Here is a 56,581-nt window from a genome sequence, read left to right on the forward strand (position 1 = left end):
GGGAATGTCGGGGATGTGGCGGACGTTGGCGGTGACGTCCTCGCCGACCTGGCCGTCGCCGCGCGTCAGCGCCTGGACCAGCTTGCCCTTCTCGTAGCGCAGCGAGCAGGAGAGGCCGTCGATCTTGGGTTCGGCGGTCAGTTCTACCGGCGCATCGTCGGGGAGCGCGAGGAAGCGGCGGACGCGGCCGACGAAATCGGCAACGTCCTCGTCGGTGAAGGCATTGTCGAGGCTGGTCATCGGTCGCGCATGCGCGACCTTGGCGAGATGCGCGGCGGGCGCGGCACCGACCTGCGTATTCGGCGAATCGCTGCGGATCAGCTGCGGGAAGGCGGCTTCGAGCGCGGCGTTGCGGCGGACCAGCGCGTCATAGGCGGCATCCGAAATTTCGGGCGCGTCTTCGGTATGATACAGGCGGTTGTGCCGCGCGATCTCGTCGGCGAGCTGCGCGAGTTCGGTGGCGGCGTCGGAGTCGGATTGGGGAAGGGGGGCGACCATGGCCCCTGCGCTAGCGGAGGGCCACGGCGCACTTCAAGTCAATCGTCTTCGCTCGAGTCCATTTCGGCGAGGTGTTTGGCCTCTTCGTTGGTCGAGCGGCGTTCGGCGGTCTTTTCCGCGCGGGACGCCATTTCGTCCCAGGCCTTGGCGGCGCGCAACCAGCGGCTGCGGACGTTGTCGAGCGTGGCGGCGGATGCATCGGTTTCGGCCTGGCGGGCACGATCGCGATAGAACAGGGCTGTAGTGTTCGTCGGAGGTCTCCACGCATGAAAGGAACGAGCCCACCGTGAAGCGAGCAAGGGTGCCGCCGAGACGGCGGCACCCCCGGATCGTAAACCGATCAGGCCTGGGCGAGCTTTACAGCCGAGACCTTGCCGCGACGATCTTCTTCCAGCTCGTACGAAACGCGCTGGTCGCGATCGAGCGTTGCCATACCGGCAGCTTCCACTGCGCTGATGTGGACGAACGCATCACCACCGCCGCCCTCAGGCGCGATGAAACCATAACCCTTGTCGGCGTTGAAGAACTTAACTGTGCCGATAGCCATAACGTATTCCTTAAGCCCGGACGGTACCCCGATTGGGCAGCATCCGGATGGGGCCGAGATCGAAGACGAGTGCGTCGTCCGGCCCCGGCCGGCGCACCCGATGGCGTTCGATCAGCCGCGCGCGGAAAAACCGCAGCGAACAGGCTGACCTGAAAGGGAAAATGCGAGAAACACGAAGCGCGTCCGGAGTAACAAGCGGGAGCGCGGGACGTCTCTCAGCCGCGCGATGCTTGTGAGCGGACTCACGCGATTTGGTCGGTGTAGCAGGTTATTACGGGGTTGTCGCGACTTTTGCTTCACGCGCGATTGCGGACCGCGGCGTTCTGCCATAGCCTTTGCACCACTGGCCGCACGGAGAACGGTTCATGATCCTGCCGATCCTTGCCGTCCTGCAACTGGCGACACCGTCCGGGCCACCCGCGGACGCACGCAAGACGGTCGACCTGCCACCGCCGTGGCGGCCCTCCTCCTGTCCCGCGAGCGAAGCCGGCAGCGACATCGTGGTCTGCGGGAAGCGCGACGCCGCCGACAAGGACCGGCTGAGACCCTTGCCCGAACGCTATGCCGGGGTGGGCGGCCCGGGGATCGGCGTCGATCTGGGGAAGGGGGTGCGGGGGAATCTGTACACCACCCCCGGGCGCCTGAACGCCAAGCGCGTGATGATGACGGTGACGATCCCGTTCTGACGTGGTCGGCGGGGTCAGGGGCGGGGGCGGGGGCTTTTCCCGTCACCCCGGCGGAGGCCGGGGCCGCTGGGTTGGACGCATATCCGCCGTCCCGCGAACACCATGATGGCCACGGTCTTCGCCGGGGTAACGGTTAGACCGTCTCCAGCAACCGGTCCGCCTGCGCGCGCGCTTCGGGGGTGATTTCCGCGCCCGACAGCATCCGCGCGATCTCCTCGCGGCGGTCGGCGTCGTCCAGCGCGGTCACGCCGGTGCGCGTCACGATCCCGTCGTGGCGCTTGGCGATCAGCAGATGTTGCGCCCCGCGCGCGGCAACCTGCGGGCTGTGCGTGACGACAAGCACCTGCGTGCCGGTCGCGAGTCGCGCCAGGCGATCGCCGATCGCGCTTGCCACCGCGCCGCCGACCCCGCGGTCGATCTCGTCGAAGATCATCGTCGCCGCACTGCCGCGTTCGGCCAGCGCGACCTTGAGCGCCAGGATGAAGCGCGACAATTCGCCGCCGCTGGCGATCTTGACCAAAGGCGCGAACGGCGCACCGGGGTTGGTCGAAATCTCGAACTCGACCCGGTCCTTGCCCGCCGACGACCAGGCATCGGGTGCAGCCGGCGCGACGACCGTGCGGAACCGCGCGGCATCGAGTTTCAGCGGCGCCAGCTCCCCGCGCACCGCGGCATCGAGCTTCTCGGCGGCGGCGGTCCGCGCCTTGGTCAGCGCGGTGGCGGCACGGTCGAAGTCGGTGCGCGCGGTCGCTACCTTGCGTTCGAGTGCGGCAAGGCCCTCCTCACCCGCATCGAGTGCCGCAAGCCTGGCTTCGAGGTCGGCGGCCAAGGCGGCAAGGTCGTCGGGCTGGACGCGGTGCTTGCGCGCCATCCCGCGCAGCTCGAACAGCCGCGTCTCGTCGTCCTCGAGCGCGGACGGATCGAACCACAGGTCGGTCTTGGCGATCCGCAGCTGCTCCTCGGCGACCGCCCCCTCGATCACGGCACGATCGATCGCGGCGAGCGCCTCGGCGAGCGCCTCGTGATCCTCGGCAACCCGTTCCAGCACGCGCGCGGCCTGGCGCAACTGCGCGAGCCCGCCGTCCGATCCTTCGAGCCATTGCTCGATCGCGGCGAGATCGGCGGCGATCTTTTCGGAACGCTGCATCGATCGGCGGCGCTCGGCGAGCGCCTCTTCTTCGCCCGGCTCGGGGGACAAGGCGCGGAGTTCGGCGACGCTGTGCTCGAGCCATTCGCGGTCGCGCACGGCGCTCTCGATCGTCGCATGCGCGGTCGCGAGCGCGGTTTCGGCGGTGCGCCATGCCCGATAGGCGGTCGCGACCGGCGCGGCGTCGACCCGGCCGAACGAATCGAGCAAGGCGCGGTGGCCGCGGGCGTTGAGCAGGCCACGGTCGTCATGCTGGCCGTGGATCTCGACCAGATGCGTCGCCATTTCGCGGAGCAGTCCGGCCGACGCGGGCTGGTCGTTGACGAACGCGCGGCTGCCGCCATCGGCCTTGACGATGCGGCGAATCATCAGCGGTTCGCCGGGTTCGGTGTCGAAGCCGTTCTCGGCGAGCAACGCCGCGATCGCGCCGTCGGGGGCGGGGGTATCGAAGGTCGCGGTGACGACGGCTTGCGCCGCGCCCTGCCGCACCAGCCCCGCCTCGCCGCGTCCGCCGAGCGCGAGCCCGAGCGCGTCGAGCAGGATCGACTTGCCCGCGCCGGTTTCCCCGGTGAGCACGCCCAGCCCATCGACGAAGTGCAAATCGAGCGCTTCGATCAGGACGACGTCGCGAATGGCCAGCGAGATCAGCATCGTGCCGTCGCCTCTAGCCTATCGCGCGCCGTTCCGGAATTGTTCTTTGCGACCAGCGACGACGGGATCGACCGCACGCGCGCTTACTGGCCCGGGTTGGGGTTGCCCGGGTTGGTCGACGATCCGCCCGTCACCGGTGCGGCGCGCGTATCGCGGTTGATTTCCTTGGTCTTGATCGGGATGTTCGGCGCGCTGTTGAGCGGGACGATCGGCTGCCCTGCGGGAATCGCCGCGACCGTCACCGGCGGATGCGCCTGCGACAGCTTGTAGGCGCGCTCGTACCAGGTGGTGCCCGGGTAGTTGGAGCCGAGCACCGCCGCCGACTTGCGCGCCTCGTCCGGCACGCCGAGCGCGAGCGACGTCTCGGTCAGGCGCATCAGCGCCTCGGGGACGTGCGTCGTCGTCTGGTAATCGGCGACCACGCGGCGGAACCGCCCGTCGGCGGCGAGCCACAGGCCGCGCCGTTCGTAGAAGCGGCCGATCTCCATTTCCTTGCCGGCCAGGTGATCGCGCACGAGATCGATCTTGAGCCGCGCATCGGCGGCATATTTGGTGTTGGGATAGCGGCGCGTCAGTTCGCCCAGCGAATCGAGCGCCTGCTGCGTGATCTTCTGGTCGCGCGTCACGTCGCTGATCTGCTCGTAATAGCCGAGCGACACGAGGTAATAGGCATAAGGCGCGTCGCGGTTGCCCGGGTGGACCGACAGGAAGCGCTGCGCCGACTGGATCGAGGCGGTATAGTCGTGCCCGAGATAATAGCTGAACGCGCTCATCAACTGCGCGCGGCGGGCCCACACCGAATAGGGATGCTGGCGCTCGACCTCGTCGAACAGCGCGGCGGCGATCTTGTAGTCGCCCTGGTCGAGCCGCTGGCGCGCCGCCGTGTAGAGCGTGCCGACATCGCGCGCGACATAGGGAATGTCGGATTTGCCACGCTTCGCGCAGCCTGCGGTGGTGAAGGCGGTAGCGGCGATCAGCGCGAGCGCTGTGGCACGAAACAGGGGCGAGCGGGCATGGGGGGTACGCATCGGGGGTGGTCTTAGCCGAAGCGTGGAGGCGCGAACAATCCTTTTCACTGCGCTTTCCCGCCCGCACGGTTCCGGCTGGCGCTTTTCACTTGATCGTTTCATTGCGCGCGCGGATCACATCGCGCGAATGCTGCGTTTGCGACCTTATCCCCTTCAGGAGAAACAATCCCGTGACCGCCACCTTGCTCGCCACCAAACGCGTCGAAAAGCCCTGGGGTCGCCACACCTTGTGGCCCGGCTTTGCCAATCCCCCCGCGGATGGCGAGAAGATCGGCGAGGTATGGTTCCAGACGCCGCATGCGGGCGAACCCGACCTGCTCGTGAAGTATCTTTTCACCAGCGAAAAATTGTCGGTGCAGGTCCATCCCGACGATGCGGCGGCCCAGGCGGCCGGCTATCCGCGTGGCAAGGACGAGGCGTGGATCATCCTGGCCGCAGAACCCGATTCGACGATCGCGCTCGGCACGCTCGAGCCGATGACCAAGGACGCGTTGCGCGCGGCCTCGCTCGATGGGTCGATCGAGCATCTGCTCGACTGGAAGCCGGTCAAGGCGGGCGATTTCTTCTACTCCGAAGCGGGCACGATCCATGCGATCGGCGCCGGGCTGACGCTGGTCGAGATCCAGCAGAACGTCGACCTTACCTATCGCCTGTACGATTATGGCAGCGACCGCGAGCTGCACCTCGATGCCGGGGTCAAGGTTTCCGATCCCGTCCCCTTCGTGCCGCTGCCGACCCCGCCGCAGGACGACAAGGATCGCACCGTGCTCGCGGAAGGCCCGAAGTTCGTGATCGAGCGCTTTGCCGGCGGTACGCGCGTGGTGGAGCTGCCCGAGGGGCTGACCGGGTGGCTGGTGCCGCTCACGGGCGCTGGCGTGGCGGACGGCGTTGCGTTCAAGGCGGGTGAATGCCTGACGCTGACCGGGCGGAGCGAGATCCATGCCGATGAAGGCAGCGATCTGGCGCTGGCGTATCCGGCGACGAAGCGGATCTGAGCCTTGCGGTGGCGTTAGGGCTGGGCGATGGCGGTGGTCGCGAAGACCGCCTGGCGGCCCTCGCCTTCGCGAGACCGCTGCGAACGTCAATTTACGGACGTTTCGTTTGGTGTTTTCCCGCGAAGGCGGGAATCCAAAGTTAAGCAAGACAACGGCTTGCAGTTCTCGCGACTCCTGGACTCCCGCCTTCGCGGGAGAACACATATGGTTTCGCGGAGGTCTCGCCTTCGCTGGGATGACGGGGTTTTGGGCATCCTCCGCCACCCCGGCGCAGGCCGGGGCCGCCACCTTGCGGCGCGAACCCTACGTCTCGGCGCAACCGCCCACCAGCCTCCACCGAACCGCGCCGGCATGATCGACCCGCTTTTCGCGATGGCACAAACCCGGTAGCGGGGGATCGATGCTGCGTGTCCTCACCCTGTCCAGCCTGTTTCCGGACGCGACGCGCCCCAATTTCGGCGTGTTCGTCGAACGCCAGACGCTCGAACTGGCCGCCCGCCCGGACGTCGACCTGCGCGTGGTGGCGCCGGTCGGCCTGCCACCCTGGCCGCTCTCTTCCACCACGCACTACGCACCGCTCGCCGCCGTGCCGCGAGGGGAAACGTGGAAGGGCCTCGACGTCCGTCGCCCGCGGTTCCTGACCGTGCCGGGGACCGGCGGCCGTTTCCATGTCCCCGCGCTCACCCGCGCGCTGCTGCCGCTCCTCAGCCAAGTGCGGCGCGACTTTGCGTTCGACGTGATCGATGCGGAGTTCTTCTTCCCCGATGGCCCCGCCGCGGTGGCCCTCGGGCGGCATTTCGGCGTCCCGGTGTCGATCAAGGCGCGCGGGGCCGACATTCATCATTGGGGCACCACGCCCGCGACGCGCGCGCGCGTGCTCGCGGCGGGGCAGCACGCCGACGGGCTGCTCGCGGTCTCGGGTGCGATGCGCGACGACATGATCGCGCTCGGCATGCCGGCGGAGCGGATCCGGGTGCACCACACCGGGGTGGACCTCGACCGCTTCACCCCGCGCGACCGCGACGCCGCGAAACAGGCGCTGGGCGTCGACGGGCCGCTGGTGGTCTCGCTGGGCGCGCTGATCCGGCGCAAGCGGCACGACGTGGTGATCGAGGCGCTCCCCGCGCTGCCCGATGCGACGCTGATCATCGCGGGCGAGGGACCGGAGCGCGCGGCGCTGACCGCGCTTGCCGCCGCGCGCGGCGTGGCGGCGCGCGTGCGGCTGCTCGGGTCGGTGCCGCATGCCGATCTGACCGCGCTGCTCGGTGCCGCCGATGCGATGGCGCTGGCGTCCGAATCGGAAGGGCTCGCCAATGCCTGGGTCGAGGCGCTGGCGTGCGGGACGCCGGTCGTGATCGCGGACGCGGGCGGCGCGCGCGAAGTGCTGACCGACCCGAGCTATGGCCGCATCGTCGAACGCACGCCGCAGGACTTTGCCGACGGGATCGCGGCGGTGCTGGCCGCGCCGCATGATTCGGTCGCGACGCGGCGGGGTGCGACCCGCTTCACCTGGGCCGCCAACACCGCGGCGCTGCACGCGCATCTCGCGGGCGTGGTTTCAGCCCGCGGGTAACGGTGGATTCTTGGCGAGCCACGCCTTCGCCTGATCGTTGCTGAGCTCGACCAGATCGCCCATCACCACCGGCAGGTCGACCAGATGCAGCCCCCAGTCGTCGAGGATCTTGCCCCCGACCACGACGTCGCCGACGATATGGTCGGTGCGCTTGTCGGCGGGATTGGCATTGGTCGTCACCGCCAGATAGCGGAACCGCCCGCTGCTCGCGCAGCGCGTGCTGAGGAGCCCCGGCACCTTGACGAACGTGGTCGTCACCGCCGCCCCGTCGTTGCTCCACGGACCTTGGGGTGCGCTTGCGAGGCCGGCACCGCGCGCGCCGAGATAGGCGTCGGTCGGCTTCGGCTTGCCGTCGAGCGCGGCGGGGTCGACGCAGGCGGCGACCATGTCGGGTTGCGGCACGATCCCGAAGCGGCTGTTGGACGGCGGCGGGGCCTCGGCGCGGAAGCTGGTGTAGCTCACGACGCAACCGGTATCCTTGTTGCTGTGGCACAGCGGCGTAGACTTGAGGTCGCCACCGACGTCGCGGTCGGCGGGCACCGCGACGTTGGTGCCGGGGATGATGACCGAGATGATCTGCCGCTGGACCGGCGTTCCCTCGATTGCCCTGGCGACCAGCTCCTTGAGGATCCCAGACCCCTGGCTGTGCCCGACCAGCACAACTCCACGGCCATGGTTGTCATAGGCGAGATATTCGTCCCACGCCGCCTTCACATCGGCGTAGGCGAGGGCGCGGTCGCCGCGCATCGGCTTGCCGAGCATGGCTTCGCGCAGCGCGCCCAGCGTGACCTGACGATATAGCGGCGCGAACACCCGGCAATGCTTGGCGAAGCGCCCGGCCTGGAATGCGGCGACGACCTGCTCCTCGCGCCCCGCGACCAGGTCGCTGCTGGGCGTGGGGTCGAGCGAGACGGTGGGATAGACGTAGAAGCAATCGAACTTCGGCGACTCGTCGCGAGCGAAATGCTCGATCGAGCGCGATCCGTCGGCGCGGATGATCGTCGCGTCCTGGTTCGCCGCGCAGGCGTCGACCCGGCCGGGGCGGCAGAGCCAGGCGTCGGCGCTTTCGTATTTCGGGGTGGTGTCGGCGGATGCGGTGGCCGGCGCTTGCGCGGCGCCGACGGTCGGCGCGGCGGTGGCCAGCAGAATGGCGGCAAGCGATTTCATCGATTTTGTCCCCGACCCGTTTGCGCTGCCGTCGCAAGCGTAGCCGCTCCGCGCGGCGCACGCAGGCGCGTATCCTGCAAACCAATAGCGCGGCGCGTCAGCCGATCAAAGCGGATAGAGTGCCCCGACCACCCAGCGGCCCTCGCCCCGCAGCACGGCCCAGGCACGGGCCGCCGCGCGGCTGTCCATCGCCTCGACGCCGATGCCGCGCGCCTCGAGCGCGCGGACGAAGGCGGGGGCGGGGCGGCGCATCGTCGCGCCGGTGCCGAGCAGCAGGAACTCGGGCCGCGGATCGCCCGCGAGCAGGTCGGCGAGCGACTCGGGCGACAGCGCGTCGAACGCCGGCGCATCCCATTCCTCGACGCTATCGGGCGTGATGGTCAGCGCGCGATAGACGCCGCGGAACGTCCCCGCCTCGACCTTGTAGCCGTTGGGCGAGAAGCCGGTGATCGCCGGCCCGCTGCCGCTCGCGCGGTCGATCTGCATCAGCGCGGCTTGACCGGCTTTGCAGGCGCGACCGGCTCGGCGATGCTCGGATCGGGGCGCAGGCCGAGCGAGATGAGCAGCGACGACGACACGTAGATCGACGAATAGGTCCCGACGAAGATGCCGAGGATCATCGCCGCGGTGAAGCCGCGCAGCACCGGGCCACCGAAGATCAGCAGCGCGAACAAGGCAAGCAGGATCGTGACCGAGGTCATCACGGTGCGCGGCAGTGTCTCGTTGACCGACAGGTCGACGATTCCCGACATGTCCATCTTGCGATAGCGGCGCATGTTCTCGCGGATGCGGTCGTCGATGACGATCTTGTCGTTGATCGAATAGCCGATGATCGTCAGCACCGCGGCGACGATGTTGAGGTCGAACTCGAACCCGCTGAGCGCGAAGAAGCCGAGCGTCATCAGCACGTCGTGGACGATCGCGACGACGGTCGAGACGCCGAACTGCCATTCGAACCGGAATATCGCGAACAGGCCGATCCCGACGACCGCGAGCACGACCGCGAGGATACCCTTCCAGATCAGCTCGCCCGAGACCTTGCCGCTGACCGAATCCTGCCGCGAGAAGCGTGCGTCAGGGAAGGCGCGGGTCACGGCGACCTGGACCTGCTGGACGATGCGGTTGGCGGCGCCTTCGTCGGTGCTCCTGGGTGGGGGCAGCTTGATCGAGATGGTGTTGTCATTGCCGACGGTCTGGAGCCGGGCCTCGCCCAGCTCGAGCCGGTCGATCGTCGCGCGCAGCTTGTCGAGCGATGGCGGCGTTGCGAACTTCTCCTCGATCATCAGGCCGCCGACAAAGTCGACGCCGAGGTTGAGCCCGCGCGTGAACACCAGCGCGAGCGCGGCGATCGACAGCAGCAGGGTCAGCCCGAACGCCCATTTGCGCAGGGAGACGAAGGGGAGGTTGGTGTTGTCGGGAACGATTTTCAGCAGGCGCATGGTGTCTGGCCGATCAAATGTTGATTTCGGTCGGGCGGTTGCGGCGGATCCACAACACCACGAGCATCCGCGTGAACGTCACCGAGGTGAACACCGAGGTGGCGATACCGATCAGCAGCACGACCGCGAAGCCCTTCACCGGGCCCGAGCCGAGCAGCAGCATGATGACGCCCGAAATCGCGTGCGTCGCGTTCGCCTCGAAGATCGTGCGGCTGGCTTCCTTGTAGCCGAGCTCGACCGACTGGATCACGCTGCGGCCCCGCCGACGTTCCTCGCGGATGCGTTCGTTGATCAGCACGTTCGCGTCGACCGCGGTGCCGATCGTCAGCACGAAGCCGGCGATGCCCGGCAGCGTCAGGGTCCCGTTGATGACCGCCAGCACGCCCATGATGACCACCACGTTGATGATCACCGCATAGTCGGCATAGAAACCGAAGCGGCCGTAGGTGACCACCATGAACACGATCACTAGGATCACCGCGATGACCGAGGCGCGGATGCCCGCGTTGATCGATTCCTGCCCGAGGTCGGGACCGACGGTGCGCTCCTCGACGATCTTGAGCGAGATCGGGAGCTTGCCCGAGCTGAGTGCGATCGCGAGGTTGTTCGCCGATTCGACCGTGAACGACCCCTCGATATAGCCGGCGCCGCCGAGGATCGCGGTGTTGATCCGGGGGGCCGAGATGACCGCGTCATCGACGATCACCGCGAAGCGCTTGCCGGTGTTCGCCTGCGTGATCTCCGCGAACTTGCGACCGCCGTCGGCATTGAAGCTGAAATCGACGATCGGGCTGTTGTCCTCGGGCTTGAACGCCTGCTTGGCGTTGAGCAGCTGGTCGCCCGTTATGATCGCCTGGCGCTTGACCAGGATCTTCGCGCCGGGGCCACCCTCGGGATAGGGCAGCGCCTGGGTGCCCGCGGGGATGATCCCGCCCGGGACATAGGGCTGGTCCGCGACCATCTTGAATTCGAGCTTGGCGGTCTTGCCGATCAGCTCGCGCAGCGCCTGCGGGTCCTTCAGACCCGGGACCTGGACGACGATGCGGCTGGTGCCCTGGCCGACGATCGTCGGTTCCTTGGTGCCGAGCTTGTCGATGCGGGTGCGGACGACGTCGGTCGCGGTCCCCATCGCTTCCTTGATCGCGGCGTTGATGCCCGCCTCGGTCGGGGTCATCACGATCCGCGACGAATCGACCACCTGCAGGTCCCAGTCGCGCTGGCCGGTGAAGCCGACGCCGCCGGTCAGCTTGTTGAGCCGCTCGCGCGCCGCATCGAGCTGGGTCACGTTGCGGAGCATGAAGCTCAGCTTGCCACCGTCGGTCGCGATGTCGCCGATCGGGATCGCGGGGCCGACCGCCATCTGCGATACGATCTGCTCGCGCATCGCCTCGAGCCGGTTCTTGACCAGTTCGTTGGTGTTCGCCTCGAGCAGCAGATAGCTGCCCCCCGCCAGATCGAGCCCCTTGTTGACCCGGGGATGCGGGAACGCGCCCCAGCGGTCGGTGACCGACTCGGGCAGGAAGCTCGGGATCGCCAGCGCCATCAGCGCGGCGAGGAAAGCGAAGATCGAGATGACCTTCCAGCGGGGGAAATCGAGCATCGGATCAGTCGTTCGCGGGCTTGGAGCCGAGCGGCGTCACTTCGGCGAGGGTCGCCTTGACGACGCGGACGCGCGTGGTCGGCGCGATCTCGACCTCGACGAAGCGATCCTCGACCTTCGTCACCTTGCCGACGATGCCGCCTGCGGTGACGACCGAATCGCCCTTCTTGACCGCGTTGATCGCCGACGCCTGGTTGCGCGCGCGCAATTGCTGCGGGCGCAGGATCATGAAGTAGAAGGCAACGAAGACCAGCAACAGCGGGCCAAAGTTGACGAGCAGCGAAAGAAAGCCGTCAGGGCCGGTCGCGGCGCCTGTGGTCTGGGCAAATGCTGGGGTGGCGAACATGGGCTACCTTGGTAAAGCGGACCCGCCTGCACACAAGGGACATGCGGGATGGCGAGACGAAGACGTCCCGCTACAAGCGGCGCGCGCTATCATCTCAGGCGCGCCGGTGCAACGGATCATGACTTTTGGAGACACGAACATGACGATCCTCGTCCTCGGTCACGTCAAGACCGCCCCCGGCGATGCCGCCCGCATCACCGACCTGCTCGCCGCGCACGTCGCGCGGGTCAACGAAGAGGACGGCTGCGAATTCTACAGCTTCGCCTTCGACGTGGCGGACCCCGACATCATCCGCATTGCGGAACGCTGGGCCTCGCCCGAAGCGCTCGCGGCGCACGGCGCGGCAGAGCACAGCAAGGTGTTCGGCCGCGCGATCCGCGATCTCGGCGTGCGCGAGATGAGCGTCAAGGCGTGGGACGGAAGCTTCTGGCGGACCCTCAGCGGGGAGTAGATCGTTGGACCATCATCGGCTAGCGATAGTCGCCGAAGGATGATGGTCAAGCCTATGAAAAGACAGTCTGTTACCCGTCTGAAAGTTGCGCGTCTGGCGGCGGCGTCGACGATCGCCGCCTGCGTCGCGGCGGCGCCGCTTCCCGCGGCGCTGTCCCCCGCCGAGACGAGCCGCGAGACGCTGACACAGACGGCCTTCGTGGCGCAGGACAAGCCGACCGCGCTGCGGCAGATCGCCAATGTCGAGGCGGCAGCCGTCGCCACCCTGTCGCATTCGCCCGGTGACACCGAGGCACAACTGACCCGCGCGATGGCAACCAGCTACCGCGCCAAGCTGACCAACAGCCGGATCGACGCATTGTCGGCAAAGGGGCAGTTCGAGGCGATCACCCTCCACAACCCCCGCGATGCGGAAGCACAGGCGGCGCTGGGTGCTTGGCATATCAGCGCGGTCAAGTCGCTCGGCGGGATCGTGGCGCGCGGGGCGCTGGGCGCGCGCAAGACCTCCGGGCTGGAAGCGCTCGATCGCGCGGTGGCGCTCGGCGGCCAGCGCGCGCTGTTCCCCGGGCTGGCCGCGCTGCTGCGCCTCGCGCTCGACCCGAAGGACCCGGTCGGCGCCAACCTGGCCGAAACCGCGGCGCACGGATCGACCCCGACCGCGCTCGACCGGATCCTCCAGCGCCGCGCCGCACAGCTGCTGGCGCCGCTCAAGACCGGCGATGCACGCATGGTCCAGGCGCTTGCCAACCGACTATTACCGCTCGGGCAGTTCAAGTGACTTGCATCCGCCGCAATCTCGGCCTAGACGCGCCTCCCTCGGTCGGGGCGTAGCGCAGCCTGGTAGCGCATCACACTGGGGGTGTGGGGGTCGCAGGTTCGAATCCTGTCGCCCCGACCAGAGATTTCCCCTCCCAGCGCAGTCTCCACTGCATCGGATCCGTCCGGCGCAACGCCAGGACGTGTGCCGCACGGGTCAGCATCCATTGCCGCCCGGCCGCAAACCGCGCTACAGCCCGGCGCGCATGGCGTTTGCTCCATGTGTTTGTTCGGAGAATACCCTTGCGTCGCCAAACTGCCCTTGTTTCGTTGGCCCTTGGCCTATCGTTCCTGCCCGCCGTCGCGCGCGCGCAGGCGACCGCCGATGCCGACGTGCGTTGCCTACTGGTCAGCAACGTCTTCGCCGAGAAGGAAACCGAGCCCAAGAAGAAGCAGGTCGCGATCATCTCGGTGGCCTATTATCTCGGCCGGATCGACGCCAGGCTGTCGGCAACGCAGTTCCGTACCGCGATCCTGGCGGTCGGCAAGGAGCCGCTCGGCAAGGAAATCGCGCAGACGATGACCAATTGCGCACGCGGGCTGCAGTCCAAGCAGATCTCCACCGCGGAGATGATGCAGGGAATCGCCAAGAGCCAGCAGGCCGCGGGCAGCGCCGCACCCGCCAAGAAGTAACGCTCGCCGTCCTAGACCATGCGCGCCGCGATGCTGCACAGCAGGATCGCGGCGACCGGCCCGACCGCCAGGGCGCGCCGCCAGCGCGGCACGGCCCAGGTCTCGCGCTGACCGAGCAACAGTGCTGCCGCGATCCCGGTCGCTGCCATCGTCCAGAAATGATAGCGCACTTCCGACGCTACGCTGAGCGGCAGATAGCTGAGCGCATATAGCAGGGCGGACCAGGCGAGGGCAGGGGCCAGCATCGGCGCCCCCGTCGTACGGTCGCCACCGGTGCCGAGCGACGGCCGCAGCACGACCAGCCCGAACGCGAGCGCGATCCAGCACGCCGGCCAGCCCAGCGGCGTCGCCAGGCTGGCCGTGGCAAGCGTCGCGATCGTTGCCTGCACGCCATTGGGTTCGACCGTATAGCCCCACCGATTCGGATCGGACGCCAGCGAAAGGCCGGGCAGGTCCGAATCGCGGACCCAGAACCGGACGTTGCGATCGAAGTGCGTCAGCCGGTGCAGGCCATAAGCGACAGGATGCTGCGCCAGGGCGGCGGCCCACCAGCCATAGGGCCCATGCCCCTGCATCAGCGGCGCGCGCAACGTCGCGAATCCGATGGCGCAGGGCGCTTCGCCCCACCACGCATAGCGATCCCACGAGATCGGCGAATAACAGTCGCGATTGATCGCCACCGGATTCGGGGCACCCGTCGGCGGGAACACGTCGGCATGGCTGAACCGGCCGATGCCCCCCAGGTCGTAGATCACCAGCGAGAGTTCGACGCCGCTGCGCTCCGCCCGTAGCGCGGCATTGGCGAGCGGCAGCGCGAGCACCAGCGGAACCGCTGCGAGCACGGAGGTTGCGGCAAGCCGCGGCAGTGTCCGCCGCCACGCCGCCGGGGCGAGCGCGACCAGCAGCGGCAGGCACGCCGGCACCGCATTGAACCGCAAGGTCGCCGCCGCCACCAGCAGCATCGCCGCAACCACCCGCAGCCATCGCGCGGCCAATTCCGCACGTGGCGCCGATCCGCGTTCCGAACCGACCCCCGAGCCGACCCCCGAATTGACCGACGACACCGCCAGCAACCCGGCGGCCATCAGCAGGGCACCCGCGAACAGACTGTCCTTGAGGATCGTCGCCACCAGCACGATCGCAATCGGGGACAGCGTCAGCAGGAGGATCGTGGCGGCCGCGCCGCGCCGTCCGCGCCGCATCGTGGCGAGGACCAGCAACAGGCTGCCGCCCCAATAGAGCAGGCTCTGCAGGATCAGCATCGGCGCGGGGCCGGCGGCGAAAAACCGCAGTTGCCGCCACAGCCAGTTCATCGCCGGCGGATGCCAGTCGTCATACCGGCCGGTCACCGCCTGGCCATATTGGCGGATCGCGTCCCAGGTCATGATTCCGGGCCAGAATGCCGCGATTTCAACGGTCAGGCCGAGGATCATCAGCAGGGCCGCGACCTGCATCGGAAGTGTAGCTCTTCGCATCATTTGGCGGTAGCATGACCGCCCCGTCGGTCGTCACGCAAGAATTGAGATGGATTGCATTTCTCTGCGCGAAGTTCGACTATGATTGGGATAGACCCGGGGGAGTATCGTTTTGACTCAGGCTATATTGATCGCAGACGACCATCCGATGTGTGCCGCGGCGCTCGGCATGGCGACCGAACAGGTCGCGCCCGGGGCAGAAGTGGTTCAAGTCGGCACGATTGCGGAAGCTGTCGCGGCTGCCGAGCAGCGCCGGTTTGATCTTGTCCTGCTCGACCTGATGCTTCCCGATGTGCAGGGGTTTGCTGGCCTGTTGATGTTGCGGCGGCTGCAGCCGCGCGCGACCATCGCCATCGTCAGCAGCACCGACGAGCCGGCGGTGATGCGCCGGGCCGCGCGCGAGGGGGCAAGCGGCTATATTCCCAAGAGCGCGCCGATGAGCGGCATGGTCGCATCGATCCGCACGCTGCTGGCCGGCGGGAACGCGTTTCCGCCGGAAATGGCTACGCCCGAACCGGATGCCGTCATGACCCCGTCGCGGATCGGCGAATTGTCCCCCGCCCAGTTCCGGGTGCTGCGCGCCGCGGCGGATGGGAGCCAGAACAAGCAGATCGCCTATGAACTCGGCATCGCGGAAACGACCGTGAAAACCCATTTCGCGCAGATCTTCCGCAAGCTCGGGGTCACCAACCGGACCCAGGCGATCCTCGCGTTGCAGGCGCTCGACGTAGCCGCCTGACACCGCCCGGGGCGGCGCTGGTCCGGTCGACCACCGGGCTGCCGAGCGTTTGAGCCGGACCGGGGAGCATTCCCCCGGGGGTGCAAGACGTCCGCGCGTGTCCGCTTGCGTTCCTGCGTCGGCAGCACGAGCGCCGGTTGGCGGGGTTTGGCCGTCGCGGCAAGAAGGCCGGTGTCCGACGGACATCCGCGGACGCCGCTCTGGCCTAGGCGACACCCGGCGTCCGGGTCACCGAACGGCGAGCGAGCGCGCTTCCTCGATCGCCGCCATCGTGCGGATGGCCAGCCCCTCCAGCGCGCCGCTCGTCCGGCACTCGCCGCGCTCGATCGCCAGGCAGGCCAGCGCCAGGTCGAGCGCGCCGACACCGTTGCAGGCGCCACGCAGCGCATGCGCCTCGCGCTCGGCGCGGACGAAATTGCCTTCGCCCAGCGCGCCCGCGATCGCCTCGGTCCGTGCGCCGATGTCGCGCAGCATCATTTCGAGCAGGCGGTTCGCATCCGCGTCCCCGACCGCGCCGCGCAGGTCGGCAAGCCGGGCACAGTCGAGCAACGTATCGGGCGCGACGGTGGCCTCGGCGGTGGCGTGTGGGCGCGAGAGCAGCGCCGTGACCTTCTCGATCAGCTCCTCGGGCGCGAAGGGTTTGCGGACATAGGCATTCGCCCCGGCTTCCAGCGCCATCTTCACGTGCCATTCGCTCCGCCGCGCGGTCAGGATCAGGACGGGCAGGTCGCGGAACATCGCCGACGTGCGCATCTCGCCGAGGATGGCGAGTCCGGTCTTGCCGGGCAGGGCGCAGTCGAGAATGACGAGGTCGGGCCCGGTATCCCACAGGCTGTCCAGCGCCTCCTCGCCGTCCCGGACCGGCAGCACGACATGGCCAAGCGGCGTCAGCGTGCGTGCGACGATTGCGCAAACCAGTTCGTCGTCATCGACGATTACGATGCGCGCCATGTTTCTATCCTGCCAACTTTATGCGGTGCAACTGTGCGTGACCCGACTGCAGCGCCGCATCGCGCGCCGACCCGGCGGGCATGTCGAGCATGTCGTCGATCTTGCCGGCTACCGTCCCGAGTTCGCCCTGGCCGAAAAAGGCGGCAGTGCCCGCGACCTGATGCAGCGCATGGCGCAGCGCATCGATCGCGCCGGCATCGCAGGTTTCGAGCGCGATCGTCTGGTCGTACAGCGTGAACAGATTCTGCACGCGCGTGTCGAATTGCGCCTGCAGGTCCGCGTCCGCACTGGTCGCGGGGGCCGTGGCAATGGCGGGGGCACGGGTGCCGACCGCAAACCGCCGCACGATCTCGTCGAGCGCCGCCATCTGCACGGGCTTGGCGAGATGGCCCTGCATCCCCGCCGCCAGGCACGCTTCGACGTCGCTGGCATAGGCATTGGCGGTCAGCGCGACGATCGGCAGCGCTTCGGCGGACAGTCCATCGGCGCGGATTCGTCTGGTTGCTTCGATCCCGTCGAGTTCCGGCATTTGCATGTCCATCAATATCAGCGCGAAGGGTGTGCCCGCGGCGCGCGCGCGATCGACCATCGCGATCGCTTCCACGCCGGATCGGGCAATCGCCGGACGATAGCCGAGGCGGGTTAGCATAGCCTTAATCAGCGTCTGGTTGACGTCGTGGTCCTCGGCGACCAGCACGCGCGCGCCGGGCACCGCTGGGAGGACCGACGCCGGGCCGGGTTGCAGCACCGGCGGCATGGCCGCCGGGGCGTCGATCAGCGGCAGGCGCAGCGTCACCGTCGTCCCGATGCCGACCTGGCTGGTCAGCGAGATCGATCCGTCCATCAATTGCGCAAGCTGGTTCGAGATGGCGAGGCCGAGCCCGGTGCCGCCATGCCGCCGCGACGTGCTGGCATCCTCCTGGACGAATTCGTGGAAGATCGCGCCCTGTCGGTCCGCCGCGATGCCCACCCCGGTATCCGCGATCGCGACGACGATCATGTCATCGTCGCGTGCGACGCTCAGCCGGATCGATCCGTGCTCGGTGAACTTGGCGGCGTTGCCCAGCAGGTTGAGGACGATCTGCCGGAGCCGGAGCCCGTCTCCCAGCACCGCATCGGGCACGTCGTCGGCGACGTCGACGTCCAGCGCGAGCCCCGCGGTGGTCGTCAGCGGCATGACCAGCCGCGCGCAGCTGCGCGCCAGATGGCGCCAGTCGACGCGGTCATGCGCGAGCGTCACATGGCCAGCCTCGATCTTCGACAGATCCAGAATGTCGTTGAGCAGCCGCATCATCGCCTTGCCGGAATCGGCGATCATCTGCAGCTTCTGCCGCTGGTCCGCGCGCGGCTTGTCCGCCAGCAGCAATTCGGTGAAGCCGAGCACGCCGTTCATCGGGGTGCGGATCTCGTGGCTCATGTTGGCGAGGAAACTGGACTTGGCCTGCGCCGCGACCTCGGCGTGGCGGCGGGCGGAATCGAGCTCGACCTCGAGCCGCTTGCGCTCGGTAATGTCGCGGACCGACGAGATGATCTCGCTGGGTTCCCCGGTGACGGGATCGCGCACCAGTCCGCTGTTGGATTCGAGCCAGGTCCATGTCCCCGGCCGGTCGATCCGTTCGATGCGATAGGCGACGACCCGCTGCTCGGTGATCCCGGCGCCCAGGTCGCGGTGCGTCCCAAACACCTTTTCGACGTCGTCGGGATGAAAACCGCGCATCAGGTTGCGCCCGACGAGCTGTTCGGGCTTGAGACCGATCACGTCCACGACCGACGGCGACACATACCGGCACACGCCATCGATGGTCATGCGGAACACCGCATCGGTGGCATTTTCCGCGAGCAGCTTCAGCTGCTCGGTGCGTTCGCGCAGGACCGATTCGGTGGCCTTTCGCTCGGTAATGTCGAGGTTGACGCCGATCAGGCCGACCTGTCGCCCCTCGTCGTCGAATTCGTTGGTCGTGATCGATTCGACCCAGCGGATCGATCCATCGGGGCGGCAGAAGCGGAATTCGGTGCGCAGCTCACGCGCGTGCACCACGGTCTGACGCCATTCCTCCCGGATCCGCGCGAGATCGTCGGGATGGATCGCCGGAACCCATCCAAAGCCGAACGCCTCGTCGGCGGTAAGCCCCGCGACGTCCAGCCAGGCGCGATTGGCGTAGGTGATCTCGCCTTGCGCATTGGTGCGGAAAATCCCCGCCGGCGACAGCGCGGCCAGCGTTTCGAACAGCCGCTTGCTCTCCGCCAGCGCGATCCGCGCGCGGCGTTGTTCGGTGATGTCGATGATCGCCCCGATGAAACCGGTGAGCTTGCCCTCGCTGTCGAACTCGCCGCTGTTGACGCTCTGCACCCACAGTTCGCCGCCGTCGCGATCGTAGAAGGCGAAGTCGCGGACCCGCACCATGCCAGGATGGAACGCATCGACGTTGGTCTCCCGCACATAGCCTTCGGGGTCGACCAGCGCCGCCTTCCAGCCATCACCGAGCGATTCCTCGACCGTCATGCCGACCTTGTCGGTCCAGGCGCTGTTGACGTAGGTCAGTGCGCCGGTGGGGGCGGCGCGGAAAATGCCGACCGGCGACGCTTCGGCAAGGCGCCGGAAACGCGCCTCGCTGTCCTCGAGCGCGCGCTGGGTCGCGACCGCAGCGGTGATGTCCCGGATCGTGCCGATCGTTCCCCCGAAGCTGCCGTCGGGTTCGGCGAGCCGGCGGAGCGTCACCTCGATGTGGCGGCATTCGCCGGTCGCGGTGAAGAAGCGTTGCTTCAGCGTCGCTTCCTCGATCTCGCCGGTCACGATGCGGGGATATTGGGTCACGGCATGGACCCGATCCTCCGGATGGAGCAGACGCGCGGTGCTCCAGCCGAGGCTTTCCTCGACCGAATAGCCGGTCAGCTTTTCCCAGGCGCGGTTGAGGAAGATCCAGCGCCCGTCGGCATCGGTGCGGAACACCGCTTCCTGCATTGCCGCGAGCAGCGTGTCCGAAAAGTCGCGGGCGTGCTTCAGCTCGGCCCGGGTGCGGTCCCGCGCGCTGAGCACCGAGGCGAATGGGAGGCCGCAGCCGAACGCCGCAGCGAGCAGAAACTGCAGGACATGGATCCGCGCGCTGAACGGCGCCTCGATCATCCACATCGGTCCGGAACCGCGGAGCGTCTCCGCCGTCGCGATGATCGAAACCAGCAGGATCGCCGCTGCCGTCCCCACGATGCCGAGGCGAAGGGCCACCACCACCATCATCGGCACGCTCAGAAACGCCAGGGGATAGCGCGTCTGACCGAACACGACGAACGCCAGCGCGGCATAGCCCAGCAGGATGGCGACGATCTCCGGGATCCGCGCGCGATCGACCTCGTGCCGGCGCGGCCAAGCATCGATCGCGATCATCGCGACCGGGGCGGTGATCAACATGCCGAGACCATCGGCGAAGAACCAGCTGAGCCATGCCCAGCCGTCGATCCACGGTCCGGTGGGAGCGAACCGCACGGCCGCCGCCAGCCCGGACGTCGCCGGGGCGAGGACCGCGCAGTAGATCACGAACCAGACGACATCGCCGAGATTGTGCATGTCCGGCCGGCCGCGTCGGGACATCAGCAGCCAGCAGCCGAGCATGGCCTCCCCGACGTTGACCAGCGGCAGGACAAACGTCGACCGTGACGGATCGAACGATGCCAGATTGGCAGCGGTGAACCCGATCAGAGCCGCCACGATCCATCCGGCCGAGCGGTGCCATCCGCTGCGCAGGATCGCCGCGGCGAGCAAGGCATTCGGCAGCCAGAGCGCGGCGACGGTCCCGCCGGCGCGCGACAGGTTCAGGCCGACCCAGGCGAGCAGGAACACCGCGACGGCCATCGCGCAGCGCGCCGCTACCCAGCCAAGCCTGTCCGGCCACGGCATCGGCTGTTCCAGCGCATTTGGCGAAAGCGGAGCTGTCATCGTCCCTTGATGAAGGGTATGGTTTAAAGCGGCGTTGATAGCAAATCCCCCGCGCGCTGTCGTGGCCCAGTTGGCGTATGACCCGGGCTGTCCTACACGAACCATATAGGTTACATCGAGTCGCGACGGGAGGGTGCGCTGATGATCGAGAAACTGATCGAGGACGTGATCGAACGCGAAGGCGGCTATTCGGACGATCCCGCGGATGCAGGCGGCGAGACGCGCTTCGGCATCACCGCGGCCGTGGCACGGGCGCAAGGGTATCGGGGCGCGATGCGCGACCTGCCACTGGCCACCGCGCAGGCGATCTACCGCACGGTCTATTGGTCCGCCCCCCGTCTCGACGCGGTCGCGGAGCGCGCGCCGGACGTGGCTGCGATCCTGTTCGATACCGGCGTGAACATGGGGTTGGCGGTCGCGATCGGCTTCCTCCAGCGCGCGCTCAACGCGCTCAATCGCGGCGCGCGGGACTATCCCGACAACGCGGTCGACGGACGGATCGGCCCGGCGACGCTCGCCGCGCTCACCGGGTATCTCGCCCATCGCGGACCGGCGGGCGAAACGGTCCTGGCAAAGGCGATCGAGGCACTGCGCGGCGAACGCTACGTCACGCTGGCGGAGCGGCGTCCGGCCGACGAGGCGTTTCTATACGGATGGTTGGCAAACCGCATCGGTTAACGACACGGAGAAGGAGATGGCTATGCTGGACGGTATCATCGGCCCGATCGCGGCGATCATCGACAAGATCATTCCCGATCCGAAAGCGCGCGACGACGCCAAGCTCAAGCTGCTCGCGTTGCAGGGCAGCCAGGACCTCGATCAGGTCAAGACGCAGATGGCGGCAATCCTCGCCGAAGCGCAATCGAGCGATCCCTGGACCAGCCGCGCGCGGCCGAGCTTCCTGTACGTCATGTACGCCTTGTTGCTGTGGGCGATCCCGATGGGGCTGATCGCGGCGGTGCAGCCGCAGATGGCCAAGGATATCGCGGCCGGGATGAACGCCTATCTCGCCGGCATTCCCGAGCCGCTCTACGCGCTCTTCGGGACGGGGTATCTCGGCTATACGGCGGCGCGATCCTGGGGGAAGGCGCGCGGCACGGACAAGTAACCCGCCGCGTCACCCCGGCCCGCGCCGGGGTGACGGATTGCGTCGCGACTTCAGTGTGCTATCCAACTCCATCACGCCTGGAGTTGCCCGATGCGCCCGATCTTCGCCTTGTTGCTTGCCGCCACCGCCATGCCCGCACTCGCCGCACCGCCGACGATCCATGGCTATGGCAGCCTGGCGATTTCGGCGCAGGGTGACCGGGTCGCGACGGTCGACAGCACCGGGCCGGCGGCAAAGCCGATGATCACGATCCGCAGCGTGCGCGGCGGCAAGGTGCTGCGCAGCTTCGATCCGTGTCGCGGCGCCTGCGCGCTGTCGGGGCTGACCTTTGCGCCCGATGGCACGCTCGCATGGCTCGCGCGCGACCGGAGCGCGGGGACGGTGACGCTCGCGGTCGACGACGCCGGCAAGCCGCGCACCGTCGCGACGATCAAGGGCATCGCGCAGACTCCGCGCTTCGCTCCCGACGGCAAGCGGATCGCGCTGCTGGTGACGATCGGGGCCGCCAAGGAGGCTGGCGCGGCGCAGGCGGGCGTCCGCCAGATCGGCGAAATCGGCGAGAAGAGCGACGAGCAGCGGCTCGCGGTGTTCGACCTCGCGGGCGCGCCGGTGGCGGCGGACGCGGTCAAGCCGGTGTCGCCGGCGGATCGCTATATCTACGAATATGACTGGACGCCGGACGGGGCGGGGTTCGTGGTGACCTCGGCGCCCGGCAATGGCGACAACAATTGGTGGGTCGCGACGCTGGATGCGGTCGATGCGACGACGGGTGCGGTGCGCACGATCGCCAAGCCGACGACGCAGCTCAATTTCCCGCGCGTGTCGCCGGACGGCAAGACGGTCGCCTATATCGGCGGCTTGATGAGCGATTTCGGCTCGGTCGGCGGGGATGTCTGGACCGTGCCGTTCGCGGGCGGCACGCCGCAGAACATCACCCCGCGTGCGCACCTGACGGTCACGTCGCTGGTTTGGACCGACCGGGTGATCCGAGGGACGGCGCTCCGCGGTGACCAGGCCGGGTTGTTCACCGCATCGAGCGGCCAGGGCGACGGCTTCGGCTGGTCGCGCCCCGCAAGCCTCAGCGCGGGGGACGCCAAGGCCGCGTGGAGCACGAATGGGTTGACCGTCGCGACGGTCGCGCAGGATTTTACGCATGCACCCGCGATCTTTGCCGGGCCGGTGGCGGCGCCTGTGCAGATCACGCACGATAACGATGCGGTCCCCGCGACGATGACCGCGCGCTCGATCAGCTGGAAGAACGAGGGCTTCACCGCGCAGGGCTGGCTGCTCGCGCCGCTCGGGGCGGACCCGGCGAAGAAGGCACCGATGATCACGATCGTCCACGGCGGCCCGTCCGCCGCGAACACGCCCGGCTTCGGCGGCGGGTATGGCGACCTGCTATCCGCGGGCTATTACGTGTTCCTGCCCAATCCGCGCGGCAGCTACGGCCAGGGCGAGGCGTTCACCGCCGCCAACAAGCGCGATTTCGGCGGGGGTGATCTGCGCGATATCCTCACCGGGATCGACGCGGTGGAAAAGGTCGCGCCGGTCGACGACGCGCGGCTCGGCCTGACCGGGGGGAGCTATGGCGGATTCATGGCGATGTGGGCGAACACCCAGACCAACCGCTTCAAGGCGATCGTCGCGGGGGCGGGGCTGTCCAACTGGGTCAGCTATTATGGCACCAACGGGATCGACCAGTGGATGCTGCCGTTCTTCGGCAAGACGCTGTACCAGGACCGCAAGGCGTATGAGGACGTCTCTGCGGTCAATTTCATCGGCCGCGCGAAGACGCCGACGTTCATCTACGTCGGCGAGCGCGACATCGAGGTGCCGCCGACCCAGTCGATCGAATATTGGCACGGATTGAAGGACCAGGGCGTGCCGACGTCGCTGGTGATCTATCCCGAGGAAGGCCATGGCATCCGCGCGCCGGCCAATGCCGCCGATGTGCGCAAGCGGTCCCTGGCATGGTTCGACCGGTATCTGAAGGCGGGGCAGTAAGCGCCTGCCCGCCTCTCCCGGCGTAGACCGGGACCGCCGGGTCGGTCCGGCGGGCGCCTGTTGCCGTACGACCCCGGCCGGTGCCGGGGGTGACGGCTATTGCAGGGGTTTGCCCGAATCCTTCCATCTATCCAGGACTGCGGATGCGTCGGGCAGGGCGGGCGTCGGCTCCGGCGTCGTCACGGCGGTCGCGCGATGGACCACGACCGTCGGGGCGACGGCCGGTTGCGGCGGAGCAACTGGAACGACCGGCAGCGACGCGCGCACCGGTCCGGGCACGGGTTCGCCACCCAGATACGGCTGGTGGAACGCGGCGGGCGTTCCCCAATAGCCCTGCCAGCGATGGAAGAAGTGCCGCCCGATCACGGCCGTCATCACCAGGCTGCGGTTCCAGTCGGGCGTGACCGCGAACGTATGATAATGCGTCGCCAGACCGACATCGCGGGAAACGAACCCGTCGAGCGCCGCCGCCGCCACGCCCAGCGCGCGCGCCCAGGCCGCCTGATCGGGCATCCCGCGCGCCATCGCGCCGTTGCACGCGAAACTGAACTGGCAATGCGCCTCGGCCGAACCCTGATAGACGACGCCGCAGACGGTCGCGGGAAAGGCGGGATGGCGGACACGGTTGAGGATCACCTGCGCGACCGCACGCTGCCCCGCGACCGGCTCACCACCCGCTTCGTAATAGACCGCGGCGGTGAGGCATTGCACCGCACGGCCGCGATCGCTCGCGCTGGCGTGCGCGGTGGAGAACGGGGCGGCGGGGTGGACCGATGCGTCCCGACCGAGCAGACGGGCGAGCAGGGGGAGCGCAGTCGCGCCCGTGTTCGCGGGTGTCGCGCCGTCCTCGGCGTAAAAATAGGCGGCGCCGGGGAAATGATCCTCGCGGTCGAAGCCGCTCGGCGCCGGGTCGGAGAACGCCGCCTTGCGCGCCTGGTCGACGATCGCGCGGACGGCGGGATACCCGCACAGAAGGAGCGCGAGGAGCAAGGCGGTGGCCGCGAGCGTGCGCGGCCGGGCGTGGCGCAGGGGGGAGGCGAAATGCATCGAAACCCGGGTAGCGCAACTGGGTTACCAGGTTGCTGACGTTCGGGTGTTCTGCCCGGGGCGCGCGGCGGGTGGATTGCTTCGCAGCGGGAGCCACATGCCCCGCCGCGTTCCTGCGCAGGCAGGAACCCAGGGTTCCGTAGAGCACCGGCCGATGCGTTCGCGACTCCTGGGCTCCTGCCTGCGCAGGAGCACGGGTGGCCGGAGCTCCGATCGCCATACCACCGCCGGATCCGCCCCCCGGTGCCCCCCGGGCCCAGCCCGGGGTGGCAGCGCGAGTGCCGGACCTCAGCGCAGTGCCGCGGTCTCCAGCTTGAGCGACCCCGCCGGGATCACCTCGACCTGCGGATAGGCCTTGCGCAGCGGAGCGAGGAAGTCCTTCGCGTCGCCCACCACGACGATGCTCGCCGCCGCCGGATCGAGCAGCGCGCCCGCCGCCGCCTGCACCGCCGCCGGGTCGACCGCCGCGACCTTCGACACATAGGCACCGAGCTCGCTCAGCGGCACGCCCTGCACGACATAGCCGCCGACCGTGCCCGCGATCCCGCCGGTCGTCTCGGTCGCGCGACCGAAGTTGCCGACCAGCACCGCCTTGCGCGTCTCGAGCTCGGCGGGCGTCACCGCTTCCGCGCCGAGCCGCTTCATCTCGGCGAGGATGATCGACACCGTCTCGGGTGCCGACGGGTTCTTGGTCGAGGTCCGCCCCGCGATCAGGCCGGGCTGCCGGCCGGCCTGCAACGAACTGCCCGCACCATAGGCGAGCCCGCGCTTGATGCGGATTTCCTGGTTCAGCCGCGACGAAAATCCGCCGCCGAGGATCGTGTTGGCGACCGCAGTCGGATAGAAACGCGGATCGTTGCGCGCCAGCCCCGGCCGCCCGACGACGACCCCGGCTTGCCCGGCGCCCGGCAGGTCTACCACCACCACGCGCGGCTTGGGATAGGCCGGCGCAGGCGCCGCCGCCGGGGCGGTCGCGGTTGCGCGCCAGTTGGCGAAGGCGGTCTCGGCGAGTTGCCGCGCCTTCGCGACGGTGACGTCGCCGACCATCACCAGCGTCGTCTGCGCGGGCGCCCAGGTCGCGGTATAGGCGCTACGGAGATCGCCTGCCGAAATCGCCTTGAGCGACGCGGGCGTCCCCTCCAGCGGATGCCCGTACGCGGTGTCGCCGAGCACGGTGCGCGACGCGACGAGCCCGGCGAGCTGGCTCGGGTTCTTGATCGCGACCTGCACGCCGTCGATCGCCTGCGTGCGCGCGCGTTCGATCTCGTCGGGCTTGAACGCCGGGTTGCGCGCGACGTCGGCGAGGATATCGAGCGCGGGCGCGGCCTGGTCCGCCTTGACCGTGATGTCGATGGTCGAGCCGTCCCAGCTCGCATCGCTCGAAATCGCGCCGCCGAGCGTCTCGATCTGCTGCGCGATGTCGGTCGCGCTGCGCGTCGCGGTGCCCTTGGTCAGCAGGTCGGCGGCGAGGCTGTTGACGCCAGGCAACCGCGCGGGATCGTTCGCGCCGCCCCCGCGCCCGACGAGCAGTGCGGTCAGCAGCGGCAGGTCGTGCTTCTCGACGACGACGATGCGCATCCCGTTCGACAGCGCGAATTCGACCGGCCTGGGGGTGGCAGCGGCGATGGTCGGACCGGCGGCGGGCGGCGCGATCCGCTCGGCGGCGCTGGCCGGCGTGACGATCTCGACGTCGGGCGGGGTGACGAGCTGTTGCGCGACCACGCTCGACGCGACCGCGATCGTGTCGCCCTTGCTGCCGTTGGCACTTTCGGCGGGGAGATAGCGGATCGTCGCGGAACGATCGTCCTGCAGATACTTGCGCGCGACCCGCTGCACGTCGGCGGCGGTGACGCGGCCGATCTCGGCGAGCTGCCGGTCGGCGGCGTGCGGGTCGCCGTCGATGATCGTCGCCTGCGCGATCGTGCGGCCCTTGCCCTCGGCAGTCTCGCGGCCGAGCAGTTCGGCGGTGACGATCTGGTTCTTCGCCTTGGCGAGCTCGGCCGGGCTGGCCACGGTGTCGCGCATCCGTGCGATCTCGCGGTGGAGTGCCGCCTCGCCGGTCGCGACGTCCTTGCCGCTCGCCATGATCGCGATGACGGCCAGGTTGCCCGGGCCCTGCTTGACGTCGAGGTAGGTCTGCGCCGACTGGGCGAGCTGGTCGCGATAGACCAGGCTTTGGTACAGCCGCGAGCTCTCGCCCTGCGACAGGATCGTGTTGAGCACCGCGAGCGGGGCGCTGTCGGGGTCGCGATCGGCGGGGATCGGGTAGCTGATCAGGACCGCGGGAAGCGGGGTGTTGGCTTCATAGACGGTGCGGCTGATGGCTTGGGTGCGCGGTGGCTCGGTCGTGGTGACACGCGGGATCGGGCGGGCTGGGCGTTTGATCTTCGCGAAATACTGGTCGACCCACTGGTTGAGTTGCGCTGGGTCGAAATTGCCCGAGACGACCAGCACCGCATTGTCGGGCCGGTAGAAGGTCGCATGGAACGCGCGCACGTCGTCGATCTGCGCGCTGTCGAGATTGTCGATGCTGCCGATCGTCCCGCGCGCATAGGGGTGGCGGGTGTAGCTGATCGCCGGGAAATACAGCGAGAACAGCTTGCCGTACGGGCGCGCGTTGGTGTTCTGGCGGAGTTCCTCCTTCACCACGTCGCGTTCGGAGGCGAAGCTCTTGGGCTCAACGACCAGGCTCGCCATGCGGTCGGCTTCGGCGAAAAGCAGGCGGCGGAGATGGTTGGCGGGGATCGTCTCGTGATATTCGGTGTAGTCGTCGTTGGTGGACGCATTGTTGTTGCCGCCGACGTCCTCGGTCAGCCGGTCCATCTGTTCGGACACGAGGTTGCGCGTCGCCTTGAACATGAGATGTTCGAACATGTGCGCAAAGCCCGAGCGGCCGGCGGGATCGTCCTTCGAGCCGACATCATACCACATCTGGACCGACACGTTGGGCGTGCTGGTGTCGCGGATCGCATAGACGCGCAGGCCGTTGGCGAGCGTGCGTTCGGTAAAGGCGATCGGCTTGACCGCGGGGGCGGGGGCGGGGGCGGTTGGTTGCGCCTGCGCGAGCGTCGCGGGCAGCAGGGCGGCGCCCAGCAGGAGGGCGGCACGGGACAGACGCATACGGGGAAACTCCGGCGAGCAGATCGATGCGCCACTGTGTTGCCGGGGGGTGCCGTGTGTCAATCGCGCGGGCGCGCGTCGCGTCTCCGTCTCCCGCTTCCCCGGCGAAGGCCGGGGCCCAGTAGCGGAGGTTTTTGTAACGGGCACAGCGCCTGACACCTCATTTCTCACTCCTGGGCCCCGGCCTTCGCCGGGGAAGCAAGATAAGGAAGCGGCAATGGGCGTTGTTGCCTGGAGATGGCGTGCAGCGATCGTAGGGAGGGTATCCAGCGATACGGCTGCGCCTTTAGCGCCTTCTCCGTACGACCCCTTCCCCGGCGAAGGCCGGGGCCCAGTAGCGGAGGTTTTTGTAACGGGCACAGCGCCTGACACCTCATGTCTCGCTACTGGGCCCCGGCCTTCGCCGGGGAAGCAAGATAAGGAAGGGGCAATGCGCGTTGTTGTCTGGGGATGGCGCGCATCAGTCGTACGGAGGGTATCCAGCGATACGGCCGCGCCTTAAGCGCCTTCTCCGTACTACCCCTTCCCCGGCGAAGGCCGGGGCCCAGTAGCGGAGGTTTTTGTAACGGGCACAGCGCCTGACACCTCGTGTCTCCCTACTGGGCCCCGGCCTTCGCCGGGGAAGCGGTGTACTGAAAAGCGATCGTTACGCCACCGCTCGTATCAGGGCTTGCTGCGATCCCGGTTGGTGTACATCAGCACCGCCGCCAGCGCGGCCGAGCCGACTCCCACGCCGATCGCGATCGGCACGAGCGGCCAATTGTCCCGGGCCGCGCCCTTGGCTGCCTCGGCGGCGTCGCGGACTCGCTTGTGGTCGCGGGCTGCCGCTTCGATTTCGTTGATTTCAGCCATGATTCCCTCTCGACTTTACATCTGCGCGTTCCCCGCCTTGTACGCCTGTCGGAACGCATCGGCGAAATGTTTAAGACGCTGCTCCGCTATCGCCGCGCGAAGGTCCGCCATCAACCCCTGATAGAACCACAGATTATGTTCGGTCATCAGCATCGCGCCGAGGATCTCCTGCGAGCGCACGAGATGATGGATGTACGCGCGCGACCACGTCCCGCACACCGGGCAACCGCACGCCGGGTCGAGCGGACCCTGATCCTCGGCAAACTTCGCGTTGCGCAGGTTGATCGGTCCGTTACGGGTGAAGGCCTGACCGGTGCGCCCCGAGCGCGTCGGCATCACGCAATCGAACATGTCGATCCCGCGCTCGACCGCGCCGACGATGTCGTCGGGCTTGCCGACCCCCATCAGATAGCGCGGCTTGTCGACCGGCAACTGATCGGGCGCGAAATCGAGGCAGCCGAACATCGCTTCCTGCCCCTCGCCGACCGCGAGCCCGCCGACCGCATAGCCGTCGAACCCGATGTCGATCAGCGCGCCCGCGCTGTCGCCGCGAAGCGTCTGGTCGAGCGCGCCTTGCTGGATCCCGAAGATCGCGGCACCCTCGGCATGGGTGCCGCCGCCATCGAACGCATCACGCGACCGCCTCGCCCAGCGCATCGAGCGCGCCATCGCGGCGGCCTGGACTTCGGGGGTGGAGGTGGTGGGAACGAGCTCGTCGAACGCCATCACGATGTCCGAGCCGAGCAGCCGCTGGATCTCGATCGAGCGTTCGGGGCTGAGGGTGTGGCGCGTGCCGTCGAGGTGCGACTTGAAGGTCACGCCATTCTCGTCGCGCTTGGTCAGGTCGCTGAGGCTCATCACCTGATAGCCGCCGCTGTCGGTAAGGATCGGGCGGTCCCAGCCCATGAAATCATGCAGGCCCCCGAGCCGCGCGACGCGTTCTGCGCCGGGGCGGAGCATGAGGTGATAAGTGTTGCCGAGGATGATGTCCGCGCCCGCCGCGCGGACGTCGGCGGGCTTGACCGCCTTGACGGTCGCGGCGGTGCCGACCGGCATGAACGCGGGGGTGCGGATCGTGCCGCGGCGCATCGCAATTTCGCCGGTGCGCGCCTTGCCGTCGGTCGCGGCGATGGTGAAGGCGAAACGGGGTCGGTCTGTCATGTCTTGCTCCCCTCCCTGGAAGGGAGGGGCTGGGGGTGGGTCGGTTCGTTGTCGAACGCGGCACCCGCCCCATACCAACCCACCCCCGGCCCCTCCCTTGGGAGGGAGGGGAGGGCGTCAGTCCTGGTTCAGCGCTTGAACAGTGTCTCGGCGGTCGGCTCGGCGCGGGTCGGGACTTCGCCATGTTCGGCGGCTTCCGTATCGCGCGCGAGCTGGTCGCGGTTGGCGCGGAGTTCGGAGATGAGCGCTTCGCGATCCCCCTCCAGCCGCGTGTCGACCGGCGCCTCGATCCCGGCGGCCTTGGCGGCCTTGCCGACCGCGGCGTCGAGCTCGCGCTGCGTCGTCAGGCCGAGCGTGACCGGATCCTTCGGGGTGATGTTGGCGATGTTCCAGTGGCTGCGGTCGCGGATCGCCGCGATCGTCGTGCGGGTCGTGCCGATCAGCGCGCTGATCGCACCGTCGGTGATCTCCGGATGGTTGCGGATGATCCACGAAATACCGTCGGGCTTGTCCGACCGCTTCGACACCGGCGTGTAGCGCGGGCCCTTGGTACGGCGGACCTGCTCGGGACCCTTGAGGATCTGCAGCCGGTAATCGGCATTGGCCTGGCCCTTGTCGATCTCGGCCTGGGTCAGTTCGTGCGCGCGGATCGGGTCGCGGCCGGTCAGCTTGGTCGCGGCGGTATCGTCCGCAATTGCCTGGATTTCGAGAATGTGGAGACCGCAGAAATCCGCGATCTGCTCGAAACTGAGCGCGGTATTGTCGACGAGCCACGATGCGGTGGCATGGGGCATGAGCGGCTGGGCCATGCGGCGAACTCCTTCAGAAACGGAAAGGGCCGCCCCTTTCGGAGCGGCCACTTGTGCTGACGTTGCATGTACGCCGGTTGCGCGGGAGTGGCAAGCGCGGTTGCGGGATACGAATCAATGCGGCGGAGGGGTGTTTGTGAAGTAGCTTTCGATATGGCGTTCAGCTTTGAGAACTGTCACGATCTGCAGCGTGTTCGCTTCGTACCGGAAGAAAATGATATAACCGCGGTGTACGACGCTGCGGACATCTTCGTGGAGTTCCGGGCGCGCACTTCCCAAATGTCCCGGCAATGTCGCGAGTTTGCGGCATCGATCCCGGATATTGTCGATGAACCGTCGCGCCAGGGCGCGGTCGCCTGTTTCCTGAGCGATGTAAACGGAGATGTCTCGCATGGCGGTCTGCGCATCCGACAGATAAATAAGCCGTCGCACGTCAAGCGTGCCGCCGCGCTTCCCATGCTTCCAACGCTTCGTCCACCGAGTCACCGATCTCGTCGTCCGAATACGAGCCGCCCCGAGCAATCGAAGCCTGGATCGTCTCGCGCAAGGCCTTCACGTTCTGCTCCCGCTCCTCGACCAACCGAAGCCCCTCGCGCATGACCGCGTCGGGCGAGGCGTAGCGCCCTTCCGCGACGATCGATTCGATGAACGATTCCCAACGCGGGCCAATCGATACGTTCACGTGTCTTCCTTCCCGCTGGTATCAGCGCCGGGAGAATTTACGCCATCGCGGGTTTCGCCTCAAGCCGCGATCGCCTCGGGGTGGTTGACCGGGACCAGCGCGCCGAGGAACTGCCGCGCGCTCGCCGCCCAGGTGAAGCTCTGGCCGTAGGCAGCGCAATCGGCCCGGCTCAGGGTCAGCGCCCTGGCGATCGCGACGTCGAGATCGTCGTCCATCGCACCGACCGTGGGCTTGAGCACGTCGATCGGCCCGGTCACCGGATAGGCGGCGATCGGCACGCCGCACGCCATCGCCTCGATCATCACCAGCCCGAAGGTGTCGGTCTTGCTCGGGAAGACGAACACGTCGGCGGCGGCATAAGCGGCGGCAAGGTCGTGCCCGAAGCGCGGGCCCAGGAAATGCGCGTCCGGATATTTCGCGGCCAGGCTCCCGCGCGCCGGCCCGTCGCCGACGATCACCTTCACGCCCGGATGCGCGGCGGTGAGGAACGCCTCGATGTTCTTCTCGACCGCGACGCGCCCGACATACAGCTGGACCGGACCCCGGCCGCCTTCGGCCAGCGCGCGGATCGCGGGATCGGGCACGATGTCGCTGCCGAAGGTCGAAAGATCGACCCCGCGGCCCCAGTGCCGCACGCGCGTCAGGTCATGCGCCTTGAGCGTCGCGGCGATCGACGGGGTGGACGCGAGGATCGATTGCGCGGGCCAGTGGAACCAGCGGATGTAGCGCCACACCCATTCGGGATTCACCCCCGTGCGCGCCGAGACGTAATCGGGAAACTGCGTGTGATAGGCGGTGGTGAACGGAAACCCGCGCGACAGGCACCAACGCCGCGCGGCGAGGCAGACGGGCCCCTCGGTCGCGAGATGGATCGCATTGGGCGCGAACTCGGCAAGCATCCTGCCGACCGCGGCGGTGCGCGCGAAGGCAAGGCGGATCTCGGGATAGGTCGGGCAAGGCATCGAATAGAACAGGTCGGGCGAGACGATCAGGACTTCGTGCCCCTGCTTGACGAGCTCGGCGCGGACCGCCTGCAGTGTGCGGACCACGCCGTTCACCTGCGGGCTCCAGGCGTCGGTGACGATGGCGATCCGCACGGGCGTCAGGCCGCCAGCTGCGCGATCTTCGCAGTGGGGCGGGCCTTCTCCCGTGCAGCAATCTCGTCCGCCCAATGCAGCAATTCCATGCGGCCGTCGAAATGTTCGACCAAGGCGGTGCAGCCTTCCACCCAGTCGCCATCGTTATAATAAGCGATTCCGTTGATATCGCGAAATTCGGCGGTGTGGATGTGACCGCAGACGACCCCATCGACCCCGCGCGACCCCGCCGCCTGCGCGATCACTTCCTCATAATTCGAAATGAACTCGACCGCGTTTTTCACTTTCGCCTTCGCATGCTTGGAGAGCGACCAATAGGGCATGTTGAAGTAGCGTCGATACGCATTGACCCAGCGGTTGAGCGCCATCAGCACGTTGTAGGCGACGTCCCCGACATGCGCCAGCCAGCGGTGTGCGAGCGTGATCGCGTCGAACTCGTCGCCGTGGAGGACCAGCAGACGGCGGCCATCGGCGGTTTCGTGGATCGCCTTGCGCCGGATCGCGACGCCCCCGAAGTCGAGACCGGTGAACTGGCGCATCACCTCGTCGTGGTTGCCGGGGATATAGATCACCTCGGTCCCGCGCTTGGCGCGCTTGAGCAGGCGCCACACCACGTCGTTGTGCGCGGCGGGCCAGTAGAATTTCTTCTTGAGGCGCCACCCGTCGATGATGTCGCCGACCAGATACATCCGCTCGCTGTCGACGTGGTCGAGGAAGTCGATCAGCATCTCGGCGTTGCAGCCCCGCGTGCCGAGATGAATGTCGGAGATCCAGATCGTGCGATACTTGCGGCGCTCATCGATCGGGCGTTCGGGAATCGCGGGGTGCGAATTGGCGAAATCGGCGAAGTCGGCGATCGTTCCGTGGCCGGCCAGACCATCGAGGGCGATCTTCGTAACTGCGTCCATCGTTTGGCGTCCCGGAAAAGCCTCTGGATGACCTCGGTCTATGACAAGCTATTGTTACAATCGCAGGTGTCGGCCTTCATGCAATTGTCACATGGCGATGTGCCGCGGCTGTCCCGCAACGCGTGCGAGCCAGTCCGATACTGCCGGATAGGCGTCGAGCCGTAACCCCCCGTCGGCGGCGACATGGGTATAGGCAAAAAGCGCGATATCGGCGAGCGTGAGGCGTCCCGCCACGAAGAACGGGGTCCGCGCGAGATGCGCGTCCATCAGCGCCAGCGCCGCCGCGCCCGCCGCGCGCTTCCCGGGCAGTTGGGCGCGCTGCAGGTCGTCCAGTCCCGCTTCGCCGATCGTCGTCATCCAGAAGCGGAGCGTCGCGATATTGGGCTCGTGGCTATATTGCTCCCAGAACATCCAGTGGAGCATGTCGGCGCGATCGAACCGGTCGTGCGGGATCAGTGGTGTCCCGTCCGCAAGGTAGAGGCAGGCGGCCGCGCTTTCGGGCAGGAAGTCGTCGCCGACCTGGAGCACCGGGATCCGTCCGTTGGCATTGATCCGCTCGAGGAAGGCAGGGGTCCGCGTATCGCCCGCGACAATGTCATATTCGCGGCGTTCGAGCGGGATGCCGACATGCGCCGCGGTCAGGCGAATCTTGTAGCAATTCCCGGACGCGGCATATTCATGCAGGATCAGATCGGACATGTTGGCTCCCCCCGGAGAATGGTGAGGAGAGGGTAGCCCAATATTCCCGAAACGTCACTCCAGGACGCACGTTCTGGCGAGGGCGTGACCTTGGCGAAAGCCTGTCTGTTCTCCCGCGAAAGCGGGAGTCCAGGCGTTGCGCGAAGCATAAGTGTTGTTTTGCTCGGTCCTGGGCGCCTGCCTCTGCAGGGGCACGAGCAGGTCTTCGCCAGAAGCGTCCGTCTTATCCCTGTTCCGCCATCACCTCGGCGATCAGATCCTTGCGGCTGAGCTTGCCGATCATCGTCTTGGGCATGGTCAGCCGCACCACCACGTCGTCGACGCGCTCGTGTCGCCCGACCTGCGGGTTGAGCCAGTCGCGCAAAGCCTCGCCCGTGACGTCCGCATCCTCGTTGAGCGTGACATAGGCGCGGGGATGCTCGCCCCGATACGGATCGGGCAGACCGACGACGAGCGCCTCCTTGATCGCGGGGTGATGGTACAGCACCGCCTCGATCTGGCTCGGGAACACCTTGAACCCGGAGACGGAAATCATGTCCTTGAGCCGGTCGACGATCTTGACGAAGCCGTCCGCGTCGATCGTCCCCACGTCGCCCGTGCGCAACCATTTGCCCTCGGCGGTGGTGAGGAAAACCTCCTCATCGGCATCGGGCCGGTTCCAATAGCCCTTCATGATCTGGGGCCCGCGCGCGACGATCTCGCCCGGTTCGCCTTCCGGCGCCTCCAGCGCCGGGTCGCCCTTGTCGACGAGGCGGAGGGACGTCGCGGGGATCGGCTGTCCGATCGTCCCGGTCTTGCCGGCGGCTTCATACGGGTTGGCGGACAGCACGCCCGAGCTTTCAGACAGGCCATAGCCCTCGACCACCGTCGCGCCCGTGGTGGCCTCGAACTTGGCCTTCAGTTCGGGCGCGAGTGGTGCGCCGCCCGAGATGCAGATCCGCAGCGACGCGAAATCGGTCGTGCCGATCTTGGGATGGTCGAGCAGCGCCTGGTACATGGTCGGCACGCCGGGGAGGGCGGTCGCCTTGGTCCGCGTGATCGCGGCGAGCACCGCGCCCGCCTCGAACCGCGGGAGCATCACGATGCAGCCGCCGTTGAGCACGGTGCGGTTAAGCACGCAGGTGTTGGCGAAGACGTGGAACATCGGCAGCACGCCAAGGATCCGGTCGGGCGCCTCCGGGTGCGGATCGATCGCCATCACCTGCCGCGCATTGGCGGAGAGGTTCTGGTGCGTCAGCATCGCGCCCTTGGGGGTGCCGGTGGTGCCGCCGGTATATTGGATCAGCGCGACGTCGCTTTCGGGATCGATCGTCGCCCGCGGATACTTCCCGTCATTGGCGATCAATTGCGAGAAGGCGATGATGCGCGCGTCGGCGGGACGCCTGGTCACCTCGCTGCCCTTGAACATGCGGTACAGGAGCGATTTGGCGGGCGGCAATGCGCCGGCGATCGAACCGACCACGAGCCGCTCCAGCCCGCTCTGTTCGAGCACGGCCAGGGCCGTCGGCAGCAACTGGCTGGCGGACAGGGTGAACAACAGGCGCGTACCCGAATCCTCGACCTGATGCGCCAGCTCGGCCGCGGTATAGAGCGGCGAGAAATTGACCACCGTCGCGCCGAGCTTGAGGATGCCGTAATAGGCAGCGACGTAATGCGGCACGTTGGGCAAGAACAACCCGATCCGGTCGCCGGGCCCGTACCCCAGCGCCTTCAGCCCGGCAGCGACGCGATTCGCGCCGTCGAGCGTTTCGGAGAAACTGTAATGGCGGCCGAGGAAATCGATCAGCGGCGCATTCCCCGCGCGGGCGACGGCCGCGTCGAGGAAATCCGCCATCGACATCGACGGAAAGGCGCTCTCCCAAGCCGTGGGATGACGATACGATTCGCGCCAGAGCGCTTCGGGTCTGTTCATTGACACAGGTGTAAGCAAGCCGCTTCCGACCCGCAAGGCCATGCGCACGCTGCCGTCTTGCGCACCGCGCGCGACACGTCGCTCAGCTGACCGGGTGGGCGGTCCAGGTGTAGAGGATGGAGATGCCCAGCACCCCCAGGTCGAGAGCAGCCTTGACCTGATGGGGCATCGGGTCGGCAGCCTGATGCGTGAGGACGCGGATGTCGGCGGTCGGGTGACGCGCCAAGGCCGCTATCGCGAGCAACGCGCAAAACCCCAGCATCACTCGACGATCGCGCACCGCTGGTCTCCTTGTCCCGCCGATATACCGTTAATTCCGGATAGCGACAAGCGGAGTCGTTGCGGGGGCGGCACAGTTGGGATCGAGCGCACGCGACCGGGCCCGGTCGCGACCGGCCGACTTTGCGTCGAACAGGGCGCGATCCGAGCAGGCGTAGAGCGCCTTCCAGTCGGTCTCGCGTTGCAGCGATCCGACACACATGCCGATGCTGGCCGTCACCGTGACGTCATAGGGCATGCGTCCGGCGCGGAGGCGCGCGAGGATGTCGTCGGGATCGACGGCCGTCTCCGCGCCGATGACGATCGCGAATTCCTCGCCGCCGATCCGCGCGACCAGCGCCTCGGCCGGCACCGATTGCCGCAGCGTCCGCGCGAAGACACGCAGCACTTCGTCGCCGCCGTCATGGCCGATGGTCTCGTTCACTTGCTTGAAATGGTCCAGGTCCGCGATCATCAGGATCTGCGCGCCCTCGCGGCCGATCGCCTGGTGGAGGAAGGCGCGGCGGTTGAGCAGCCCCGTCAGCGGATCGATATCCGCCAGCAGCCGTGCCGCAATCTCGCGTTCGCGCGCTTCGTCGCGTTCGATGCTCAGCAGGCGCATGCGATAGGCGATCGCGATGCTCGACAGCAGTGCCTCGATCGTCATCGTCAGGATCGTCGAATTGTCGAGCCAGAAGTTCCAGCCGATCATCCCGAGCGAACTGGCGATTCGAAACGCCGCCATGATGATCGGCGAGCCCCAGGCGATCGTGAACACCCAGAGGTAATTGCTGCGCCGCACCCAGGCGCGCCACAGCAAGGGGATGACCATGGCCATCTGCGCCGCGAAGGCGAGCGAATAGATCCGATCGAACAGCCAGATGTCGAGCGGGGCGAACAGGCAGAAGGCCAGCGATGCCGCGGCGGTGATGGCACAGGTCAGCATGACCAGGCGTCCGATTCCCCCGGCGAACACCCGCGCTTCGAAGAAGGTGCGCGCGAACGCGAAGGCGGCGATCGTCGACAGGCCCAGCAGCAGATAGTTGATCCGGATCCGGTCGTTATTGGCGATATCCGGGACGAGCCAGGCAAGCCACCCCGAGGATGAGACGGCATAGGCGAGCAGGCCGAGAACCATCGCGCAATAGGCGAGCTGGAACGGATGCCGCAGCGCGACCCACAAGGCGAAGTTATAGCACAGGAGCGCGATGCACAGGCCGGCGAACGCGGCGTACATTCCGCCCATCAACAGGTTGGAGGCAATGCTTTCGCGGGGACGGGCAAGTGTCGCGTCGCGGACGATCCCGCGCAGATTGGCCGCCTGGTCGACATGCCAGAGCAGCCGCACCAGTGGCGCGTCGTGCGGGGGCAACGGCACTTCCAGGATTGCGCCAAGCTGCATGCGCCGCGACGCGCCGCGTTGGTCGATGTTGACCGAGACCACGTGTCCGTCGGCATAGAGCGCGTGGAGCGTGACCAGGCCCTGCCAGAGACTGGCACTGCGGACCGCGACCGGACCCGACCAGCGCAGCGGGGGCGACAGCACCCAATATGTGCCGCGGCCCAGCACCCGCTGATCCTCGGGACAATCGAAATGGACCCGGCCAGCGAGCATCGCGGCTGGCGTGATGCCCGGCTGGTCGCGCAGGACGCAGGTCTGGATCGGCTGGCCCGTCACCCCGGCCTGCGCCGCCGCCGGGTCCGCCGCCAGCAGGATCGAGCCGATCACCGCCAGAATCAGGGCACAGCAGGACAGAAGCGCGACACGCATGGCCGCTCCCTAGGCCAGTGATGGGAAAGGGGAAGTAAAGATCGAATTTTGTGCCCGATTTCAAGGGGCAGAGTCATCAGGAACGATTCTGGTGCGAAACGACACATGTCTGTCACCGTTTGCTGCTAGTCGACCTCCCGTCGGCAATAACAATGGGCCGTGACGAAAATAGGCCTTCAATCAAAAGCGCCGACATACAAGCTATAAAAACAAACATTCATTACGATATTTCCAATAGTCTGCAGGAGACTACTCATGTCACGCACCTATGTGGCGACGTGCTCGCCGATCATTGCCGCTATTGTCTGCTTGCCTTCGGTTTCCGGTCATGCGCAGGATCGGGACGTTCGGACGGCGCGTGTTGCCGTGGCCGATCTCGACCTCTCGTCCGCCGCGGGCCAGCGTACGCTTGCGCGCAGGGTTTCGACTGCGATCAGCAATGTCTGCGACAGCGGTGGTTTTGCCGATCTGAAGATGGTGCAACACCAGCGCGAATGTCGGGTAAAGGCGCGGCAGGATGCCGAGCCGCAAATTCTCGCGGCGGCGGAAGCCGCGCGCGGGCGGCGATCGACGGTTCTGGCGTCCGCCGGCCCGGTTCCGACGCGCTGATCGTCCACGCGAAAGCGCGGGCCCGGCATGACCGGACCCGTGCTTTCGTTCTTTCGACGGTGTCGCCTATTTGGCGGTCGTGTCGACCTTGCCCGCGGCCTTGCGGCGTGGCTTCTTCGGCGGGGCCGAGGTGATTTCGAACGACAACGCATTGTCCTTCATCTTCACCGTCACCTCGCCGCCGTGGACCAGCTTGCCGAACAGCAGTTCCTCGGCGAGCGGCTGCTTGATCTTTTCCTGGATCAAACGGCCCATCGGGCGGGCACCGTACAGCTTGTCATAGCCCTTGGTGGTGAGCCACGTCTTCGCCTCGTCGTCGAGGTTGATGTGGACGTTGCGGTCCGCCAGCTGCAACTCGAGCTGGAGGATGAACTTGTCCACCACACGCGCCACGACCTCGGTCGGCAGATAGCCGAACGGCACGATCGCATCGAGACGGTTGCGGAACTCGGGCGTGAACATCTTCTGCACCGCCTGCTCGTCCTCGCCCTCGCGGGTGAGGTTGCCGAAGCCGAGCGTCTCGCGCGCCATGTCGCTCGCGCCCGCATTGGTCGTCATGATCAGGATGACGTTGCGGAAGTCGACCGTCTTGCCGTGCTGGTCAGTCAGTCGCCCGTTATCCATCACCTGCAACAGGATGTTGAACAGGTCGGGATGCGCCTTCTCGATCTCGTCGAGCAACAGCACCGAGTGCGGCTGCTGGTCGATCGCGTCGGTGAGCAGGCCGCCCTGGTCGAACCCGACATAGCCCGGAGGGGCACCGATCAGCCGCGAGACCGAGTGGCGTTCCATATATTCGGACATGTCGAACCGCTGGAGCGGAATTCCCATGATCGTCGCGAGCTGCTTGGCGACCTCAGTCTTGCCGACGCCGGTGGGGCCGGTGAACAGGTAGTTGCCGATCGGCTTCTCGGGATCGCGCAGGCCGGCACGGCTGAGCTTGATCGCCGAGGCGAGCTTCTCGATCGCGGCATTCTGACCGAACACCACGCGCTTGAGATCGGTCTCGAGCGATTCCAAAGCCTTGGTGTCGTCGGTCGAAACCGACTTCGGCGGGATGCGCGCCATCGTCGCGATGACCTGCTCGATCTCGCGGCTGGTGATCGTCTTCTTGCGCTTGGCGAGCGGCACCAGCATCTGCATCGCCCCGACTTCGTCGATCACGTCGATCGCCTTGTCCGGCAGCTTGCGGTCGTTGATGTAGCGCGCACTGAGCTCCACCGCCGACTTGATCGCGTCGGGGGTATATTTGACGTTATGGTGCTCCTCGAACGCCGAACGCAGTCCTGCGAGGATCTTGACGGTATCCTCGATCGTCGGCTCGTTGACGTCGATCTTCTGGAAGCGCCGCAGCAATGCGCGGTCCTTCTCGAAGTGGTTGCGGAACTCCTTGTAGGTGGTCGAGCCGATGCAGCGGATCGTCCCGCCCGACAGCGCCGGCTTGAGCAGGTTGGACGCATCCATCGCGCCGCCGCTGGTCGCGCCGGCACCGATCACGGTGTGGATCTCGTCGATGAACAGGATCGCGTCGGGCATCTTCTCGAGCTCGGTCACGACTGCCTTCAGCCGCTCCTCGAAATCGCCGCGATATCGCGTTCCCGCGAGCAACGCGCCCATGTCGAGCGAGTAGATCACCGCCGGGAGCAGCACTTCCGGAACGTCGCCCTCGACGATCTTGCGCGCGAGACCCTCGGCAATCGCGGTCTTGCCGACGCCGGGATCCCCCACATAGAGCGGGTTGTTCTTCGAGCGGCGGCACAGGATCTGGACGGTACGATCGACCTCGGGGCCACGACCGATCAATGGATCGACCTTGCCCTTCTTGGCCTTCTCGTTGAGATCGACGCAGAACTGCTTGAGCGCGCTTTCCTTGCCCTTCTCGCCGGGCTTCTGCGGCTTCTCTTCCTCGGCACCCTTGGGGGTGGAGGCTTCGGGCGCGGAACCGCCCTTGCCGACGCCGTGGCTGATAAAGCTCACCGCATCGAGCCGGCTCATGTCCTGCTGTTGCAGGAAATAGACGGCATAGCTCTCGCGCTCACTGAACAAGGCGACGAGCACGTTCGCGCCGGTCACTTCGTCGCGGCCCGAGGACTGGACGTGGAGGATCGCGCGCTGGACGACGCGCTGGAAGCCCGAGGTGGGCGAGGGGTCGGTCGCGGCGTCGACCTTCAACGCCTCGAGCTCGGTATCCAGATAATGTTTGACCGTCGCGGTCAGCTCGGCGGTGTCGACACCGCACGACTGCATCACCTTGGACGCATGATCGTCATCAATCAGCGCGAGCAGCAGGTGCTCGAGCGTAGCATATTCGTGCCGGCGCGAAGACGCAGCCTCGAGGGCCTTGTGCAACGTGGTTTCCAGCGCGGAGGCGAAGGATGGCATCTGTACTTTACTCCATGCGGGCCACGAAAGACGCACTGCCCGTGAGCGCTATGTTGGTAGGCAGGACGCTTGCAACAACCTCTTGAAAACGACTCAGGCTGTACCTGTGTTCCGGGATACGTATCTTTACGACTTAAAGAGCATATCTGCCGTTGCGCGATGGTTGACCGCGGCCTCCCGTTTTCCCCTGGTCCGCGCGATCTCGCGTTCTAGCGCGGCAATACGATCGTCGAGCTCCTTGACCGAGAGCGGATCGAGGTCCTGTGCGATGACCGCAGCGAGCGGATCGCCCGCCTTGCCCGGGAGAATCTCGTCGATGTCCATGCCGAGGATCGTTGACCCGCGCGCAGGGGATGTCAATAAGGCGCGCCGACGAAACGGGACTGGCCGAGACCGTTGGCAGGGACAGGGCCTGAGATTGATGCAAAACTTGCCAGCGACGATGCGTGCGATCGATCCCGATACTGCCGGAGGGCCGGAGGTCCTGACGGTCGTCGAACGGCCCGTGCCGACTCTGCAACCCCATGAGCTACTGATCCGGGTCGTCGCCGCGGGCGTCAACCGGCCCGACGTGTTGCAGCGCATGGGCGGCTATCCGCCGCCGCCGGGCGCACCGTCGATCCTCGGGCTCGAGATCGCGGGTACCGTGGTCGCGCAGGGTGACGACGTGTCGGGCACTTTCATCGGACAACCGGTCTGCGCGCTGGTCGCCGGCGGTGGCTATGCCGAATATGTCGCGGTGGCGGCGGGGCAGGTGCTGCCCGTGCCGAACGCGCTGTCGATGGTCGAGGCAGCGGCCTTGCCCGAGACGCTGTTCACCGTGTGGACCAATCTGTTCGAGCGCGGCTATGCCACCGAGGGCGATACCGTGCTGGTGCATGGCGGCACGAGCGGGATCGGGACGATGGCGATCGCGCTGGGCGCGATCTTCGGGCTGACCGTGATCGTGACGGCCGGGTCGGATGACAAATGCGCCTCCGCCAAGGCGCTCGGCGCGGCTCATGCCATCAACTACAAGACCGAGGACTTCGTCGAGCGGGTCAAGGCCATCACCGAGGGTGCCGGCTGCGCGGTGGTGCTCGACATGGTCGGCGGCGATTACGTCGCGCGCAACCTGAAGTGCCTGGCCGAGGACGGCAGGCACGTATCGATCGCGGTGCAGGGCGGCGCGATGGCGACGATCCCGATCTTCGAGATCATGCGCCGCCGGCTCACGCTGACCGGGTCGACTTTGCGCGCACGCGACGAGGCGTTCAAGGCACTGGTCGCGGACGAACTCCACCGCACCGTGTGGCCGCATGTCGAGGCTGGCCGGCTGAAGCCCGTGCTCGATCGCACCTTCCCGCTGGCCGAGGCACCCGCGGCGCATCGCCGGATGGAGGCGGGCGACCATGTCGGCAAGATCGTGCTGACGCTGGACTGAACGGCGACCCGCTCGGCCCGGTGCGCCGCCGCGCCGAAGGGAACAAATCCGCCTGCGGGGAATTGGGACCCTTCGGCCTCGAGCCGATCGCTATAGGGTGAAGCATAATGAAGAAGATGATTGTTTTTGCAGCCGCAGCCGGCCTCGTTTCGCTGGCCGCGTGCAACTCCACCCCGCGCGAGCAGGCTGCTGACAATATCGAAGCCAACACCGAGGCGGTCGCCGACAACCTTGAGGACGCAGCGGACAACGCCTCGACCGTCGCGGGCAAGGACATGCTCGATAACAAGGCGGACTCGGTTCGCGCCGTCGGCCAGAACCAGGCGACCGACATGCGCACCAACGATCCCGACACCAACCTCGCGAACGGCATGTAAGCGACAGATCGGGCCGTTCCCAAGCACGGTTCGAACTGGAAGGGCGCCCGGGGCAACCCGCGCGCCCTTTTCTTTTGGCGGGGGACCAGGCACATCGCCAGCCGTTCGTTGCGAGCGGACGGCAGGGACCGGGAAGAGGGTCTCACACCCAGGTCGACGACCACGTCCAGTACCGAAACGCGCCCGGCCCGGGCAGCGCCGCCGCCGACAGCACCGGATAGAATATCGCGAACAGCGCGATCACCCCTGCGAGAAACGCCGTATCCCTCCGCCGTGCCGCCGGAAAATGGTCGAACGCCAGCGACAGCGCGACGCACAGTGCGATGCTGGGGAGATAATAGTAATAAAAGAACCCGATCTTCTTGGGGATCACCACCCAGATCGCGTAGCTGCCCAGCCACAGACCGGCAGCCGCCAGCAGCCGCGGCGACCGCGCGCGGACACCCTCCACGAGGCACGCCGCGACCGCGATCAGCCCGCCCCACAGAATGGCGACATTGCCGATCAGCAGCACCCCGCGCTGCGCGCCGTCGACCCGTTCGTAGAGGTACCAGATGGGGCGCACCATGATCGGCCAGGACCACCAGCCCGATTGATACGGATGCTTCGGCAGCGGCATCGTCTGGCGGTCGTACATGTGCTTCTGGAACGGCAGCAGCGTCCCCAGCGTCATCGGATCGTGCAGGTAGAAGAAGGCCGGGGCAAAGGTCGCCAGATACGTCGCGATGCTGACCGCACCGAGGACCAGCACCGCCGGAATGGCCGCCATCCCGGGCCAATGGCGGTTCGTGCCGGCGTTGAGCGCCGCGAACACCGATCGTCCGCGCAGGCGGGCGTCGTGCAGACGGAGCAGGATGAAACCCAGCGCGGCGAACGCGATCAGCGGGGCCGCGATCCACTTCGCCGCAACCGCGAGCCCGAGCAGCACGGCACCGCCGATCCAGCGCGCCCATGCGTGCCGACCATCCGGCGCGCGCATCGCCCACAGCAACGCGGCAAGCCCGGTGACGACGAACGCCGCCATGAACCCGTCGAGCATCCCGATCCGTGCCTGGACGAAAACGGTGAAGTTGAAGAGCGTGAACAGCGCGCCGAACACCGCCGGGCGCACCCGTCCAACCATCAACAGGACGATCGCGAACACGCCCAGCACCGTCGCCGTTCCCGCCAGCGTCGAGAAGAACCGCCAGCCCAGGCTGTTATCCCCGAACAGCAGGATCCCGCCGGCGATGATCTCCTTGGCGAGCAGGGGATGCTCGATATTGGTCGGCCCGCTGAGCGCGATCAGCGTGCGCGCGGCGGGGACGTAATGCGTCTCGTCGAACATCAGCTTGGTCGGGATCGTCAGGCGATAGCTGAACAGCAGTTGCGCGAGCACGCCAAGCGCGGCGGCGGCGCGATACGGATGGGGTCGGGCCTCGCTCACGCTCGCCTCTATCCAGCCGATCCGCGCGGCTTTCAAGCGGCCTTGCGGGCATGAGGCATTGACGCGCCCCGCCGCCACCCGGCAAAGCGTACGCCATGAAACGCCGGACCGGACAAGACCAGAGCATCACCCGCCAGTGGCGCCCCGCGACCCAGGCCGTGCGCGGCGGCACCGCGCGCAGCGAATGGGGGGAGACGTCGGAAGCACTCTTCCTCACCTCGGGCTATGCCTATGATTGCGCGGCCGACGCCGCCGCGCGCTTTGCCGGCGAACAGACCGGCATGACCTATTCGCGGCTGCAGAACCCGACGGTCGAGATGCTCGAGCATCGCATCGCGTTGCTCGAGGGGGCGGAAGCGTGCCGCACGATGGCGACCGGCATGGCAGCGATGACCGCGGTGCTGCTGTGCCAGCTCCAGGCCGGCGACCATGTCGTCGCAGGCCGCGCGGCGTTCGGATCGTGCCGCTGGCTGGTCGATACGCTGCTGCCGAAGTTCGGGATCGAGACGACGACGATCGACGCGCGTGACCCGCAGCAGTTCGAGGATGCGTGCCGTCCCAACACCAAGGTGTTCTTCTTCGAGACGCCCGCCAACCCGACGATGGACGTGGTCGACCTGAAGGCGGTGTGCGACATCGCGCGCGCGCGCGGGATCGTGTCGGTGGTCGACAATGCGTTCGCCACGCCCGCGCTCCAGCGCCCGATGGAGTTCGGCGCGGACGTCACCGCCTATAGCGCGACCAAGATGATGGACGGGCAGGGGCGCGTGCTCGCGGGCGCGGTGTGCGGGACCGAGGCGTTCATCAACGACACGCTGCTGCCCTTCACCCGCAACACGGGGCCGACGCTCAGCGCGTTCAACGCCTGGGTCGTGCTCAAGGGACTGGAGACGCTCGACCTGCGGATCCGCCGCCAGTCGGAGAATGCGCTCAAGGTCGGGCGCCTGATCGAGGGGCGGGTGCCGCGGATCCTCCATCCCGGGCTGCCGAGCCATCCGCAACACGATCTCGCGATGCGCCAGATGGAAGCGTGCGGACCGATTTTCGCGTTCGAGGTCGCGGATCGCACGCAGGCGCACGGGTTGCTCGATGCGCTCCAGCTGGTCGACATCTCGAACAACATCGGCGACTCGCGCTCGCTGATGACGCATCCGGCGTCGACCACGCATGCAAGCGTCGCCGAGGACAAACGGCTCGAAATGGGCGTGACCGAGGGGTTGCTGCGGCTCAACGTCGGGCTCGAGGATGCCGACGACGTGATCGAGGACATCGACCGCGCGTTGACGGCGGTGGGGTTGTGAGCGGGCCGCGGTCTTGGACGCCTGCTCTCGCCGGCGCACGGGATCAACAAGGGGTCGCCGCGTGAAAGCCCTCTTCCCCCATGTCGCCGAAACGCGCGGCGTCATCGTGCGCGTGTCGGTCAGCTTCCTGCCCGAACAGTCCGAACCGGACCGCGGCCGGTGGTTCTGGGCCTATCACATCCGGATCGAAAACGACTCGGACGGGGCGGTACAGCTGCTCACCCGCCACTGGATCATCACCGATGGCCGCGGCGCGCGGCATTCGGTCGAGGGCGAGGGCGTGATCGGCGAACAGCCGATGATCGAGCCGGGCGAAAGCTTCGATTATGTCTCGGGTTGCCCGCTGTCGACGCCCAGTGGCGCGATGGTCGGCAGCTATCACATGCTGGGGGAGGATGGCGCCGGGTTCGACGTCGACATCCCGCGCTTCTCGCTGATCGCTCCGGCGGTCGGGGTATGAACGCCATGTCCGCCACCCCGGCGCGGGGCGGGGCCGCCACGTTGGCCGCGCAAGGTCGGCTGGTCCGTCCTGACAGGGCGGCCGCGGCCTTGGCCGGGTGACGGGGGCGACATGAAGCGCACTCACCTGCCCTTGAACGGCCTGCGCGTGCTCGATGCCGCCGCGCGCCACCTGAGCTTCACTCGCGCCGCCGACGAACTCGCCGTCACGCCGGCAGCGGTCGGGCAGCAGATCCGCGCACTCGAGGATACGCTCGGGGTCGTGCTGTTCCGCCGCACCACCAAGGGTCTCGAACTGACCCCGGAGGGCGAGGGGGGCCTCGCTGCGCTCCGGCATGGCTTCCTCCAGTTCGAGGAAGCCGTCCGCGCGATGCAGGCGGGGCAGACGAGCAAGTCGCTGACCATTGCTGCGCCCCGCGATCTGACCGAAAAATGGCTGATGCCCCGCCTCGCGGATATCGCGCGCGCCGATCCCGAACTGCGGTTCGTGCTCATCTCGGCCGACGTCGCGGGGGCCGGTGCGGCCATCGACTTTACCGAGGCCAATCTCGATCTCGCGATCCGCTGGGGCGATGGCCCGGGCGAGCATGAGGGCGAGGCGATCGAATCCGCCGGAATGGTGACGGTCGAGCGCCCGGGCGGGGGGGCGGACACGCGCATTTCCTGGCCCGGCTGCGGGGATGACGAGGGCGTCTCGCTGGTGCGCGTGAGCGACGCCGGTCTTGCGCTCGACGCCGCCGCACAGGGACTTGGCCGCGCGACCGTACCCGAGCTGCTCGCGACGGCGGATCTCGCCTCGGGGCGGATCGTCGCGGTCGGGGAGGCGAAGGCGTATCGGCTGGGCTATTGGCTGGTCGCGCCGCTCCCCCAGTGGCGGCAGAAGAAGGTCAAGGCGCTGGTCGCGGCGTTGACGGGGTGACATCGAGTCCGGCTCGCGAAACCGCATGGCTGCGACCATAACCTGCTGTTCGCATGGCCTGTTTGCACCGGTCGAGGGGTCGTGCGGGCCCGTTTCGCCGAACCGTTCCGGCCATGGCGCGCCCGGGCGATGACCCGCCACGGCGATGACACCACCATCGTTATCCTGCGTAACGGCCGCTTGCGGGCGGAATGGGAGACGCATATCGGCGTGCGCGACACCTTCCGCTGGGAGATGCTCACGACCGATTGGAAAGACCGATGACGCCTCGCCCCGATTTGAACGACCCGGCAGAGCGGGCCGCATACCAGCGCGAATTGCGCATGGTCGCCCGGCCGGTCCGCTGGCTGGGGGTCGCGCTTGCGATCATCGCGGCGATGCTTGCGCTGGTCCGTGCGCGATATGCACCGCAGATCCCGATGATCCTGCCGCTGTTCCTGCTCGGGATCGCGGCGCTGCACATGATCGCGGCAATCGTCATCCGCATGAAATACCATCAGGCGCGGATGAAGCCCCAAGAGTGACGAAGACGCGGGCCAGGGCGCGTCTTGTCCACCCTTGATCGGCGCGGGAAATTCGACGAACGCGTGCCCATGACTGACCCCGCTTCGTCCGCTGCCGGACCCTATGCCGATCAATCGTTCCAGGCTTGCCTGTTCGACATGGACGGAACCCTGCTCACGTCGATCGAATCCGCCGAGCGGGTCTGGTCGCGCTGGTTGCGTCATCACGGGTTCGATCCGGTCGAGATCCTGCCGCGTATCCATGGCGTGCAGACGCTCGAAACCATTCGCCGGCTCGACATTCCCGGGATCGATCCGCAGCAGGAGGCGGACTGGATCGCGCGCGAGGAACTCGCCGACCTGGCGGGAGTGCGCGCGATCGACGGCGCGGCCGACTTCGTCGCGAGCTTGCCGGACCATGGCTGGGCGATCGTGACGTCCGCCACCCGCCCGCTCGCCGAGGCGCGCCTCGAGGCGGCGGGTCTCGTCCCGCCGCCCTTGTTCATCACCGCCGAGGACATTGCGGTCGGCAAGCCCGCACCGGATTGCTACGTCGAGGCCGCGCGGCGGCTGGAGCTGAACGTCACCCGCTGCCTCGTCTTCGAAGATGCACCCGCCGGGATCGAAGCCGGTCGGGCCGCCGGAGCCGCGGTCGTCGTCATCACCGCGACCCATTCCCATCCGGTTGTGACTGAATATCCAGCCATCCGGGATTATCGTGGGCTTACCACGGTGCATCGGGCGGGGGAGATGCGGATCGCGCCGAGCGGCGGCGCGGCCTGAACCTGGGCGGACGTGCGCCTTTGCCGCGGGGTCGCATCGACCCGAGCAGCACCGTCGATGGCTATGGCATATTAACCTTCGTACGCTAACCCGTTCGAAGATTAGCCGAAAGTTACCGATGCCGCGTCGTATCCGCTCCCTGTTGAACACCTTGAGCGAACAGGTCACGGCGCATGTCCACCAATCGGAGGCGATTGCCGGCAGGACCAACCTGCTTGCCCTGAACGCGACGATCGAGGCCGCGCGGGCGGGTGACGCAGGGCGCGGCTTCACCGTGGTGGCGCAGGAAGTGAAAAGTCTGGCGGGCCTGGCGCGCGCGTCGTCGGCGAGTTTCCGGGACCAGGTCCTGACCTACCTCCATCAGGGCGCGATGATCGCGGACGAGCTGGCCAAGGATATGGAGGGCGGCCGGCTGACCGACCTGGCGCAGTCGATCGCGGACACGCTGGCGCGGACCTTGTTCGACCGTTCGATCGACGTGCGGATGCTGGCGACGGACCATTCCATCGCCGAGGCGCTGCTGGTCGAACACGCAACCCCGCGGATCGATGCGCGCGCGCTCGACCGGTTGCGCGCCTTGCTCGGCTGCTCCCCCTATTTCCTCAACGCCTTCATCGTGAACGGCGACGGCGAAGTCGCCGCCTGCGCGCATGAAAACGCCGCGGTGCGGGGCGTCAACTTCAAGGAATACGGGCAGTTTCAACGGGCGCTTGGCGCGCCGCCGGAGGTGCTCTGGATGACCGACGAAGTCTGGGAGAATCCCTGGTCGAACGGGCGGAAGGTGCTGGTCTATGTCGCACCGGTGCGTCTGGAAGGCGCGACGATTGGCGTATGTTACCTGGAATTCGACTTCGAGGGGCAGACCGAGGCGATCATGCGCGTCGTCAACAAGGCCGGGGCGTTGTGCGTCGCATCGATCGTCGATCACAAGAACCGGGTGGTCGCCACGACGGGCAGCTATGCCTATCATCTGCAGCACCCCCATGCGGCCGCCGGATCGTCGTTGCGCTATGCGTCGTCCGACGGGCTCAACGTCGCGCAGGCGAGCGTCGTCTCGGCGCATGGCATCAGCGGTCTCGACCTGCGGTGCATCATCGAGGAGCATGTTGCCACGGACCAGGAGATCGTCGCGGCAGTCACCCGAACCACGGCGCTGTAACGACGTCCTGGCGGTTGGCGTCGTGGGACGTTACGCCCGCACCCGCCATCCCGATATGGGGCACGTCGTCGTCGACCGGTCGCTTATGTTACGTCAATGTAACATTGCGGATCGAAGCGGATGGCTTACGCTGCCCATATCCGAGCGAGGGCCATGCGTATCGTGGTGGGCAGGGCTTTGGTCCCGACGCCATGGCTGCCGTTATCGGGCATGGCCGGTCGCCTGACGCCGAACATCGGCGGAGGCGATCGCGCAAGCGGCGAGTGTTGGGGGAGTAGAGCGTTGCAGATCGTGAAACGCGTGGCGAATGTTTTCGAACTGGTCGGGATCGTCTTCCTGGCGCTGATCCTGTTCGCGGTGGCCTTCGCCGGCTTCTGAACGGGCGGCGGCGGTTTCGGGCGGTGGCCTGGATAGGCCTTGGCGCGACCTACGGCGGGGGCACGCCAGGCGCCACGACATCCGGCCGAGCCTGCAAGGCATAGCAGCGTGCAGACCGCTGACGCGATCCGGGCGAGGCTCGTCAGGCGTTGCCGTCGATCCGCCTGATCACGATCCGACGGTAGCGCCCAGAAGGCCGGGCGCCGCAGCTACCCCTGCGGGGGACGAGCGGGCGGGCTCACGGCATGTCCCTCGGACGGGACCGGTAACTGCAGATGGCGGACCCGTTTCGTATCGTAAAGCGCGGCATCTGCCCGCCGCCAGGCCGTGCCGAAACCTTCCGCCGCGCCGCCGGCCTGCGCGTTCGCCATCGTCACGGCGCCGATGCTTGCATGGATCGGCACGACCGCATCGACCCATGTCATCGGGTGATTGAGCGCGCGCTCGATCCGCGCCACCACGATCGCGACCCGCTCGGGCGAGGAGTCCGGCAGGAGAACCGCGAATTCGTCGCCGCCCAGACGCGCGAGATGATCGGTTGGGCGGACGGCGTTGCGCAGGCGCTCCGCTACTTCGACCAGCACTGCGTCACCCACGAAGTGGCCGAAGCCGTCGTTGACCGCCTTGAACCGGTCGAGATCGATCGCGAGAACGCCGATCGGGAGCCCAGACCGGATCTGTGCGAGACGCTCGTCGAGGCCGCGTCGGTTGAGCAGCCCGGTCAGCGGATCAGTCTCCGCTGCGAGCTCGGCTTTCCGCTGGCGTTCGTGGTCTTCGGAGATGTCGATCGAGACCCCGACGATCCGGCGCGGCGTTCCGTCCGGCGCGCGTAGCAAGCGGCGGTCGCAACGCATCCATCGCGGTCCATCGACGGTCTGCAGCTCATATTCCACCGATGTCTCGTCGATGGTTCCGTCGAGCAGCGCCTGCACCGACGCCCCCTCGCGAGTCGTCGGCAGGATGCGGCTGGCATAATCGTCGAGATCGAGCGAACCACCGACATCGCTGCCGACGACGAAGCGCAGGAAGGACGGCGACATCTCGAAGCGGCGGCTCGTCACGTCGATATGCCAGAAGCCGCCCCGCACCGCCTCCATCGCCAGCGTCAGTCGCGCGTTGATTTCCTGCTGTTCGCGTTCGGCGCGACGCCGGTCGGTGACGTCCTCGATCTGCGCGATGAACCGGACCGGCTTGCCCTCACCGTCCCGGACCGCGGACACGGCGAGGGTCGTATGGACGATCTCGCCTCCCGGACGCAGAAAGCGCTTGTCCATGCGATAGCCGTCGCGACGGCCATCGGCCACCTGCCCGAACCGGCGATCTTCCGCCTCGATATCGTCGGGATGGGTAATCGTGCGAAAGTCGGTTCCCACGAGATGTTCGATCGGCCGGCCGAGCATGGTCGCAAAGGCCTGGTTCACCCGTTCCAGGCGACCGCTGGGGTCGGATACCGCCATTCCCACCGGGGCATGGCGAAAGGCGTCGTCGAACATGCCTTCGGTTTCCGCGATCCGTGCCTCGAGGTCGCGGCGAACGCTGATGTCGGTGACCAGCACGACGATACCGCGAACGACGCCGCGATCGTCCAGATCGGGGACGTAGCTGCCCTGCACCCGACGCGCTTCGGGCCCGTCGAACAGCGTGTATTCGTAGGTGACCCGTTGCCCTTGCAGCGCTTCTTCGAGCCGGGGCAGGACCTGGGGGTAGTTCATCTCGCCGACGACTTCACGGCAGGATCGCCCGACGATCCAGGCGGGATCATGTCCGCTCCAGGCGGCATATGTCGCATTGGCGTAGCGATAGTGAAGGGTGCGGTCGAAATAGGCGACGAGTCCCGGCAACATGTCGAGCAACCACGCCGCGCGCGGCATCGCCTCGGGGCGGGCTTCATCAAACTCGGTCATAACGCCCCTTAAAGCGTTCTTACTTAACCGAATGTGCATGCGAATGCAGCCTCGCAAACGTGCCGTGCGAGGCGCCGTGTCGGAAGGATTCCTAGTCGCGACCGACTTCCGAATATTAAAATTGACAAAATGTTTTATTAATCCAGATTCACCGCACGAAGATCGCCGGCGAAGGCGACGTCGCGCGCCGAATTGGCGGTGATCGTGGTGGAGAGGAAACTGGGATGGCCTCGAATGCGTCCGGGCGGCAACGCCGCTCCAAAGGGTCGATGATCCTGCGCTGGATACCGATGGCCGCCCTGCTCGGTGCGGGGGGCGCGCTGGCACAGTCCAGCGTCGCGCCGGTCGACCAGGCCAACCCGCTGGTCGGTACCGCGCCACTCGACCGCCCCGACCTGATCGGCAACGCGCCGCCGGCCGGCGAACCGCTCTATTCCGGCATAACCTCGCCGGGCGCGCGGCTGCCGCACAGCGCGGTCGAGGCGGCGCCGGTCAATCTCAACGTCGCGCTCAGCTATCCGTCGGGGGTCGCGACGCCCTATTATTACACCAACCCGACGATGATCGGCTTCACCGGGGGTGGCGGCCCGACCTATGGCGCACGGGCGCAGCCGATGGTGATGCCGGTCGTCGGCGACTGGACGGTCCCCCCCGCATATAGCGAAGCCTATTACGACAAGGCGCGCGAGACGGCCGCGCCAGGCTATTACTCGGTATTCCTCGACAGCTTCAGGACGAAGGTCGAACTCACCGCGACGCAGGCGACCGCGCTGATGCGCTTCACCTTTCCCGCGACCGAACGCGCCCACGTCATTCTCAACCTGCCGGGCCAGGGGGGATCGGTCGAGATCGTGGGAGATCATGTCGTGCGCGGCATCGCCGAACCGAACGGCGACATCGATGCGCGCGATGGGCGCTATTTCGTCGCGGAATTTTCCAAACCGTTCAAGAGTTTCGGGACGTTTCGCAAGGCGCCCGGCGACCGTCGCGGTTACGGGATCGGCGACAAGGACGTGCTTCCGGTGGTCCGCGCGCTGTCGGGCAGCTTCGCCGGAACCTATCTCGATTTCACCACTCGCGCGGGCGAGACGGTGCTGGTCAAGATCGCGCATGGCCCCAGCTATGCCGCTGCCGAGCAACGTCTTGGGGTGGAAAGTCCGGGATGGGATTTCGAGGGCATGCGGGCACGCGCCCGAGCCGAATGGGCAGCGCTGCTCGACCGGGTACAGGTCAGCGGCGGATCGGCGAAACAGCGGATGCTCTTCTATTCGACGCTGTTCCAGTCCTTCGCCAGCCCGCGGCTGGTCGCGCGCAAGGGGGAGAGCTTCACCGATACCAGGGGCCAGACGCGCACCGCCTCCCACGACCGCTACGGGCCGGTGCCGTTCTGGGATACCGGCCGAAACCAGATCGTGTTGCTCGAACTGCTCGAACCCGCAGTGACCGCGAACGTGCTGCAGTCGGAACTCGACATGGCGCAGGAGCAGGGGTTCATGAACACCTCTTTCCACGGTGACAATGCCGTGTTCCTCTACGCCGGGGCGATGAAGCGCGGGATCCCGTTCGATTATCGGGCGGCCTATGCCTTCCTGCGCAAGAATGCGACCGACCCGACCGGGCCGCGCGGGTATCTTGCCGAATATGCGCGCAATGGCTGGATTTCGGACGAGATCCCGCGCGGCAACCCGAGCCCGCCTTATGCCGGCGGCAAGGCGGGCACCGCGACGACGCTCGAATATGCGTGGGATGACGCCGCGCTGGCGGATTTCGCCGCACGGCTCGGGCATGGGGACGATGCCCGGCTGTTTGCGATGCGGGCAGCCAACTATCGCAATGTGTTCGACCGCTCGACCGGGTTCATGCGCGGCCGTACCGCGGACGGCCGATGGATTGCCCCGTTCGATCCGCGCGAACCCTATTATAACTTCATGATGAAGGAGGCGTCGGGTTGGTCGACGCTGTGGCTGGTGCCGCAGGACGTGGCCGGGCTGATCGATCTGCTCGGCGGCCGTGCCGCGTTCAATGCCAAGCTCGATGCGTTCTTTGCCACGCCCTATCATCCGACCGGTATCTGTCGGGACTGTACCGGCGTGATCGGCCAATACGTCCAGGGCAACCAGCCCGACCAGCAGGCCCCGTATCTGTATGCGTGGAGCGGTCAGCCGTGGAAGACGCAGGCCCTCGTCCGTCGCATCCTGCGCGACCTCTATGGCAGCGACGCCAGCGGCTACGGCTATCCCGGGATGGACGACCAGGGCGCGACATCGTCCTGGTACGCGTTGAGCGCGCTCGGCTTCTATCCGGTCGATCCGTCGAGCGACGTCTACATTCTGGGCAGTCCGCTGTTCGATCGCGCGGTGTTGAAGATGGGCAACGGCAAGACGCTCGACATCGTCGCGCGCAACAATTCGGCGCAGAACGGTTATATCCAGTCGGCGACGCTCAACGGCAAAACCTGGAGCAAGCCGTGGTTCCGGCACGGCGACGTTGCGAACGGCGCGACGTTCGTGCTGACGATGGGGCCGAACCCCAACCCCGCCTGGGGCAGCGCGGTCGGGGACGCCCCGCCGTCGATGGGGCGGCCATGATGCGCTTCCGCCATCGCGGCGCGATCGTCGCCGCAACGTGCCTGTGGAATGCCGCCGGCGCCGTTGCGCAGACGCTGCCGCCGCAGCGGCCCGATTCGGTCTACACCGGCGCGATGGTGACGCGCTGGGGCAAAGGCGTCACGCCGGAGAACGCCTGGCGCAGCTACCCGCGTCCGCAATGGACGCGGAGCCGCTGGCAAACCCTCAACGGCACGTGGGACTATGCGATCACCAAGGCCGCCGCGCCGATGCCCGTCGCGATGGACGGCAAGATTCTGGTGCCGTTCGCGGTGGAATCACGTCTGTCGGGCGTCGCGCGCAAGCTGCGGCCCGAGGATCGCCTGTGGTATCACCGGACCTTCACCATCCCGACCGACTGGGCGGGGCAGCATGTCATGCTCAATTTCGGCGCGGTCGACCACGCGGCGCACGTCTGGGTGAACGGCGCGTTGGTCGGGAGCCATGAAGGGGGATCGGATCCGTTCGGCCTCGACATCACCGCCTTCCTCAAGCCTGGCGACAATGCGCTGGTGGTGCAGGTGTCCGACCCGACCAGCGCGGGCAGCCAGCCGCGCGGCAAGCAGACGCTCGATCCCGACGGCATCTGGTACACTGCGGTCAGCGGGATCTGGCAGACCGTGTGGCTCGAACCGGTCCCGGCGCTCCATATCGCCGACGTTCGGGCGATCGCGGATATCGATCGGGGCAAGGTCGAGGTCGACGTCGCGGTGAACGGATCGGCGCACGACACCGACGCGGTCCGGCTCAGCGTGCGGTCGGGCGGACGCACGATCGCCACGACGATCGTCCGGGCCAACCGGCATGCGAGCCTGGACGTGTCCGGGGCGCATCTCTGGTCGCCGGAGGATCCGTTTCTCTATGACCTGGTCGCCGAACTGGTGACGGTGGACGATCCTTATCGCGGCAGGCCGGACCGCGACCGTACCGCCTATGACGCGCGCTTCACGCAGCGCGAGGGTGCGACTTATGCGGCCGCGACGGTGGCGGGTGCCCCGCGCGATCGGATCGACGGGTATTTTGCGATGCGCAAGATTTCGGTGGGGCCGGGCAGGGTGACCGGTCAGCCGGCGCTGTTGCTCAACAATCGGCCCTATTTCCAGAACGGGACGCTCGACCAGGGTTGGTGGCCCGACGGTCTGCTGACCCCGCCGTCCGAGCGCGCGATGCGATCCGACCTGGAGTTCCTCAAGAAAGCGGGCTTCAACATGGTCCGCAAGCATATCAAGGTCGAGCCGGCGCGGTATTATTACGATGCCGATCATCTTGGCATGCTGATCTGGCAGGACATGCCTGCGGGCGGCGGCGAGGACCAGTTCGTTACCGGTACCAGCCAGAGCCAGGCCGTGCTGTCGTCCGACGTGATGGCTGCGCAGCAGAACGAGCTGGCGCACATGATCGGCGCGTTGCGCGGGTTTCCGTCGATCGTGCTGTGGGTCGTCAACAATGAAGGGTGGGGGCAATATGATTCCGCGACGCTCGCCCGCTATGTGAAGGGGATCGACCCGAGCCGGCTGGTCGACGCCGACAGCGGCTGGCTCGACGTCGCGCCCGACGTCTCGGACGTGGCCGATATCCACACCTACGAAGACGTGCCGCATACGCCGCCGCACGACAGCAAGCGCGCGATCGTGCTCGGCGAATATGGCGGTGTCGGACGCCCGATCGACGGGCATCTCTGGCGCGCCGACAAGCGGTGGAGTTACCAGGTCACCAGCGACGCGCAGGACTATCTCGCGCGCTACAAGCGCAAGGTCGACGAGGTCGCGCGTCAAGCCAGGGAAAATGGACTGAGCGCATCGGTCTATACGCAGACGACCGATGTCGAAGGGGAAATCAACGGCTTGCTGACCTATGACCGGGAAGTCGCCAAGGCGTCCCTGGCGGACTTTGCCCGGATTGCGGCGCCTCTGCGCGTTCCCGCCAAGTAACGGCCCGGACAGTCGGCACTATTTATGATTGCGCTACCATGGCGTCGTTCGTGCAGATCTCGCGGCGTCCTTTACCCGTCGGCGGGGACCGCAAATGTTTTAATTGACAAATTGCTTTTATATTTCGATCTTGAGCGCCGCCGGGGATCGCCGCGGCCAACGAAAAAATAATCTGACGGGGCGCCGGTTCGGCAAGGGAGAGGATTTGGGGATGACCTATATTTCGACGGAGTCGGGCACGCAGGGACGTTTGCTGCGGCGGTTGCTGACGTCGGTGAGTGCGGTGGTCGTGTTCGGCGGGGTAGCGCAGGCGCAGACGGC

The 56,581-nt window shown here is 67.2% G+C and carries 53 protein-coding genes, 1 tRNA gene and 1 pseudogene (2 of these 55 only partly in view); 25 read left to right on the top strand and 30 right to left on the bottom strand.

What is annotated here, in order from left to right:
- The 3 genes in view from ligA to L8K25_RS13295 are tightly spaced (at most 41 nt apart) and all read right to left on the bottom strand, a layout consistent with a single transcriptional unit that may run on beyond the window.
- Nucleotides 1–498, bottom strand: the beginning of a protein-coding gene (gene ligA / locus L8K25_RS13285; protein WP_242139469.1) for an NAD-dependent DNA ligase LigA. The gene continues 1,638 nt to the left of window position 1, outside the view; the window shows 498 of its 2,136 coding nt (coding positions 1–498); it begins with the start codon at nt 496–498; the stop codon falls past the left edge of the window.
- Between the two features lie 38 nt (nt 499–536).
- Nucleotides 537–797 carry a hypothetical protein gene (locus tag L8K25_RS13290; RefSeq protein WP_242139470.1) on the bottom strand — a complete coding sequence of 87 codons (261 nt, stop codon included), beginning with the start codon at nt 795–797 and terminating at the stop codon, nt 537–539.
- Nucleotides 798–838: 41 nt separating this feature from the next.
- Entirely contained in the window at nt 839–1,045 is a 207-nt protein-coding gene (locus L8K25_RS13295) for a cold-shock protein (RefSeq protein WP_010164742.1), read from the bottom strand.
- Nucleotides 1,046–1,410: 365 nt separating this feature from the next.
- On the opposite strand from L8K25_RS13295, the gene L8K25_RS13300 reads away from it, so the two are divergent.
- Nucleotides 1,411–1,731: a hypothetical protein gene (locus L8K25_RS13300; protein WP_242139471.1), complete on the top strand. Its 321-nt coding sequence runs from the start codon at nt 1,411–1,413 to the stop codon at nt 1,729–1,731.
- A gap of 133 nt (nt 1,732–1,864) precedes the next feature.
- Here L8K25_RS13300 and recN read toward each other — a convergent pair whose 3' ends face one another.
- The gene (gene recN, locus L8K25_RS13305; RefSeq protein WP_242139472.1) at nt 1,865–3,529 is read right to left on the bottom strand and encodes a DNA repair protein RecN; all 1,665 of its coding nucleotides are present in this window, start codon (nt 3,527–3,529) and stop codon (nt 1,865–1,867) included.
- 83 nt (nt 3,530–3,612) lie between these two features.
- A complete protein-coding gene (locus L8K25_RS13310) occupies nt 3,613–4,557 on the bottom strand; it encodes an outer membrane protein assembly factor BamD (RefSeq protein ID WP_242139473.1) in 945 nt (314 codons plus the stop codon).
- A gap of 170 nt (nt 4,558–4,727) precedes the next feature.
- Between L8K25_RS13310 and L8K25_RS13315 the strand changes: the two genes are divergently transcribed.
- Together L8K25_RS13315 and L8K25_RS13320 are read left to right on the top strand one after the other, a co-directional pair.
- Complete coding sequence (locus tag L8K25_RS13315; protein ID WP_242139474.1) at nt 4,728–5,552, top strand: class I mannose-6-phosphate isomerase; 825 nt, start codon at nt 4,728–4,730, stop codon at nt 5,550–5,552.
- 400 nt (nt 5,553–5,952) lie between these two features.
- Nucleotides 5,953–7,125 carry a glycosyltransferase gene (locus L8K25_RS13320; protein WP_242139475.1) on the top strand — a complete coding sequence of 391 codons (1,173 nt, stop codon included), beginning with the start codon at nt 5,953–5,955 and terminating at the stop codon, nt 7,123–7,125.
- Here L8K25_RS13320 and L8K25_RS13325 read toward each other — a convergent pair.
- The 5 genes from L8K25_RS13325 to yajC form a co-directional block, all read right to left on the bottom strand.
- The gene (locus L8K25_RS13325; RefSeq protein ID WP_242139476.1) at nt 7,111–8,292 is read right to left on the bottom strand and encodes a DUF3089 domain-containing protein; all 1,182 of its coding nucleotides are present in this window, start codon (nt 8,290–8,292) and stop codon (nt 7,111–7,113) included. The two genes, L8K25_RS13320 and L8K25_RS13325, sit on opposite strands and share 15 nt — an antisense overlap.
- A gap of 105 nt (nt 8,293–8,397) precedes the next feature.
- Nucleotides 8,398–8,778 (bottom strand): Mth938-like domain-containing protein, encoded by a 381-nt coding sequence (locus L8K25_RS13330; protein ID WP_242139477.1) that lies wholly within the window; start codon nt 8,776–8,778, stop codon nt 8,398–8,400.
- Nucleotides 8,778–9,731 carry a protein translocase subunit SecF gene (secF, locus tag L8K25_RS13335; protein ID WP_242139478.1) on the bottom strand — a complete coding sequence of 318 codons (954 nt, stop codon included), beginning with the start codon at nt 9,729–9,731 and terminating at the stop codon, nt 8,778–8,780. Before secF ends, L8K25_RS13330 begins: the two co-directional genes overlap by 1 nt.
- A gap of 13 nt (nt 9,732–9,744) precedes the next feature.
- A complete protein-coding gene (secD, locus tag L8K25_RS13340; RefSeq protein WP_242139479.1) occupies nt 9,745–11,331 on the bottom strand; it encodes a protein translocase subunit SecD in 1,587 nt (528 codons plus the stop codon).
- Nucleotides 11,332–11,335: 4 nt separating this feature from the next.
- Nucleotides 11,336–11,677 carry a preprotein translocase subunit YajC gene (gene yajC / locus L8K25_RS13345; protein WP_242139480.1) on the bottom strand — a complete coding sequence of 114 codons (342 nt, stop codon included), beginning with the start codon at nt 11,675–11,677 and terminating at the stop codon, nt 11,336–11,338.
- A 139-nt stretch (nt 11,678–11,816) separates the two neighbouring features.
- On the opposite strand from yajC, the gene L8K25_RS13350 reads away from it, so the two are divergent.
- The 4 genes from L8K25_RS13350 (at nt 11,817) to L8K25_RS13365 (ending at nt 13,576) form a co-directional block, all read left to right on the top strand.
- Nucleotides 11,817–12,128, top strand: a complete 312-nt coding sequence (locus L8K25_RS13350; RefSeq protein WP_242139481.1) for an antibiotic biosynthesis monooxygenase — start codon at nt 11,817–11,819, stop codon at nt 12,126–12,128.
- 54 nt (nt 12,129–12,182) lie between these two features.
- Complete coding sequence (locus tag L8K25_RS13355) at nt 12,183–12,905, top strand: hypothetical protein (RefSeq protein ID WP_242139482.1); 723 nt, start codon at nt 12,183–12,185, stop codon at nt 12,903–12,905.
- Nucleotides 12,906–12,948: 43 nt separating this feature from the next.
- Nucleotides 12,949–13,025 (top strand) — tRNA-Pro (locus L8K25_RS13360).
- Nucleotides 13,026–13,186: 161 nt separating this feature from the next.
- A complete protein-coding gene (locus L8K25_RS13365; protein WP_242139483.1) occupies nt 13,187–13,576 on the top strand; it encodes a hypothetical protein in 390 nt (129 codons plus the stop codon).
- Nucleotides 13,577–13,587: 11 nt separating this feature from the next.
- Here the strand turns inward: L8K25_RS13365 and L8K25_RS13370 are convergent, their stop codons facing one another.
- Nucleotides 13,588–15,030 carry a hypothetical protein gene (locus tag L8K25_RS13370; RefSeq protein ID WP_242139484.1) on the bottom strand — a complete coding sequence of 481 codons (1,443 nt, stop codon included), beginning with the start codon at nt 15,028–15,030 and terminating at the stop codon, nt 13,588–13,590.
- 133 nt (nt 15,031–15,163) lie between these two features.
- Between L8K25_RS13370 and L8K25_RS13375 the strand changes: the two genes are divergently transcribed.
- On the top strand, nt 15,164–15,790 hold the full coding sequence (locus L8K25_RS13375) for a response regulator transcription factor (protein ID WP_242139485.1): 627 nt from the start codon (nt 15,164–15,166) through the stop codon (nt 15,788–15,790).
- 228 nt (nt 15,791–16,018) lie between these two features.
- Here L8K25_RS13375 and L8K25_RS13380 read toward each other — a convergent pair whose 3' ends face one another.
- A complete protein-coding gene (locus L8K25_RS13380; RefSeq protein WP_242139486.1) occupies nt 16,019–16,741 on the bottom strand; it encodes a response regulator transcription factor in 723 nt (240 codons plus the stop codon).
- Between the two features lie 4 nt (nt 16,742–16,745).
- Nucleotides 16,746–20,672 carry a PAS domain S-box protein gene (locus L8K25_RS13385; protein ID WP_242139487.1) on the bottom strand — a complete coding sequence of 1,309 codons (3,927 nt, stop codon included), beginning with the start codon at nt 20,670–20,672 and terminating at the stop codon, nt 16,746–16,748.
- Nucleotides 20,673–20,810: 138 nt separating this feature from the next.
- On the opposite strand from L8K25_RS13385, the gene L8K25_RS13390 reads away from it, so the two are divergent.
- The 3 genes from L8K25_RS13390 to L8K25_RS13400 all read left to right on the top strand — a co-directional run bounded on the left by L8K25_RS13390 (nt 20,811) and on the right by L8K25_RS13400 (nt 23,784).
- Entirely contained in the window at nt 20,811–21,350 is a 540-nt protein-coding gene (locus L8K25_RS13390; protein WP_242139615.1) for an N-acetylmuramidase, read from the top strand.
- Between the two features lie 16 nt (nt 21,351–21,366).
- On the top strand, nt 21,367–21,780 hold the full coding sequence (locus tag L8K25_RS13395) for a holin family protein (RefSeq protein ID WP_242139488.1): 414 nt from the start codon (nt 21,367–21,369) through the stop codon (nt 21,778–21,780).
- A 90-nt stretch (nt 21,781–21,870) separates the two neighbouring features.
- A complete protein-coding gene (locus L8K25_RS13400; RefSeq protein WP_242139489.1) occupies nt 21,871–23,784 on the top strand; it encodes a S9 family peptidase in 1,914 nt (637 codons plus the stop codon).
- Nucleotides 23,785–23,880: 96 nt separating this feature from the next.
- Here L8K25_RS13400 and L8K25_RS13405 read toward each other — a convergent pair whose 3' ends face one another.
- The 13 genes from L8K25_RS13405 to L8K25_RS13465 form a co-directional block, all read right to left on the bottom strand.
- Entirely contained in the window at nt 23,881–24,831 is a 951-nt protein-coding gene (locus L8K25_RS13405) for a cell wall hydrolase (RefSeq protein WP_242139490.1), read from the bottom strand.
- A gap of 288 nt (nt 24,832–25,119) precedes the next feature.
- Entirely contained in the window at nt 25,120–27,951 is a 2,832-nt protein-coding gene (locus L8K25_RS13410) for a pitrilysin family protein (protein WP_242139491.1), read from the bottom strand.
- A gap of 663 nt (nt 27,952–28,614) precedes the next feature.
- Entirely contained in the window at nt 28,615–28,803 is a 189-nt protein-coding gene (locus L8K25_RS13415; protein ID WP_242139492.1) for a hypothetical protein, read from the bottom strand.
- Between the two features lie 15 nt (nt 28,804–28,818).
- On the bottom strand, nt 28,819–29,964 hold the full coding sequence (gene tgt / locus L8K25_RS13420) for a tRNA guanosine(34) transglycosylase Tgt (RefSeq protein ID WP_242139493.1): 1,146 nt from the start codon (nt 29,962–29,964) through the stop codon (nt 28,819–28,821).
- Nucleotides 29,965–30,092: 128 nt separating this feature from the next.
- On the bottom strand, nt 30,093–30,773 hold the full coding sequence (locus tag L8K25_RS13425; RefSeq protein WP_242139494.1) for a DUF1013 domain-containing protein: 681 nt from the start codon (nt 30,771–30,773) through the stop codon (nt 30,093–30,095).
- A gap of 114 nt (nt 30,774–30,887) precedes the next feature.
- Nucleotides 30,888–31,205, bottom strand: coding sequence for a type II toxin-antitoxin system RelE/ParE family toxin (locus L8K25_RS13430; protein ID WP_242139495.1), 318 nt, complete (start codon nt 31,203–31,205; stop codon nt 30,888–30,890).
- 1 nt (nt 31,206) lies between these two features.
- On the bottom strand, nt 31,207–31,455 hold the full coding sequence (locus L8K25_RS13435; RefSeq protein ID WP_242139496.1) for a type II toxin-antitoxin system ParD family antitoxin: 249 nt from the start codon (nt 31,453–31,455) through the stop codon (nt 31,207–31,209).
- A gap of 59 nt (nt 31,456–31,514) precedes the next feature.
- Entirely contained in the window at nt 31,515–32,552 is a 1,038-nt protein-coding gene (locus L8K25_RS13440) for a glycosyltransferase family 1 protein (protein ID WP_242139497.1), read from the bottom strand.
- A gap of 5 nt (nt 32,553–32,557) precedes the next feature.
- Nucleotides 32,558–33,460, bottom strand: coding sequence for a UDP-2,3-diacylglucosamine diphosphatase (locus tag L8K25_RS13445; RefSeq protein WP_242139498.1), 903 nt, complete (start codon nt 33,458–33,460; stop codon nt 32,558–32,560).
- 87 nt (nt 33,461–33,547) lie between these two features.
- On the bottom strand, nt 33,548–34,159 hold the full coding sequence (locus L8K25_RS13450; protein WP_242139499.1) for a glutathione S-transferase family protein: 612 nt from the start codon (nt 34,157–34,159) through the stop codon (nt 33,548–33,550).
- A gap of 223 nt (nt 34,160–34,382) precedes the next feature.
- Nucleotides 34,383–36,071 (bottom strand): AMP-binding protein, encoded by a 1,689-nt coding sequence (locus L8K25_RS13455; protein WP_242139500.1) that lies wholly within the window; start codon nt 36,069–36,071, stop codon nt 34,383–34,385.
- A gap of 82 nt (nt 36,072–36,153) precedes the next feature.
- Nucleotides 36,154–36,351 carry a hypothetical protein gene (locus tag L8K25_RS13460; protein ID WP_242139501.1) on the bottom strand — a complete coding sequence of 66 codons (198 nt, stop codon included), beginning with the start codon at nt 36,349–36,351 and terminating at the stop codon, nt 36,154–36,156.
- A 30-nt stretch (nt 36,352–36,381) separates the two neighbouring features.
- On the bottom strand, nt 36,382–38,100 hold the full coding sequence (locus tag L8K25_RS13465) for a diguanylate cyclase (protein ID WP_242139502.1): 1,719 nt from the start codon (nt 38,098–38,100) through the stop codon (nt 36,382–36,384).
- Between the two features lie 255 nt (nt 38,101–38,355).
- Here L8K25_RS13465 and L8K25_RS13470 point away from each other — a divergent pair, with 255 nt between their 5' ends.
- Entirely contained in the window at nt 38,356–38,709 is a 354-nt protein-coding gene (locus tag L8K25_RS13470; protein WP_242139503.1) for a UrcA family protein, read from the top strand.
- Between the two features lie 66 nt (nt 38,710–38,775).
- Here L8K25_RS13470 and clpA read toward each other — a convergent pair whose 3' ends face one another.
- Nucleotides 38,776–41,091, bottom strand: a complete 2,316-nt coding sequence (gene clpA / locus L8K25_RS13475; protein WP_242139504.1) for an ATP-dependent Clp protease ATP-binding subunit ClpA — start codon at nt 41,089–41,091, stop codon at nt 38,776–38,778.
- A gap of 126 nt (nt 41,092–41,217) precedes the next feature.
- Nucleotides 41,218–41,415, bottom strand: a complete 198-nt coding sequence (locus L8K25_RS13480; protein ID WP_242139505.1) for a DUF1192 domain-containing protein — start codon at nt 41,413–41,415, stop codon at nt 41,218–41,220.
- 97 nt (nt 41,416–41,512) lie between these two features.
- Between L8K25_RS13480 and L8K25_RS13485 the strand changes: the two genes are divergently transcribed.
- Together L8K25_RS13485 and L8K25_RS13490 are read left to right on the top strand one after the other, a co-directional pair.
- On the top strand, nt 41,513–42,514 hold the full coding sequence (locus tag L8K25_RS13485) for an NAD(P)H-quinone oxidoreductase (protein WP_242139506.1): 1,002 nt from the start codon (nt 41,513–41,515) through the stop codon (nt 42,512–42,514).
- Between the two features lie 107 nt (nt 42,515–42,621).
- Entirely contained in the window at nt 42,622–42,891 is a 270-nt protein-coding gene (locus tag L8K25_RS13490; RefSeq protein WP_242139507.1) for a hypothetical protein, read from the top strand.
- Between the two features lie 142 nt (nt 42,892–43,033).
- Here L8K25_RS13490 and L8K25_RS13495 read toward each other — a convergent pair whose 3' ends face one another.
- Complete coding sequence (locus tag L8K25_RS13495; protein ID WP_242139508.1) at nt 43,034–44,317, bottom strand: phospholipid carrier-dependent glycosyltransferase; 1,284 nt, start codon at nt 44,315–44,317, stop codon at nt 43,034–43,036.
- A gap of 95 nt (nt 44,318–44,412) precedes the next feature.
- Here L8K25_RS13495 and metZ point away from each other — a divergent pair, with 95 nt between their 5' ends.
- From metZ to L8K25_RS13530, 8 genes and pseudogenes are all read left to right on the top strand, one after another.
- Nucleotides 44,413–45,618: an O-succinylhomoserine sulfhydrylase gene (gene metZ / locus L8K25_RS13500; RefSeq protein WP_242139509.1), complete on the top strand. Its 1,206-nt coding sequence runs from the start codon at nt 44,413–44,415 to the stop codon at nt 45,616–45,618.
- A 61-nt stretch (nt 45,619–45,679) separates the two neighbouring features.
- On the top strand, nt 45,680–46,078 hold the full coding sequence (gene apaG, locus L8K25_RS13505) for a Co2+/Mg2+ efflux protein ApaG (RefSeq protein ID WP_242139510.1): 399 nt from the start codon (nt 45,680–45,682) through the stop codon (nt 46,076–46,078).
- 111 nt (nt 46,079–46,189) lie between these two features.
- Nucleotides 46,190–46,996 carry a LysR family transcriptional regulator gene (locus tag L8K25_RS13510; RefSeq protein WP_242139511.1) on the top strand — a complete coding sequence of 269 codons (807 nt, stop codon included), beginning with the start codon at nt 46,190–46,192 and terminating at the stop codon, nt 46,994–46,996.
- A gap of 129 nt (nt 46,997–47,125) precedes the next feature.
- A complete protein-coding gene (locus L8K25_RS22700; protein WP_277923624.1) occupies nt 47,126–47,260 on the top strand; it encodes a hypothetical protein in 135 nt (44 codons plus the stop codon).
- The gene (locus L8K25_RS13515; RefSeq protein WP_242139512.1) at nt 47,257–47,520 is read left to right on the top strand and encodes a hypothetical protein; all 264 of its coding nucleotides are present in this window, start codon (nt 47,257–47,259) and stop codon (nt 47,518–47,520) included. The genes L8K25_RS22700 and L8K25_RS13515 overlap by 4 nt, the downstream gene beginning before the upstream one ends.
- Before the next feature lie 69 nt (nt 47,521–47,589).
- Entirely contained in the window at nt 47,590–48,282 is a 693-nt protein-coding gene (locus L8K25_RS13520) for an HAD-IA family hydrolase (protein ID WP_242139513.1), read from the top strand.
- A gap of 118 nt (nt 48,283–48,400) precedes the next feature.
- Nucleotides 48,401–48,604, top strand: a pseudogene (locus L8K25_RS22810) (methyl-accepting chemotaxis protein); the annotation flags it as partial.
- A gap of 990 nt (nt 48,605–49,594) precedes the next feature.
- Entirely contained in the window at nt 49,595–49,819 is a 225-nt protein-coding gene (locus L8K25_RS13530; protein WP_242139514.1) for a hypothetical protein, read from the top strand.
- 209 nt (nt 49,820–50,028) lie between these two features.
- On the opposite strand, the gene L8K25_RS13535 is transcribed toward L8K25_RS13530, so the two are convergent.
- The gene (locus L8K25_RS13535; protein WP_242139515.1) at nt 50,029–51,723 is read right to left on the bottom strand and encodes a GGDEF and EAL domain-containing protein; all 1,695 of its coding nucleotides are present in this window, start codon (nt 51,721–51,723) and stop codon (nt 50,029–50,031) included.
- Between the two features lie 224 nt (nt 51,724–51,947).
- Between L8K25_RS13535 and L8K25_RS13540 the strand changes: the two genes are divergently transcribed.
- From L8K25_RS13540 to L8K25_RS13550, 3 genes are all read left to right on the top strand, one after another.
- Nucleotides 51,948–54,311, top strand: a complete 2,364-nt coding sequence (locus L8K25_RS13540; protein ID WP_242139516.1) for a GH92 family glycosyl hydrolase — start codon at nt 51,948–51,950, stop codon at nt 54,309–54,311.
- Complete coding sequence (locus tag L8K25_RS13545) at nt 54,308–56,260, top strand: sugar-binding domain-containing protein (protein WP_242139517.1); 1,953 nt, start codon at nt 54,308–54,310, stop codon at nt 56,258–56,260. Before L8K25_RS13540 ends, L8K25_RS13545 begins: the two co-directional genes overlap by 4 nt.
- Nucleotides 56,261–56,471: 211 nt before the next feature.
- Nucleotides 56,472–56,581: the 5' portion of a TonB-dependent receptor gene (locus L8K25_RS13550; protein WP_242139518.1), read on the top strand. 2,923 nt of this gene lie beyond the right edge of the window; 110 of the gene's 3,033 nt are visible here — the first part of the coding sequence; its start codon is at nt 56,472–56,474; its stop codon lies beyond the right edge, outside the window.

Source organism: Sphingomonas sp. TREG-RG-20F-R18-01, assembly GCF_022662475.1.
Classification (GTDB): Bacteria; Pseudomonadota; Alphaproteobacteria; order Sphingomonadales; family Sphingomonadaceae; genus Sphingomonas.

What these genes read in the sequence shown, in the direction of transcription:
- L8K25_RS13295 (WP_010164742.1), bottom strand. Translation starts at nt 1,045, where the DNA reads ATGGCTATCGGCACAGTTAAGTTCTTCAACGCCGACAAGGGTTATGGT.
- L8K25_RS13300 (WP_242139471.1), top strand. Translation starts at nt 1,411, where the DNA reads ATGATCCTGCCGATCCTTGCCGTCCTGCAACTGGCGACACCGTCCGGG.
- recN (WP_242139472.1), bottom strand. Translation starts at nt 3,529, where the DNA reads ATGCTGATCTCGCTGGCCATTCGCGACGTCGTCCTGATCGAAGCGCTC.
- L8K25_RS13310 (WP_242139473.1), bottom strand. Translation starts at nt 4,557, where the DNA reads ATGCGTACCCCCCATGCCCGCTCGCCCCTGTTTCGTGCCACAGCGCTC.
- L8K25_RS13320 (WP_242139475.1), top strand. Translation starts at nt 5,953, where the DNA reads ATGCTGCGTGTCCTCACCCTGTCCAGCCTGTTTCCGGACGCGACGCGC.
- L8K25_RS13325 (WP_242139476.1), bottom strand. Translation starts at nt 8,292, where the DNA reads ATGAAATCGCTTGCCGCCATTCTGCTGGCCACCGCCGCGCCGACCGTC.
- L8K25_RS13330 (WP_242139477.1), bottom strand. Translation starts at nt 8,778, where the DNA reads ATGCAGATCGACCGCGCGAGCGGCAGCGGGCCGGCGATCACCGGCTTC.
- secF (WP_242139478.1), bottom strand. Translation starts at nt 9,731, where the DNA reads ATGCGCCTGCTGAAAATCGTTCCCGACAACACCAACCTCCCCTTCGTC.
- secD (WP_242139479.1), bottom strand. Translation starts at nt 11,331, where the DNA reads ATGCTCGATTTCCCCCGCTGGAAGGTCATCTCGATCTTCGCTTTCCTC.
- yajC (WP_242139480.1), bottom strand. Translation starts at nt 11,677, where the DNA reads ATGTTCGCCACCCCAGCATTTGCCCAGACCACAGGCGCCGCGACCGGC.
- L8K25_RS13350 (WP_242139481.1), top strand. Translation starts at nt 11,817, where the DNA reads ATGACGATCCTCGTCCTCGGTCACGTCAAGACCGCCCCCGGCGATGCC.
- L8K25_RS13355 (WP_242139482.1), top strand. Translation starts at nt 12,183, where the DNA reads ATGAAAAGACAGTCTGTTACCCGTCTGAAAGTTGCGCGTCTGGCGGCG.
- L8K25_RS13370 (WP_242139484.1), bottom strand. Translation starts at nt 15,030, where the DNA reads ATGCAGGTCGCGGCCCTGCTGATGATCCTCGGCCTGACCGTTGAAATC.
- L8K25_RS13380 (WP_242139486.1), bottom strand. Translation starts at nt 16,741, where the DNA reads ATGGCGCGCATCGTAATCGTCGATGACGACGAACTGGTTTGCGCAATC.
- L8K25_RS13385 (WP_242139487.1), bottom strand. Translation starts at nt 20,672, where the DNA reads ATGACAGCTCCGCTTTCGCCAAATGCGCTGGAACAGCCGATGCCGTGG.
- L8K25_RS13395 (WP_242139488.1), top strand. Translation starts at nt 21,367, where the DNA reads ATGGCTATGCTGGACGGTATCATCGGCCCGATCGCGGCGATCATCGAC.
- L8K25_RS13400 (WP_242139489.1), top strand. Translation starts at nt 21,871, where the DNA reads ATGCGCCCGATCTTCGCCTTGTTGCTTGCCGCCACCGCCATGCCCGCA.
- L8K25_RS13405 (WP_242139490.1), bottom strand. Translation starts at nt 24,831, where the DNA reads ATGCATTTCGCCTCCCCCCTGCGCCACGCCCGGCCGCGCACGCTCGCG.
- L8K25_RS13410 (WP_242139491.1), bottom strand. Translation starts at nt 27,951, where the DNA reads ATGCGTCTGTCCCGTGCCGCCCTCCTGCTGGGCGCCGCCCTGCTGCCC.
- L8K25_RS13415 (WP_242139492.1), bottom strand. Translation starts at nt 28,803, where the DNA reads ATGGCTGAAATCAACGAAATCGAAGCGGCAGCCCGCGACCACAAGCGA.
- tgt (WP_242139493.1), bottom strand. Translation starts at nt 29,964, where the DNA reads ATGACAGACCGACCCCGTTTCGCCTTCACCATCGCCGCGACCGACGGC.
- L8K25_RS13425 (WP_242139494.1), bottom strand. Translation starts at nt 30,773, where the DNA reads ATGGCCCAGCCGCTCATGCCCCATGCCACCGCATCGTGGCTCGTCGAC.
- L8K25_RS13445 (WP_242139498.1), bottom strand. Translation starts at nt 33,460, where the DNA reads ATGGACGCAGTTACGAAGATCGCCCTCGATGGTCTGGCCGGCCACGGA.
- L8K25_RS13450 (WP_242139499.1), bottom strand. Translation starts at nt 34,159, where the DNA reads ATGTCCGATCTGATCCTGCATGAATATGCCGCGTCCGGGAATTGCTAC.
- L8K25_RS13455 (WP_242139500.1), bottom strand. Translation starts at nt 36,071, where the DNA reads ATGAACAGACCCGAAGCGCTCTGGCGCGAATCGTATCGTCATCCCACG.
- L8K25_RS13465 (WP_242139502.1), bottom strand. Translation starts at nt 38,100, where the DNA reads ATGCGTGTCGCGCTTCTGTCCTGCTGTGCCCTGATTCTGGCGGTGATC.
- L8K25_RS13470 (WP_242139503.1), top strand. Translation starts at nt 38,356, where the DNA reads ATGTCACGCACCTATGTGGCGACGTGCTCGCCGATCATTGCCGCTATT.
- clpA (WP_242139504.1), bottom strand. Translation starts at nt 41,091, where the DNA reads ATGCCATCCTTCGCCTCCGCGCTGGAAACCACGTTGCACAAGGCCCTC.
- L8K25_RS13480 (WP_242139505.1), bottom strand. Translation starts at nt 41,415, where the DNA reads ATGGACATCGACGAGATTCTCCCGGGCAAGGCGGGCGATCCGCTCGCT.
- L8K25_RS13485 (WP_242139506.1), top strand. Translation starts at nt 41,513, where the DNA reads ATGCAAAACTTGCCAGCGACGATGCGTGCGATCGATCCCGATACTGCC.
- L8K25_RS13490 (WP_242139507.1), top strand. Translation starts at nt 42,622, where the DNA reads ATGAAGAAGATGATTGTTTTTGCAGCCGCAGCCGGCCTCGTTTCGCTG.
- metZ (WP_242139509.1), top strand. Translation starts at nt 44,413, where the DNA reads ATGAAACGCCGGACCGGACAAGACCAGAGCATCACCCGCCAGTGGCGC.
- L8K25_RS13510 (WP_242139511.1), top strand. Translation starts at nt 46,190, where the DNA reads ATGAAGCGCACTCACCTGCCCTTGAACGGCCTGCGCGTGCTCGATGCC.
- L8K25_RS22700 (WP_277923624.1), top strand. Translation starts at nt 47,126, where the DNA reads ATGACCCGCCACGGCGATGACACCACCATCGTTATCCTGCGTAACGGC.
- L8K25_RS13515 (WP_242139512.1), top strand. Translation starts at nt 47,257, where the DNA reads ATGACGCCTCGCCCCGATTTGAACGACCCGGCAGAGCGGGCCGCATAC.
- L8K25_RS13520 (WP_242139513.1), top strand. Translation starts at nt 47,590, where the DNA reads ATGACTGACCCCGCTTCGTCCGCTGCCGGACCCTATGCCGATCAATCG.
- L8K25_RS13530 (WP_242139514.1), top strand. Translation starts at nt 49,595, where the DNA reads ATGCGTATCGTGGTGGGCAGGGCTTTGGTCCCGACGCCATGGCTGCCG.
- L8K25_RS13535 (WP_242139515.1), bottom strand. Translation starts at nt 51,723, where the DNA reads ATGACCGAGTTTGATGAAGCCCGCCCCGAGGCGATGCCGCGCGCGGCG.
- L8K25_RS13540 (WP_242139516.1), top strand. Translation starts at nt 51,948, where the DNA reads ATGGCCTCGAATGCGTCCGGGCGGCAACGCCGCTCCAAAGGGTCGATG.
- L8K25_RS13545 (WP_242139517.1), top strand. Translation starts at nt 54,308, where the DNA reads ATGATGCGCTTCCGCCATCGCGGCGCGATCGTCGCCGCAACGTGCCTG.